Origin of the sequence: Rothia sp. HMSC069C10 (assembly GCF_001812205.1) — a bacterium.
Taxonomy (GTDB): Bacteria; Actinomycetota; Actinomycetes; order Actinomycetales; family Micrococcaceae; genus Rothia; species Rothia mucilaginosa.
Map to the genome: position 1 here is coordinate 64,312 of NZ_KV808301.1, position 57,671 is coordinate 121,982.

The following is a 57,671-nucleotide window of genomic DNA, read 5'->3' on the forward strand; positions in this document are numbered from 1 at the left end:
GCCCAAATGTACGCGGCGTAGTCCGGGTCGCTTGTTGCCACATCCGCGTACGGGCTAAAAGCAGGCAGCTCAACCTTCGGGGAACCCGCCAGACGGTACAGCGACACCGTCACATCGTGGCGCGTCATACCGCTATGCCAGGACATCGGCGAAGGATTAGGCAAAATATCACGATCAGCAAACCACTGCTCAGCCGCCTGCAACTCATCCTCACGCGTCAGCTTCAGAGGAATATCCTCGACAGCAAGCTGCTCCACCGACTCGCCGGCACCATCCTTACCGGGGGTGACCTTCTCCAAGACCAGACGATAAGTGCCCGAATAGCTCAGCGGCTGATCAATCGTCAGATTCAGCTCCACCCTGCCATCCTTGATGAGGTCAGCCGGAATCGCCTGCTGGAACACCGTCTGACCGGTCAAACGCCCCTGCTCATCAACATGCTGCACCGAGAGGCGGTACGATCCTTCACCCGGTGCAGAGAGCCCGGTAGTGCGCGCCGTAAACAAGTTCGTCCGCGCGTACGGGTTCAGCCCCACCGACCCAAGGTGCAGCGTGGGCCCCGCAGAGTCCTGCTCGGGAGAATGCACCGGAAGGAACTCCGCAACATCATTCAGCATAGAACCCGGAGAATCTTCCATGCCGGGGTAAGGCAACCCGTTCCCATACATACCAATAAAGTAGAGCTTGCCCGGCTTCAACGTACCCGCAGGAATCTTCAGCTCCGCACTGAAATAGTTATTGCGGAACCACCTGGTGTTAACCCCGTAGTACGTGTAGTCATCCCGCTGAGTGAACACAGGCTCACCCACCATCTTTCCCGTTGCAGGGTCAGCCTCATAGATAGCGATGACCGGCCAATCATTACCAACCATTTCACTAGCCTGGGAGAGGATATGGCGTCCCTCAACCCGCAGCGTCGTATCCTTCCACGGGTTATCGATAGCGGACTGACTGAAGGTGTAGGTTCCACGGGTCGGCTGCGCTTCCTGAACCACATCAATATGGGCGCGGGCATACAAACGGTTCGACCTACTCGAAGGTTCCGGCTCAAATTCATCCGACGGGTAGTACGTCATCACCACATCGAAGAGCTCACCGTCGGCAGCCTCAACGTACTGCGGGGGAACCTTAAACGTGTAGGTGAGGCTACCGTCCGGGTTCTCCCGCACCTGATGCTTCAAATCCTTGAGCATTCCGCCGTACTCGTCGAGAGGCTCATAACTATTGTGCTCCGCATACACGTACACCGACCCGCGCTCCACCAGAGCCAGCTCGTAGAAAGTGTACTTCTTACGGAACTCGGGGCTCAACGGGGAAGTCGTCACCGACACCGTACCGCCCTGAGAAATATTGAGGGTTCCCGAATCGACCTTCAACTTAACATTCGCCGGGTTCTCCCAATCAACAGCATCAGCGGCAGGAGGGACCATCGGAAGCTGCGCGCTCACCGTGAACTTATGGCTACCGTACGAATACTGAGAGTCCGAGAACACCACACGCACTTCAGCCATCGAACCGCGAGAAGAAGGCCTATTGTAGGAATCACCGTGAACCTTATACTCAACCTCCACGGTCAGAGTGCCGTCAGCATTGCGGGTTACCAGCTCGTCACGCTTATAGTATTGACCCGCTACATCATTCCTCGCAAAATATCCCTGCTCACCAGAGGTAGCGTTATAAATCGACACAGAGTCAAGGTAGTACCCCAGGTCAACCTCGGGGGAAATATTAGAAATAGTTACCTTATAGATGCGGTCCTGACCGGGATCAAAATCCTGCGCATCAACAGATACCTTCGGCAGGGTATTCCTGAACGAATTATCCTGATACGCCATGCGCGCAGGGTTATTGCCCACCGGAACGAAGGGGAACTTACGCGTCAGCTTATTCCACCCGTGGGTTTCTACACCGGAAACACCCAGGGAATATCCCTTACCGGACTTCAGAACTCCCGCGGGGATAGTGACCTTCTTCTGGAAATAGCCGTTAGGAATCAGGCCCTTGAAAATGCGCTGATTCTCTTCCGTATCCGGTGCCTTCAGCTCACCAAGCGAAGCCACATTATCGTTCGTGACCTTTCCCTGCTCATCATGCTCGGACAAGGTGAACTTCACGGAGCTGACATCCTGAAAACCGGTACCCGTCAACGTCACCTCAATCGGCTGACCGGAAGCAATCTGCTCCTCAGAAATAGCCGAAACATCATAGGTGATGGAGGGAAGGACAGCCTTCGGGAGGTTGAACTCCACCGGCAGCGCCGTACGGACGCGATCCTCAGTGTTCCACGCGTAAGGGTGCGCATCATCTACAGGGCGGTAGGTGAGAATGATCTCGTATTCCAGGTTTGCCGGTAGGCTATTCGCCGGAACCGTCAGGTCAGCGCTGAAACTGCCGTCAGCAGCCGGTTTCGGGGCGTCAAAGACAAGGCCGCGGTGATCAAGCTTCTGGTAGGGGTTAGCGTAGGTCGAAGAGCCCTTCGGGGCAATCGTGAGGCTACGCAGCTCATGATGCGCCAAGAACTCGGGGCTCAGCCCGGTACCCTCCACGTGCACGGTACCGCCGTGAAGAATGTCGAGGGAACCGCTGGTCACGCGTAGGGTCGGCAGGGGTGCATCCTGCTTATCACCCTGCGCGGGCGCATTCTGTACGGGTGCTGCTTGAAGTGCTGCCTGCTGCTTGCCTGTCTGCTGCGTATCTGCCTGCTGGGCGGGGGAGGCGGGCGCCGCCTGAGCCGCCACCGGCGTCAAAGCCAGCAGCGGAGTCAAGCCCAACGCCAGGGAAACACCCACAACTTTTCGGTGTGTACCATGGGGCGGTTTAAAGAATGAGGACATCATTATCCAATCTGAATTTTCTGCATGAAAGAGGGCGAATGAGAAAAGAAGTTGAGAGGATAAATGAGTGACAGTCCACCGCACCGAACTCGCCCCGAATCCATATCGTAGAGGAGCCGTAGCGGCGGCATGCTGAAGTGCAATTTCAGCCTACCAACCCGCGTCTTAAACAATCAATGAAAACACGAGAAAAACATGCCGATGAGAGTTATAAGACAAAAAATTCAAAAATTACGCCCCGGTTTTAGATAAAGCCCAAACCCCCAAAAGACCACACAATAGAGAGGCAAAAATTGGATACATAACCATCACTAAAAACGGTGCCTAACAGCGTCCGCACTAGAAAACAGGCACACGAAAAGGGGCGGTGAAAGAAAAACTCTCACCGCCCCTTCTATAGGCTATAGGCCACTATCTTCAGCTGCTGTTCGCAGAGGTCAACCCAAGCTAAAACACGCGGGCTCAACCACCCGGTTCAAGGCACCTGCCGAATCTTAGTCATCGATATAGGGGCTGTTGGGGATGGTGTCAAGCATGTCGAGCATTGACAGGACACGAGCCAGCTCCTCGCGGGTAGCAGTCTTGGTCGGACGGAAATCCTTGCTCTTATAGTGATATCTCGTATCGATATTCACCGACGAGTGCAGCCACACCGACTCGGTGTAGAACGGGGCACCCGGCTTCATATCCTGCGGGGTAGTGGGACGGAACCAATAAGAACGACGACCGGGGGTAAGCATAAAGTAACGGTAGAAGAACGCAGCCATCGTAGCGCGGCTAGCCACCGCCTCCGGGTGCATCTTACCGTCAGACCAGCCGGAAGTCAGACCGTTCTGATACGCCCAAATATACGCCGGGTAACGCTCATCCTTCGGGGACAAATCCGGGAAAGGAGAACGCGCAGGAAGCTTCACCTTCGGCGAGCGGGCGCCTCGGTAGATTGCATCCATCAGGTCGCCGCGGGTCACCGCACGCTGAGGGTAGAAGCAACGTTCCTTATCGAGTAGCAGAACCTTTGCCTTACATGACCTGTAGATATCGGGGGCGTACTCGCCATCCATATCAATGTCCACAATGAAAGGTGCCCACGCGAACTCCGTGTCAATCTTGGGGCGAACTTCAAGAGTGCGCAGAATGGTGTACTGCTCACGGCGCGGACGAAGAGACAGGCGAACACCAAAGTCTGCATTCGGGCCACCGGTGATCTCAGGATCAATGACGTGATGCCTAATGTAGACATCATTCTCGATGCGCTTCTTCGGCTCAAGAGAGAAGAAATAGAACTGGGTGAAGCCCTTCTCCTTGGTGTAGTAGCCAACCTCAATGTACGGGGTGTACAGGCCGCTATCAATCACGGCCTGCAGGCCGGTAATCTCGTAGCTGAGGTTGAAGCCGCTAATATCAAACGACGCCTCAGTAATCTTGAACGTCAGCGGAGTGGTCTTAACGTCCAAGGTGGCAGCCTGAGCGCCCTGCTCACCGGCATGGTGTGCGCCCAACGCGCCGGCGACTGTTAGCGCTGCCGCACCCTTAATGAGGGCGCGACGAGAGGAAAAAGTAGACATATCGTTGTCCCATCGATGTGTTTCTGAGTGGTTACTTCTACGCTAGCAAACCAATAACCATTGGGTAAGCCTCTAGTCGTTTGCTATACGTACGTGGCGTGACGTGTTTCCATGTGTGCTGAGTTGAGAATATGAGTGTTTGTGAGTGAAATACCCACCATCAATGGCGAGCCGTTTAATACTATAAACATTTTTACTCGCAAAAAGAAGGCGGATAGTTGGACACTAACCGCCTTCTCTGCTCATCAAAAGCTACCCCTAAAATGTGGGGAAATGTGGTTTTACAAGGGGTAATACAGATTTAAGCCACTAGAAAAATAGTTAAAAAATTTTCAATATGATGCAAAAAATAAGCGGAAACAAATAGTTGGGCAACCTACTGCTCATGCACCAGCAGCGTCAAAACACCCGCCTTACGCGCCGTCGGCAGGGTACACTCCACCGACCAGTCCTCGCTGACCGCTTCCAAAAATTCGGCAATACCAGCCGTAGAGCCATCAATTGGACGAGCCGCCAAACCCGACTGAATCAGGTAGCGTGCAAACAGGCCGCGGTAATGCTTCGCCATGTGCGAGACGACCTTACGCGAACCATCAGCAGCCACACGCTCCACACGAACCGCCAGAGTCTGCGACGGGGGAGTCACCCACGACTTTGCGTAGGCGGCAGAACGGCAATCTAGAATCAGCTGGTCCCTCGCAGTCGCTTCCAGTGTGGTACCCAGCGCACCTTTCCAGAAGGAGGCGAGCGCACCCACCGATCCCAGCTTCACGCCCATCGAGAGGCGGTAGGCGGGGATTGCGTCTTCGGGGCGCAGAATACCCCACAGTGCCGAAGAAATCAGTAGCGACCAGTGCGCGGCATCGCGTTCGGCGGGGGAGAAGCTCGCATAATCCAGCGCCTCAAAGAGCACGCCAGTGTAGGTGCAGATCGCGGGCTGTGCAGGTTCGGTCAGCAGGCGCGTATTGCGTTCCACCTCTGCTTCGAGGGATGCGCCCACCTTGAGCTCCGCGAGAGCATCGGGGCCCGAGCTAACTGCCGCCAACTCCTCCAGGACGCTCTCACGCTCGGCGGTCAGCTCGGGGAACGAGAGGTCAGCGAAGCATACGGGCGCGTTGCCAGCGGGGGCGGGGGTTTTACCTTCGGACGGGGGAAGAAGAATCAGCATCTCTCCAGTGTACCCGCGAGACGCAGGGTAGCTACGAGGCGCAGTGTAGTTGCGAGGTTCCTGCATATGCCCGCGAGGCTGCTAGTGTGCCTCCTCGTACCCCTACGTACCCGCGAAACAAACCCGGGAAATAGCCACCTCCAAGGGTGTGCGTATAATGGGTTGGGTGAAACGGGCCGTCTGGGCAATCGCGAGGCACACGTGTTTCGAGGAAAGTCCGGGCTCCACAGCACAGGATGGTGGATAACATCCACTCGGGGTAACCCGCAGGCCAGTGCCACAGAAAGTAAACCGCCACGGTTCGCCGCGGTAAGGGTGAAAGGGTGGTGTAAGAGACCACCAGCGGGCGCGGTGACGTGCCCGGCTAGGTAAACCCCATTCGGAGCAAGGTCAAACAGAATACGCCATGGTAGGGTAGTGCGCCCGATCCCCGTCAGCTTCCTTCACGGAGGTGGGGTGCGTATTCGGGTAGACTGCTTGAGACGTGCGGCAACGTACGTTCTAGATAGATGATTGCCTCGAAACGCCCCTTCGGGCGGCGTTTTAGACAGAACCCGGCTCATAGGATGACCCGTTTCACGCTACCGTTGGCTGATGGAAAACATCATCGGCTGATGGGAAAACGAAGACCGCGAATGCGCCTTGAGAGTGCATTCGCGGTCTTCGTTTTAAGCTCTGTCTAAGAGTCCTCTGCCGAAAGCTGGAGGGGCTTAGAAACTTGGGTGAGCCAGCGATTAGTGGCCGAACGGGTCCGGATCCACGCCGGGCATCCACGAGTTACCGTCGACGGTCCAGCCTTCCTTCTTCACGACCTTCTTCATCTTGCTGGTCCACTTCTTATTTAGGCGGTTCACGTACAGCTTGCCGTCCAGGTGATCGGTCTCGTGCTGCATGCAGCGTGCGAACCAGCCGGTCGCCTCAAAGTGGACGGGGTTGCCGTGCTCGTCAAGACCGTTCACGGTCACCCACTCGGCGCGCTTGAGGGGGAAGCCGTAACCGGGGAAGGACAGGCAGCCCTCCTCCTCCTCGTACGGGTCCGGGTCAGCGGTAGAAATCTTGCCCAGGGTCAGTACCGGGTTGATGATGCAGCCGCGCGGGGGAACGCCGTCCTCATTCTCCATCTTGTAGGTGAAGATGCGCAGACCCACACCAATCTGCGGTGCCGCCAGGCCCACACCGTTGGATGCGTCCATGGTCTCGTACATGTCAGCCACGAGCTCCTTGAGCTCATCATTAAACTCGGTGACGGGTGCCGCGGGGCGGTGCAGAACGGGGTTGCCGTGAATAACGATGGGGCGAATAGCCACGGAATTATCCTTTGCTTGTGTTGAATGGGAACTGTTGAACGGGAACTTGCCGGGTACACCGTGTGTGGGTGAACCGGATTGAGGGTAAGCGAAAGGGTCGTTACGGATAACCATAACGACCCTTTCCATCGGGGTGATCGACGGGGGTTGAACCCGCGACCTCCTGGACCACAACCAGGCGCTCTGCCAACTGAGCTACGACCACCATGTGCTTCGCTTGGTTTCCCTTGCGATATGCAACGGATACTACTGTACAGGAGATTCAGAAACCTGCCAAGTTGAAAAGCCGTGATGCTCGTTACATGTCGTGCTTACGCCTCGGATGCCTCAGCCGCCTCAGAAGTGGATGCCTCAGCCTCGCGCTCAGCAGCCTCGCGTGCGGCACGCTCAGCCTCCACCTCACGCGCAATCTGCGCCGACGCAATCGCATCCGGGCCCTGCTGCACAAAAATAGCGCGACGGTAATACTTCAACTCATCAATCGAGTCCTTGATATCACCCAGTGCGCGGTGGTTACCGGTCTTCGCCGGGGCGCTGTGACGAGCCGCCGGGTACCAGCGCGACGCCAGTTCCTTAATGGTGGACACGTCAATCACGCGGTAGTGAAGGTGCGCCATGACCTCGGGCATGTAGCGCTCCAAGAAACGCTTATCCATGCCCACCGAGTTGCCGCCCAGCTGCGCCTTGCCCGCCACCGGAACATACTTCTTGATGTAACGAAGCACCTGCTCCTGCGCGTAATCCATCGACACACCGTGCTCAATATCGGGTAGCAGACCCGACGCCTCATGCATCGACCGCACAAAGTCATTCATGTTCTCCAGCGCACCGGCAGGAGACTCATCACCGGGCTTGATGACGAACTCAACGCCAGAACCCAGAATGTTCAAATCGGCATCCGTGACCAGAACGCCCACCTCGACGAGAGCGTCATTCTCCACGTCCAGGCCGGTCATCTCGCAGTCAATCCATACAATACGTTCACTAGAAATACTCACCCTCCCACTCTACCCCCAAATGCCGCCGGCCCGGCGGGCAGCACGTCACAAAAGGGCACAAGATGGTGCAAGACGGCACAGGCGGATGGGCAAACGGCGGCAATGGGGGAGAACTGCACCCCTCTGCGGGCCCTTGAGGAACGTCCACAAGTGCCTTCGCAACAGTGATTCTCGCAAGTGCATCCAAGGGCTCCGGTATGATAAAAACCAGAACGACGATGCAGACAGAAAGGGAGTTATGCGCGCACCAAAGGAGCTAGCACACCGGCTCACCACCCCCGGCGCACACGACGCACCTCTCTCACCCAAACTCTTGGACTACGTCAATAACCACCGTCTGCGCACGGTGATTATCGGCACCATCGGCTCCATCATGGTCACCCTCGGCTCCTACGCCGTCGGCTGGCTCGCCGACAGCTCCAGCTTCTGGCGCTACGACATTATTCGAGCCATCCGATTCGAAGCCGCATGGGTCATCACCGGCATTATCATGCTCGCCCTCGGCGCTATGATCATGTGCCGTGAATGGCTGCGAATCTACCAGAAAATGGGCGACTGGAACGAACCCAACGCCATGCGATGGATGATTGCCGTCACCGCCAGTTGGTCCCTGCCGCAGATTTTCGCGTTCACCATCTACAGCCGCGACATGTTCTCCTACTACGGTCAGGGCATGGTCATGGCGCACGGCCTCAACCCGTACAAGCATGGCGTTTCCGAAATCTCGAACTTCATGCAGAACGGTGCGGACCCCATGTGGGCGGAATCCCCGCCCCCGTACGGACCGGTCTCCCTCAAATTTGAAGAGTGGATTGTGCGCCTGGCGGGGGAGAATATCGACCTCTCCCTCTTCTACTTCCGCCTACTCTCCGTGCTCGCGGTCATCGGCATCCTCTTCTACGTGGCAAAACTCGCCCAGGCGCACGGCTTCAACCAGGTCCGCGCTCTCTGGCAGATTGGCCCGAACCCGCTGTTCATCGCATCGTTCATTGCCAGCGGCCACAACGACTCGCTCATGACCATGTTCATGCTCGGAGGCCTCTACTACGCCAAGCGCTACCGCGACACCTGGTGGGGCGGCCCGCTCGGCGTGACCTTCGTAGCCCTCGGCGTTGCCGTCAAGCCGCTCGCCCTCGTGGTACTGCCCTTCGTGGGTCTGCTCTGGGCTGGTAAGAACGCCTCCTGGCCGCGCAAGTTTATCTTCTGGGCATTCTCCGGCGTGCTGCTGCTCGCCGAAATGGCGCTCATGGGCTGGGTGACCGGACTGGAATTCGGTTGGATTAAGGCACTGTCCACCACCGGCGGCCAGTACATCTGGTACACCCCCTTCGGCCTGGTCATCGGCGCCGCATCCCTGTTCATTCAGGGAGACGCCTTCGAGGTCATCCGCAAGCTCATCGAGACCGTCGGCAAGGGCATCGGCATGCTCGGCGCAGTAGCCATGGCATTCGTTGGACGCGACCGCAACATCGTGCGCCACGCCGGCCTCGCAATCCTGTTCATGCTCCTGTGCAGCCCCATGATTCAGCCCTGGTACCTGCTCTGGGCAATCCCGATGCTTGCCGCAACCGGCCTGCGCTCGCACTTCCAGCTCATGTGGTACTTCATCACCACGCTGTTCTTCATGGCGTATGGTGTGAGCGACCAGCTGAACGTCTCGCCCTACCTGCGCGATTTCAACCAGGACATGGGCCGACTCATCGCGACCGTCATCTGCTTGGGATACATCATCTACCTGGTCGCCCTCGACCCGGCAACCCGCCGCCTGGTGTACGTGAGCCTGCACCCCACGCAGATTCGCCGCACCACTATCCGCCTGTGGTGGCAGCTGTTCCCCGGCGCATCAAGCCGCCGTGCACGCCGCCGCGAGGTGAAGAAGGCAGAACGGGAAGCCGCCAAGGTAGGCTCCTAGCGCGAACTCATAGTTCGCCAGCCTGGCTGGGTAGCTCAGTGGAACAGCCCCCCGCGTGAGATGTGCTGTGCATGAGAAGCATAAATTCTCATGTACCCTAGAGGAAGGCCTCAGTAGCTCAGAGGATAGAGCAGGAGCCTTCTAATCTCTTGGTCGGGGGTTCGATTCCCTCCTGGGGCGCCACATGTAAAAACCGCCCCGCACCCTAAACTCAGGGTGCGGGGCGGTTTTCTTTATGCTTTTTGCGTGCGTGCCGGGAAGCTACTTCTTGGTCGGGGCTACTTCTTAGTGGGGTTCGTGTCCTTGCAAGAGTTGAGGACGCGCTCCATAACCTTCTTCTCATCCGCGGTGACCCACAGCATGTACTTCGCCTTCACGTGCACCTGGCGTGCCACGTAGGTGCAGCGGTAGGCGGTGTTGCTCGGCAGCCAGTCGGCGGCGTCCGCATCGGACTTCTGCTGGTTTGCCGGGCCGTCTGCAGCGAGCAGGTTCTCCGGGTCGTTCGCCAGCTGACGGCGCTGCTCTGCGGTCAAATCCTGCGCGCCGGTCTGCCATGCGTTCGACAGAGCCACCACGTGGTCAATCTGCACAGCCGAGGAGGTCTTCTTGCCGCGCTTGAACTCGATGGTCTTGCCGGTGTACGGGTCATCCAGAGTACCGCTGATGACGGTGCATGCGTGGGTCCTGACCTTGAAACGAACATTGGTCAGGTCGCGGCGCAGAATGTCGTCGCGAGTGTTGCACTTGTTGCCGTCAACGTCATCCCAGGCGGGACCGAACTGATCACGAGAGTAGCCGGCCTTCGACGCGCGTTCCTTCACCTGCAGGGACGCCAGCTCGCTCTTCGCGGTTGCCAGATCCGGTGCGAGCGCGGTCGCCGGGTCAACCGCCTTGTACGGGTTCTTGACCTCGGCGAGGGTTTCAGTTTGAACGTTGGTCTCTTCATCATCGGTGGTAGAAGAGGTGCTCTTATCGGTGCCGAGCAGCCCGTCCACGCCGTTCTTACTCACGTAGACCAGACCAATGATCAGCACGATCACGGCAAACACAGCGAGCAGACCGTAAATGAGGCGCTTCTTCTGCGGGTCCATCGAATCGGGCAGCTTGGGCAGGTTGCGCTGTAGCTGCTGAAGTTCCTGCAGGGAGGGCAGGTTGTTGTTCGCGGGCTTTTTGCTCACGGGTTCTCCAAGGCGGGTAGGTGGGATGCGGCTGAGTGCACCGCATCATCAAGGATAGAGCGCGCGGGGCTGAAATAGTGAACTTGAGGGCAAAAATAGCCGCCCCGACGCTGAGATACCTATCACGATGTCGAATGGGGCATAGCCGTCATATTTCTGCAGGGAATGCGTTGCCCGCAGGCGATTTTTGAAAAAACGGGGTGAAAAGTTCAAAAACTCTATCCACAGGCGGCACCCAAAACCGTAAAACGCGAGGTTATCCACAGAAGCGGTAACCGCCGGATGCAGGAGCGGGTCAGCCCTGGCAAGGTGAAGGAACCCACCCACTAGTTTCTAAGGAGAAACCATGAGCGACACCATCCTGATCCGCGGATTCACCGCCTCCGACCCGGCACTGAGCACCCTGCCCAACGGGGTGCCCGTCGTGAACTTTCGCCTCGCCAGCACCCCGCGCTGGCAGGACGCCACCGGCACCTGGAAAGAAGGCACCACCAACTGGTACACCGTGAAAGCCTACCGCCGCCTCGCCCAGAACATTGCCACCTCCATTGAGAAGGGGCAGCCGCTGGTCGTGAGTGGCCGCCAGCGCATTAGCCGCTGGAACCGCGAAGACGGCACGCAGGGCACTACCGTAGAGGTGGATGCCCTCGGCATCGGTCACGACCTGAACTACGGTACGAGCACCTTCGCCCGCACCGTGGAGAAGCGCACGGTCAACGAGGGTTCCGTGCAGGGTGCGCCTCAGCAGGACGCAACGCAGTAGAGTATGCCGCACTCGGGCGCGCCGTTGCAGGAGGCGCCGGGCATGACCGCTCCGGGCGCTCCGGTACAGGACGGCGCATCCCAGAGCGGGGGAGCGCAGAGTGACGAACCCCCCTTCTAAAAGTGCTCCCCGGATGCTTGCATAAACGCGGGCGCATTGGGATAATGGAGCATTGTGTTGACATCGGGCACGCCCCTGCCGCAGGGGGAAGAGCGACCAACGATGTCAACCTTCGGGCACCAATCCTGTCCGAAGCATCAAGTTTTCTGTCCCGCAGTGGGGCAGAGCAATCTGAGTCTATTTGACCTGCGGCAGATGACTCTGGAGATCTACAACTATGCAGACTCTTGACTTCCTCGACAAGAAGTCCCTCCGTGACGACGTCCCCGCATTCGGCCCCGGTGACACCCTGAACGTTCACGTTAAGATCGTTGAAGGTAAGAACCACCGTATCCAGGTCTTCAAGGGCTTCGTCGTTGGCCGCCAGGGTGCAGGCGTTCGCGAGACCTTCACCGTCCGCAAGGTTTCCTTCGGCGTTGGTGTTGAGCGTACCTTCCCCGTTCACTCTCCCTCCATCGAGAAGATCGAGGTTGTGACCCGCGGTGACGTCCGTCGTGCAAAGCTGTACTACATGCGCGACCGCCACGGTAAGGCTGCTCGTATCCGCGAGAAGCGCGAGTTCTAATCTTTATAGATACAGAATTCTGTTGCAAACCGCTCCCCAACCGCATTCCGCGGGAGAGGAGCGGTTTTTGCATATTCTGAGACCCCGCTTTGACCCCGCTTTCTGAGAACCTTGCCGCTCTCAGAAAATAAAAGCCCAAGAGCGCAAACACTCTCGATACAATAGCTAGGTACCGTTTCACTCGAGCTAGGTATCTCTCAAACGAAAGGCTCACTCCAGCATGGCAGACGACAAGAACACTGCGAACACCAGCCCCTTCCCTGAGGGATACCAGCCTCAAAGCCGCCGCGAGCGCCGCGAAATGGAAGAATACTTCGCGCGCCTCGCCGCCGAAAAGGCAGCAGCTGAGAAGACGGCTACCGAGCAGAATGCCGCAGCGAAGAATGCCGAGCGCGAAGAAGCCGCCGATGAGGAGAACACCGCAGACGTGGAAACCACCAAGGACTTCTCCGAAATGACCCCCAAGGAACGCCGCAAGGCAAAGCGCGCCGAACAGGCAGAGCTGACCTACTCCCAGGCGCAGGAAGAAGGCCGCCTCGGCGAATGGCTCTGGGTGCAGGCACGCGAAGGCGGCACCGTCATCCTGTACGCGCTGGTCATCGCATTCCTGGTCAAGACCTTCCTGCTGCGCGGCTTCTACATTCCTTCCGGCTCCATGGAGCAGACCCTGCAGGTCAACGACCGCGTGTTCATTAACGTGGCGGGCTCTTACTTTAGCGAGCCTAAGCGCGGCGACGTCATCGTCTTCAAGGACTCTCAGGGCTGGATTCCTTCCACCCAGAAGACCAGCAGCCCGCTCAAGGACGCCCTGTCCTTCGCGGGTATTCTGCCGGATACTTCCTCGAACTTCCTGGTCAAGCGCGTTATCGGTACTCCCGGTGACGTGGTCGAAAGCGACGGCAACGGTAAAATCAAGGTCAACGGCGTAGAGATTACCGAACCGTACCTGTACCCCGGCAACCCGCCCTCGGAGATGCCCTTCAAGGTGACCGTGCCCGCCGGCAAGTACTTCGTGATGGGCGACCACCGCAGCAACTCCGCCGACTCCCGCTACCACATTAGCGACGGCACCGCGTTCATCTCCAAGGACGACGTGCAGGGTAACGTGTTCGTGGTGGCGTGGCCGCTGAACCACTTCGGTCTGCTGCAGGATCAGAGCTCGGTGTTCTCCTCGATTCCTGAGCCGACCTCCACCCCGAGCGAATAAGCGAGCGTGGGAATGATGGTGAGTGCCCAGAAGAGCGCAACGAAACCCACTCAAGCTAAGCCCGCGAAGACAACCCCGCCCGCCGCCGACCTTGAGTACGAGCAGCAGCTCTTCGCCTCCGGTGCCCGCACAGTTGCCGGAATCGACGAGGTAGGCCGCGGCTCCATGGCGGGCCCGGTCACTGTGGGCGTCGCAATCCTCACCCCGGACGCCACCCTCGAGGTGGGCGGGCTGATCGACTCCAAGGCGCTCTCACCGGCACGCCGCGAATCCATGGTTCCCGAAATCCGCCAGTGGTGCGCCGTGGCGGTCGGGCACGTGGAACCGGCAGATATTGACCGGCTCGGCATGACCCTCTCGCTGAGGCTTGCCGCCCAGCGTGCGCTCGCCGAACTGGCGCGCCGCGGATACCGTGCCGACGCCGCCCTGCTGGACGGTAAGCACGACTGGTTCACCCCTCCGCAGGAGGACCTGTTCAGCGCGCTGGCACCGGACCCGGCGCAGGCACACTACAACGCACTGCTCGCCCAAGCGTGGGAAGGCGTGGACAGTGCGGGTGAGCCCGCGCAGATGCCCGTAACCATGGTCATTAAGGGCGACTACAAGTGCGCCTCCATCGCCGCCGCATCGGTGGTCGCGAAGGTGGAACGTGACGAGCTGATGGCGCAGTTGGATACCCGCTACCCGGGGTACGGCTGGGCAAAGAACAAGGGCTACGGATCCGCCGCCCACCGCGAGGCGATTAGCGTGCAGGGCCCCAGCCCGCAGCATCGCCTATCATGGTCGCTTCCGGCAACCGCCGAGCAGATTGAGGCTGCGGCAGCACAGCGCGGCTAGGGTGCAGGGTACGGCACCGTCGGGAGCCCGCATGCCACCGCTGAATCAGTACTAAGAAAGCCCAGGAAAGGAAGAGTAGTGAGCGCAGAAGACCTCGAAAACTACGAGACCGACGCCCAAATGGCGCTCTACCGCGAATACAAAGACGTCATGTCGCTCTTTAGCTACGCGGTAGAAACCGACCGACGCTTCTACCTGGCGAACCAGGTGGACGTCACCCCGCACGTGCAGGACGGCACCCTCTACTTTGAGGTGAGCATGAGCGACGTGTGGGTGTGGGATGTGTTCCGCTCTAACCGCTTTGTGAAGAAGGTGCACGCCTACTCGGTGCGTGATGTGAACGTGGAGGAGCGCCTGCCCAACCAGGAGTTCACCGTGCCGGAAATGCCGGACTTTAACGCCTAGATTACGCCCGATTCACCGCCTTGCCGGGGGAAGCAGGCGGCTGCTGAGCTACCGGGCGGCAGCGCTGGGTGATGAAACCGCGTGATGAAACTGCGTGATAAACCAGCACGAATATGACGCGGCGAATCGGCACTCGAGCGGTGTTTTTGAAAAATATGCCCCAAAATTTCAAATAAATGGCTGTGGATAACCTCTAATTCCTTCTGGGAACCGAGGTTATCCACAGTTTTTCGTTAACCGCGTTCGGGCACGCGCGCGGCGGGCACAGTAGAAGCACTACCGCTATCTACCGGGGGAGAGACCCATGACAACAGCCCGAATAACAGCCCGCGCCGCAACCCGAAGCGCACCCAACAGACCCCTGCTCCGCAGAACCTCGCCTCGCGCCCACAGCGTCGGTAGGTGGGGCGAGGAGCTGACCGCCCGCATCCTGGAGACGAACGGCTACCGGATTCTGGAGAGGAATTGGCGACCGCCCGCCGGACTGGAACACGAACAGATCCGCGGTGAGCTCGACCTGATCGCCATTGACCCCGAGGACGAACTGGTTTTCGTTGAGGTCAAGACTCGCAGCAGCGAAGACTTCGGGCACCCGTTCGCATCCATTGACCGCGATAAGGCGCGCCGCACGCGCTCGCTGGCGATTCTCTGGTGCAGGCTTCGTGAGAACCTGGATTTTCCGCGCTTTCGCATTGACGCTATTGCGGTGACCGGAACCTGCGAAACCTTCACCTTCGAGCATCTGAAGGCGGTGGCGTAATGGGATTCGCACGCACCTATTCCGTGGCGCTGGTTGGCTTGCGCGGGCACATTGTTGACGTCGAGGCTGACATCTCGCAGGGTCTGCCCGGCTTCGTGCTGCTGGGTCTGCCCGATACCGCCCTCAACGAGTCTAAAGAGCGTGTGCGCTCTGCGGCGAAGAACACCGGCATCACCCTCACTCAGCACCGGCTCACCGTGAACCTGACCCCCGCAACCCTGCCCAAACGAGGCTCAGCATTCGACCTAGCCATTGTGGTTGCGGCGTTGCAGGCGGAGAAGAAACTGCACCCCAGCGGCGATAGCGTCTTCCTGGGCGAGCTGGGACTGGACGGAACGCTACGCCCCGTGCCGGGCATCCTGCCTGCGGTCAAAGCCGCCGTGGATGCCGGACACCACCGCGTGATTGTGCCCGCCGAAAACGCTGAGGAGGCGGCGCTCATTCCCGGCGCGCAGGTGAGCGGTTTCCGCTGCCTGGCTGAGGTTTTTGCCGCTCTCGGCGCTGAGACCCAGAAGCTGACTTACCCGCCCGCCCCGCAGACGGAGGCGAGCGCCCCGGTGGCGAAACCGGCTGAAATTCCCTCGGATATGAGCGATGTTGCCGGTCAGTCGCAGGGTCGTTTCGCCCTGGAAATTGCCGCCGCTGGTGGTCACCATATGCTGCTGACTGGCCCTCCCGGTTCGGGTAAAACCATGCTGGCGGAGCGCCTGCCGAGCATCCTGCCGACCCTCGACAACGATGCCGCGATGGAGGTGACCGCGATTCGTTCCCTCTGCTCGGCGGGGGAGCACCTGAGCGAGCTGGTGCGTCAGCCGCCGTTTGAGGCGCCGCATCATAGCGCCTCCGCGCCGGCGATTTTGGGTGGAGGCAGTGGCATTCCCCGCCCGGGCTGTGTGTCTAAAGCGCACCGCGGCGTGCTCTTTCTGGACGAGGCGCCGGAGTTCAAACGCACGGTGCTCGATTCGCTCCGTCAGCCCCTGGAGTCGGGGACCGTGACCCTGGACCGTTCGAGCGCGTCGGCGACGTACCCGGCGCGGTTTCAGCTGATTCTGGCGGCGAACCCGTGCCCCTGCGGCATGAACGTGGGTACAGGTACGGAGTGCACGTGCGCTCCGCGTGAGCGTCGCGCCTATTTTGGGCGGCTGTCCGGTCCGCTGGTGGACCGCATTGATGTGAATGTGACGGTTCCGAAGGTGTCGTCCACGGAGCTTGCGGGCGGTCAGGTGAATGAGAGTTCGGCGCAGATTCGTGAGCGCGTCATGGCGGCGCGACAGGCTCAGAAGGAGCGCCTGGAACCGTATGGGTTGAAGACGAATGCGGAGATGAACGGCAAGATTCTGCGCGGCCCGTTGCGTCTGGATGCGAAGCTCACCGGCGAGCTGAACGCCGCCGTGGATCGCGGAACGCTGACGGCTCGCGGCTACGACCGGGTGCTGCGTATCGCCTGGACCCTCGCCGATTTGGAGGGCGCCGCCTACCCGAGCCGGGAGCACCTGGATGTGGCGCTCTTTTTGAGGCAGCAGGGGCAATTGAAATAGGGACCGCTGACATAGCGTGCCGGTTTATAGAACGAATCACTCACGAGAGGAGAAGAACGTCATGAGTGAGAAGAAGCTCAGAAAACGAGCTGAAGAGGCCGAATTGAAAGAAAATGGGCTGAGAGAAACAGCGCCGGACGAGTGTGTGCCAGAAGAGAAAGTAACGGGGGAGAGCGCGCCTGAAGAGAGCGCGGCGGAGGATTTTGTGCAGGAGGAACTGCAGATTCGCCTGCCCGGTCGCACCCTGGATGCGCACGCCCTGGCGCGTGAGAGAGTGGCGCATATCCTGTCGCTGGGGCAGGAGCCTTCGCCGAGCCCGTATAACGCGGCGCGGTTGCCGGGGTTCCTCGCATCCTGCCTGAACCCGGTGTACCTGGAAGAGATGCACCTGAATGAGATGAATCAGCAGGAACAGCAGAGGGAGCGGCTACAGGGTGAGGCGCTACAGGGTGAGCGCCCCGAACCTGTGATGGGCACCGCCTCCAGCGGTTCTGACCCAGCACCCCTGCTCAATCCAGCACCCCTGTTCAACCCAGCCCTCAGCGCGGAGGAGCTTGAGGCAGCGTGCCGCGAGTACATCCGCTGTTGCACCGCCCAGCTGATGCGCTACGCCGAACCCGCCGATGAGCTCGTGGTCGAATCCCTCACCACCCTGGGAGCGCCGCTGACCCTGCACTACCTGCTGACCGGGCACATCCCCGATGAGCACACCTGGGAGCACGGCGAACCGGATACGCAGCTCAGCGATTTTCTGCACTCGGTGGGTGCACCCGCGGAAGGGGAGTCCGCCCTGTTCTGTAGCGCGAATGGCTACTACACGCCGGGTGAGCATCAGATGAGCCGCGATAAGTTCGGCAAGGCGCTCGCGACCCGCCGCCTGCGCTGGAACCGCCGCATGGAACGCACCCTGAATGCGGAGGCGCACATGGCGGCAACCTGCGGGGCGTGGCTGGTCACTCCCGCCGATCCGCTGTGGCCGCCGCAGCTGAACGATTTGGGGCCCGCCCGACCGTACGGGCTGTGGTGCCGAGGCGATTCGCGGCACCTGCTGGATGTGGCGTCTGCCCCGAGCGTGGCGCTGGTCGGTTCGCGCGACCCGAGCATCTACGGTACGGAGGCGACGACCCACCTTGCCGCCGAGCTGGCGCGCCGCGGGTACACGGTGATTTCTGGCGGTGCGATGGGCATTGATATTGCGGCGCATCGGGCGGCGCTGACCCAGCAGGGCAGCGACCTGCCGACCATCGCCTTCATGGCGGGTGGGCTGGACCGGCTGTACCCGGCGCAGAACTCGGATGCGTTGAATATGATTGTTGACCGCGGGCTCATCATGAGCGAGGTGAGCGTGGGTAACACCCCCACGCGTTGGCGTTTTCTGGAGCGTAACCGCCTGATTGCGGCGTTGGCGCGGCACACCATTGTGGTGGAGGCGCGCTGGCGTTCCGGTGCCCTGAACACGGCTCGTCACGCGATGGAGATTGGGCGTACCCTCTGGGCGGTTCCGGGGCAGATTAATTCGCCGAACTCGGTGGGCACGAACCGTCTGCTGCGCGATGGACTAGCGCAAACACTCACCGAGGCCGCCGACATCCTCGAGTACGATGCCGCCGCAGGGTTTGAGCTGGGCACCGAGCACGAGAGCGAGTGGGATCAGGCTGCCTCCTCCAGCGCGCTGGATGAGCTGACCGAGCGACAGGGTAGGGTCTGGGACGATTTGAGCCCGCGTTCCTACCGTGGCGTGGACGAGATTGCCGCCGCTCTCGGTTTGAGCGCTCGCGACGTGATGGCTGACCTGTTCCACCTGGGCCGTTGCGGTCTTGCGGAGAGCAGCGGAACGAGCTGGAGGAAGGTCCGCCCGGCTGTCGCAGCCTAGGAGAGCCCCCGCTGAACACCTCAGCTGAACACCTCAGCCGAACACCCCGGCTATAGCGGGATACGCCGGTCGGTCATGACGGGACGGCACGTCATGACGGGGCGGTGCGTGGAGAGCGTAGAACCTCTCTACAATTGGGGTAGGCTTGCGCGTACTGGCGCGGAGCCTACCCCGCCGCCTACCCCCGCCGCCGCATCATCATTAATAGGCGCACCGAGAATACACGAAAGGAGGGACGCATGACCCCCGCCCGCCAGCCCGAAAACCGAGCTGAAAACCGGAACGAGAACCGGGAAGAATACCGGGACGAGGCTCCCTCCACGACCCTGCCGGTGACCTACACCCGCACGCTTGCGCCGGAGCAAGTAGAGAGCTCCGCCCTACCCGACTCTGCCCTGCCCGAGTCGGCACTGGGCGTTTCCGGTGAGGTGTTCCGCCCCGTCCTGGACCGTTTTGAGCGTTTTTTGCGCTATGAGAAGCACCGTTCCGAAGAGACGATTCGTTCCTATATTTCGGATTTGGAGGGCTTCTTCGGCTATATGGCGCGCCGCGGTGTGCGGCATCTGGACAGCATTGATGCGTCCCTGATTCGTGAGTGGTTGGGTTCGCTGCATCTGCGGCAGGCGGCTCGTTCTACGGTGGCGCGCCGCGGTTCGACCCTGCGAACGTTCTTCACCTGGGCTCAGGAAGAGGAGCTGGTGCACGCCAACCCCACCCGCGGTATGCGCACCCCCAAGCGGGAGAATCACCTGCCGCCGGTGCTGAGCCGTGAGCAGATGAACCAGCTGCTGACTACCCTGCAGGAGCGTCGGGCGCAGGATCCTCGGGATGCGCGCCTGCTGCGCCTGGAAGCCGTGGTTGAGGTTCTGTACGCCTCGGGCATGCGTATTTCTGAGCTGACCGGCCTGGATTTGCAGAGCGTGGACCGGGCGAATAAGACGGTGCGCGTGCTGGGTAAGGGCAATAAGGAGCGCGTGGTGCCGTTGGGTACTCCGGCGCTTAAGGCGTTGAATCGTTGGGTGTCCTATGGTCGTCCGCAGTGGATTCCGGAGGGGGCCCAGGGCGTGACGGCGCTGTTTATTGGCCCTCGGGGCGGGCGTGCGAATACCCGTCAGATTCGTGAGGACCTGACCCGCCTGTTGCGCACGGTGGAGAATACTCAGGCGTCGGGTGCGCACGTTTTGCGTCATTCGGCGGCGACTCACCTGGTGGATGGTGGTGCCGATATTCGTTCGGTGCAGGAGCTTCTGGGGCATTCGTCGTTGGCGACCACGCAGATTTACACGCACGTGTCGATGAAGCGTTTGGCGGAGACGTACGCGCGGGCGCATCCGCGAGCATAGGATGTTCGTGCGCCTAATGTCGTGCATTGGTGCGGGGGAGTGTGCTGGACTGTGCTTTGAATAGAGCTCTGGGTAGCGCTTTGAATAGTGCGCTGAGCGCCGCCGTCTAATGTCTCTCTATTTGAACCTTGAGCAGCTGAACTGTACGAATGGGGGAAATCGTTCTAAGCTATACACTGTTCAATGTCTGCCTAAATATCCCGCGCAGCCCAAAGTTTCTGCACAGTGATGTTTATACAGGGCGGCTGAACAAGGTAGCATAGGTAACAGACTAACCGTGGTCTCCGTCTCTATAATGGCACCGCGTACGAGTACTAAAAACCAGAAAGGTCGCACCGCATGCGCGCACTCGTTTGCCCCGGACAGGGCTCCCAGAAGAAGGGCTTCCTGAGCCCCTGGCTCGAGATTGAAGGTGTGCGTGAGCACCTGGAACGACTCTCCGAAGCGGCAGGCATCGACCTGATTCACTACGGCACCGAAGCCGAAGAAGAAACCATCAAGGACACCGCAATCGCCCAGCCTCTCATCGTGGCTGCAGGCATCGTCACTGGTCGCCTCGCACTGCGCGAACTCGACGGTGAAGAGCTCATCTTCGCGGGCCACTCCGTCGGCGAAATCACCGCAGCAGCCCTCGCAGGCGTACTCAGCGACGAAGACGCAATGCGTTTCGTGCGCGTGCGCGCCAACGGCATGGCGGAGGCGGCAGCCACCTCCCCGACCGGCATGGCTGCAGTACTCGGCGGCGTTGAAGAAAACGTCCGCGAAGCCATCGACGCAGCAGGCCTCGTCGCAGCAAACTCCAACGGCGGCGGCCAGATCGTAGCCGCAGGCCCCATCCCCGCCATCGAGGCATTCGCCGCGAACCCGCCCGCACGCGCTCGCGTCATCCCTCTGAAGGTTGCTGGCGCATTCCACACCGAGGCAATGGCACCCGCCGTGCCCGCCCTGGAAGAGTTCGCCGCATCCCTGCAGGTCTCCGACCCGACCTCCGCACTGCTGACCAACCGCGACGGTTCCGCCGTGGAATCCGGTGAAGAGTTCGTCAAGACCCTCGTCTCCCAGGTCACCAGCCCCGTCCGCTGGGACCTGTGCATGGCAACCCTGCTTGAGCGTGAGGTCGCCGGCATTATCGAGGTCGCCCCCGCAGGCACCCTGGTCGGCCTGGCAAAGCGCGCGATGCGCGGCGTGCCCGGCACCTCCATCAACACTCCCGAGGACCTCACCTCGCTGAAGGGCTAAACGCCGGGGGAGCGCACCCCGCCCTCCCAGTACCGGAACCCTTCACACTAGACATGCACTTTAGATATGCGAGGCACACAGTGTCTTGCAAGCATTAGCACTAAGGATTGAATACGTGACTACCCTCAAGCAGTACGAAATCAACCGCTACTCCCGCATCCTCGGTTACGGCGCAGCCCGCGGTGAGGTCATCGTCCCCAACGACGACATCGTTGAGGCAATCGACTCCTCCGACGAGTGGATCAAGCAGCGTACCGGTATCGCAACCCGCCACCGCGCGAGCGAAAACCAGTCGGTAGCCGACCTTGCCATCGGTGCCGCCAAGGACGCCCTCGAAGCATCCGGTGTAACCGGTGAGGACATTGAGGCGGTCATCATCTCGACCATCTCGCACCCCTACGCAACCCCCTCCCTGGCAACCCTGGTCGCCGACGCAATCGGCTCCAAGTGCCCCGCATACGACATCTCCGCAGCGTGCGCAGGTTTCTGCTACGGCATCGCCCAGGCAGACGCCCTCGTCCGTGCGGGCACCGCAAAACACGTGCTGGTCATCGGCGTTGAGAAGCTCTCCGACTTCATCGACAACACCGAACGCACCATCTCCTTCCTGCTCGGCGACGGCGCAGGCGCAGCAGTCGTAGGCGTCTCCGACGAACCCGGCATCGCCCCGACCGTATGGGGTTCGGACGGCTCCCGCTGGGGCACCGTCGGCATGACCCACTCCCTGCTGGACATCCGCAACCGCGACTTCGCCGCAAACCCCGTCGAAGAAGGCGAAAAGATCTGGCCCACCCTGCGTCAGGACGGCCCCTCCGTCTTCCGCTGGGCAGTATGGGAAATGGCGAAGGTCGCCAAGCAGGCACTCGAAACCGCCGGCATTACCCCCGACGAGCTCGGCGCGCTCATTCCGCACCAGGCAAACGCCCGCATCATTGACCAGATGGTCAAGACCCTCAAACTTCCCGACACGGTGGCAGTGGCACGCGACATCGTCGATGCCGGTAACACCTCCGCCGCATCGGTCCCCCTCGCCGCGCACCGCCTGCTCAAGGAGAACCCGGAACTCTCCGGCAAGTTCGCCCTGCAGATTGGCTTCGGCGCTGGCCTGGCATTCGCAGCTCAGGTAGTCGTCCTTCCCTAAGGAAACCACCGGAGCCCGATGCTCCCCGCCCCTCACGACCGGCACAGCGCCGGTGCACGAGAAAGAAAATAAAGCGGAAAAGCATCCCCACAAACTCCGAGTTGACGCATGCGTACACCACGCAGACACGATAAACTCGGTAATGCACGCGTACCCCCACCCGGCGGGTGCGATGACCATCGAAAAAACAAAGGAGCCCCTGAATGGCTAACAAGGAAGAGATCCTCGCAGGTCTGGCAGAGATCGTTAACGAAGAGACCGGCGTTGAGGTTGAGGACGTTCAGCTGGACAAGTCCTTCACCGAGGACCTGGACATCGACTCCATCTCGATGATGACCATCGTCGTGAACGCTGAGGAGAAGTTCGAGGTGACCATCCCGGACGAAGAGGTCCAGAACCTCAAGACCGTTGGCGACGCAGTCGAGTTCATCGCGAACGCTGCCTAAGCTATAACCAATACCGAGGCGGCGCGGGCTCTCACCGGCCCGCGCCGCGTCGCTATTCACTCAGCTTTCAATCCAACACACCCCCGGGAACACGCAGAGTGCGATGACTGCACTCTCCACGGCGTGAAAACGCCCACTGTAAACCCCGGGCCCAACAGGTTTTTATCCACACACCACCGGATAAACCACCAAATCGACCACCGAAGAGAAAGTGCCACAATGTCTCGAAAAGTGCTGGTGACCGGCCTCGGCGCGACCACCCCCATTGGCGGCGACGTCCCCACCACCTGGGAAAACGCAACCAAGGGCGTATCTGGTGTATCCACCCTCGACCACCCCTGGGTCAAGGAATACGACCTGCCCGTATACATTGCAGGCCAGCTCGCCGTGCCCGCCCTCGAATCCGGCCGCCTCACCAAGGTAGAAGCAAAGCGCCTGGATCCCTCGGGCCAGCTCGCCCTCATCGCCGCACGCGAAGCATGGGAAGACGCAGGGTTCTCCGGCCCCGACGCCGACTCCGCAGAAGAAGTCGACCCCGAACGCACCGGCGTAGCCTTCGGCACCGGTATCGGCGGCGTGTGGACCCTTCTCGACGCATGGGACACCCTCCGCGAAAAGGGCCCCCGCCGCGTCCTCCCCATGACCGTTCCCATGCTCATGCCCAACGGCAACGCAGCAGCCGTCTCCATGAACCTCAAGGCACGCGCCGCAGCACAGACCGTCGTCTCCGCATGCGCATCCTCCACCGAAGCCATGCAGCTCGGTGCTGAAATGATCCGCAGCGGTAAGGCAGATGTCGTCATCGTCGGCGGTGCCGAAGCAGCAATCCACCCGCTTCCCATGGCAGCATTCGCCAAGATGCAGGCACTCTCCTCCCGCAACGACGAACCCGAAAAGGCATCCCGCCCCTACGACGTCGACCGCGACGGCTTCGTCATGGGTGAAGGCGCAGCAGCCCTCATCCTCGAATCCGAAGAGCACGCCAAGGCACGCGGCGCACGCGTCTACGCGGAACTGGCAGGCACCGGCGTATCCGCCGACTCCTACCACATCACCGCACCGGACCCCGCAGCACTCGGCGCAACCCGTGCACTGCGCGAAGCCCTCGAAGACGGCAACATCGACCCGAAGACCGTCGTGCACATCAACGCGCACGCCACCAGCACCCCCGCCGGTGACCTGCCCGAAGCAACCGCAATGCACGAAACCTTCGGCGAGCACACCAAGAACATTGCCGTCTCCGCAACCAAGTCCATGACCGGCCACCTGCTCGGCGGCGCGGGCGCACTCGAAGCCGTACTCACCGTACTGGCACTGCACCACCGCACCGCACCCTGCACCATCAACCTGGACAACAAGGACCCCCAGATTGACCTGGACGTGGTGACCGACGCACGCGAGCTGCCCGCCGGTGAGATTGTGGCGCTGTCGAACTCCTTCGGTTTCGGCGGTCACAACGCGGTTGTAGCATTCCGCTCCGTAGAGGACTAATCCTTCAGGGCTTCTAGCCTTATATAGATATAACGCTCCCTCAACTACCGCGTGTAGCTGGGGGAGCGTTATGTTTTGGATGCGTTGGGGGAGGTTGTACCGGACGCCGCTCGCGGGGGAGTGCCCCCTCTTCAGCGCCTGGGGGCGCTTCGAGGACGGAGCCCCCGCTTCGCGTGTCCAGTACGCCCTCTAGGTCGCCTACCCCTCGGTGGGGTTTATATAGGGGTTGGTCTGTGGTTGGGATTCAGAGGTAACGCGCCAATCCCTTGGGGTAGGGAATATGGGTGGCTTGGTGCGGGGTTTCCTTCTCAGGCTAGCTTGCCTCAGTCTGGGGTATATGAGGCTGGTCTAGGGCTGAGTTTCGTGTGCAGCTCGCCTGAGTTTGGGGTGGGCAGGGTTTTACACGTTAAAAACGGGTGGCGTATTCGCTCCGGCACTGCGAATACGCCACCCAAACACACCACACTCCACAAGACAATGCAGAGCGCGCGGGATCAACCATCCCGCAAGGTTCCCGTAACCCCCATCGCGCACCACGGTAGGCGACGACAGAAGAACGGGAGTCTATGACCGTTCGACACGCACAACACCCCACACAAAGGGGTACACAATGTACGATCTTCCGGAAGTATTTCGACGGGGCCCCCACGCCGGCTCCGTTGAGAAAACAATTCGGTGTGGTTGCCTCCCGATGGTGAAGCACCTCAGCATCGTGTGCCGCATAAACCGCGCAGTTTAGTGCGCGCAGATGCTGCGTCGAAAACTATCCAAAGAATGCAGTCCACGGAGTAGTCTTCCAGCTTCAAATGGCAGAAGCTTAAGGGTTTGATGTGAGTGCTCGGATGGTCCGAATCATGTCGCTCTCAACGGAACCGGTTTATCGGTGATGGGAGCTCCTGTAGATAAGAATAACCTTAAATCACCCCTGGAGTAAACCTTAAACCAATAATTTAACCTTATTGTTATAATTCCTTGTCATAAAGGTATTGACGGGTGTTCAATGTGTTCTGGTAACCCCTCAGAAGGTCCTCATAACTCTTTGGTCTGTTTGGTGCTCTCCACCGTTATGAAACCGTGATAAATCATTCCCGAAAATTGAAGAATCGGGTCCAAAACGGTCCCGCACGTGGCTGCCGCGAGGGCTTGTTGAGAGGGTCTTGAAGATGCGCCGAGAGTACAGTCATAAAACGTCATCTTGTCACGGAAATTATCCCAGAGAAAACAAATTAAACCCCCTGCGTGCGCTGTGGCATAATCAGTATCAACATCGTGCTCCGGGGTCGGTGAAATTCCGAACCGGCGGTCACAGCCCGCGAACCACTCTCGCAGGCAGGCAAAAATCGTACGAATCTTCGCATCCGCACAGGATGCAAGACTCCGCTAGAGAAGCCCGCCCGCAAGAGAGGCCGAACCGGTGAAAATCCGGTGCCGACAGTACAGTCTGGATGGAAGGTAGCACGAGCAGAAAAAGGCAGGAGCGCACTCTGTCGAGCCGCCCGAGAAACCTTGGGACAGCTTGCATCGCGCACCCAACGCAGTTGTTTCAGAGAGCATCAGCTTTCTGTGTAGCAGGGGAGAGGCACCTTTCGTAGGTGCCGGTACGTTATTCCCCTCGATCGCAGTCTCTGATTTCAGCCACGGTTTTCAGCCACGGTTGGCTGAATCGCCGCTCCCGCCTCACCACGGATACCGGCCATCCCATAAATCGGGCACCCCATAAGATGCCCGCGGTAGCCGCCCTTTTCTGTTCCTCTCCCCGGAGCCGCCGCAGATGCGCACCCAGCGCATCCGACACACGGTCCAACTCAGAGAGGAAAGAAACAATGGACATCTTGCGGTGGCTCTTCGACGCACAAATTCACGTGGGGGATCAGTCCCTCCTCGTGCGCGAAGTTCTCGGAAACGCATTCGGCCTGGCATCGGCGCTCGGCGGAATGCGACGCAAAGTATGGGCGTGGCCCGTCGGCATTCTCGGCAACCTGCTGCTCCTCACCGTCTTCCTGGGCGCCCTCGTCGGCAGCCCGCACCCCGTCACCATGCTCGGCCAGGCAGGCCGCCAGATCATGTTTATTGCCGTGTCCATCTGGGGCTGGCATCGTTGGCGTGCAACCCGCGCCGCCGGTGGTGACGCCTCCGAAGGTGCCGCGGTGATCCCCAAGTGGGCTACCAACACCGAACGCGCAGGCCTGGTTGTCGCCATGGTCGCAGGCACCCTGCTACTCACCCCCATCTTCCGCGCCCTCGGCTCCTACGAACCCGTCTGGTCCGACGCCTGGATCTTCACCGGCTCGCTGCTCGCCACCTACGGCATGGCGCGCGGCTGGGTTGAATTCTGGCTCATCTGGGTTGCCGTCGACCTGGTCGGCGTGCCGCTGCTGTGGAGTGCAGGCTACTACGCGACCTCCTTCATGTACGTGTTCTACGGGTGCTTCACCCTGGTTGGTTTCTTCGTCTGGTGGCGCACCCGCAACCTGGAGGCGCAGAAGACCCAGGTACAGACCCAGTTCCCCGACGTGACCGTTGAAGTAACCGACGTGCAGAAGGGCCGTGCATAAATGCCGCAGAACCCCTCGCAGCAGGTGCTGGCGAGCGCGCACCTGCCCGTAACCGTCACCCCGAGCGTATCTTCGCCGCGCAACGATGTGGACTATTCTGCCGCGGAGTACGGCCACCTCGCCGGGCTGCCCGCCGCACGCACCCTCCAGCTGCCCAGCCCCGAGCAGGAGCTCAGCCACGCAGAAGCCATGACCCTGGCACTGCAGGCGGCACGCCAGGGTATTCGCGGCGCGAATCCCCTCGTCGGCGCCGTCATCACTGACGCGCACGGGCACCTGCTGCACGTGGGCTACCACCGAGGCGCAGGCACCCCGCACGCCGAAGCAGACGCCCTCGCCGCCGCCCGAGCCGCGGGAACCGACCTCACCGGCGCCCGCATGTACGTGAGCCTCGAGCCCTGCAACCACACCGGACGCACCGGCCCCTGCTCCCACGCCGTCGCCGAGGCGGGCATTAGCGAACTCTACTACGCCTACAGCGACGACACCGAAAACGCAGCTGGAGGCGCCGCCTACCTGCGCTCGCAGGGCGTCACCGTGCACGCCATGGAGGAGTTCGCGAACGCATCCTACCTGCTGAACGAGCGCTGGTTCATTGCCGCCGCCGAACGCCGCCCCTTCATTACCGCAAAGAGCGCCTCCACCCTGGACGGGTTCATTGCGGCAGCTGACGGCACGAGCAAGTGGATTACCGGCCCCGCCGCGCGCATTGACGGGCACTTGATTCGTCACCGCGCCGACGCCGTCATGATCGGTACCCGCACCACCCTCATGGACGACCCGACCCTGGACGCGCGCGACGCCAACGGGGAACGCTTCGAGAAGCAGCCGCTGCGCGTGGTCATGGGCAAAACCGAGATTACCGAGAACTACCGCGTGCGCGGTCTCAACCCGCCCGAAGGTGTGGAGGCGGATCCGCAGAACTTCCTGCAGGTCTTCACCCACGACCCGCGTGAACTGCTCGATGAGCTGTACGCCCGCGGGGTGCGGCACCTCATGATTGAGGGCGGCCCCGGCATGGTCGGCCTCTTCGCCGGTGAAGACCTCATCGACGAGATGGTCTGGTACCGCGCCCCCATGATCATGGGGCAGGGCAAGAGCGCCGTGTACCGTCTGCTCGTGGACACCCTCGCGCAGGCACCGCGCCTGCAACTGGACGATCTGGGCATGTTCCCGGCGGTGCGCGTGCTCGGTAATGACACCGCAACGCACCTGGTGCCGGCACCTCGCGGAACGGCGCAGGAACCGGGTGAGCGGCGTACCCTGCCGAAGCTGGACGCCTGCCACGCGCCCGAACCGAGATTAGATTAGCTGCGGCTGGACTAGTCGCGGCTGGACTAGCCTCCGCTTGGGCTAGTCTCCCTTCGGCTGAGCGCGGGCGGGGGAGTAGTACCTCAAGGACCCCCCGCCTGCGCCCGGCTAGTTTGTGCCGGCTGGTTCGCATGCTGGCACAAAAGCTCCCCGTCACGGGGAATATTCGAAAAATACGTATAGTTATACCGACGAACAAACCATCGCCGCCCGTCGCCCTCAACGACGACGCCCCGGCGGACACGGCGAGAAAAGGAAAGCACACATGTTTACCGGAATCATTGGCGCCCTCGGCACCGTAGAATCCATCACCCCCATCGAAGGTAGCGACGCAGCCTACCTGACCCTCAATGCCGGAGACATCGTCGCCGACCTCGAACACGGTGGCTCCCTCGCCGTCAACGGTGTATGCCTCACTGCTATCGACCTCGACCAGCTGCAGCCCGGCCAGTTCCGCGCTTACGCGATGGGTGAGACTCTGCGCCGCACCAACCTCGGCAACCTGAACCCCGGTGACACCGTCAACCTGGAGCGCTGCCTGCCCGCCGGTGGCCGCCTCGACGGTCACGTCGTGCAGGGCCACGTGGATGCGGTAGGTACCCTCGCATCCGTCACCGCCCACGAGGCGTGGAGCACCCTGCGTTTCAACCTGCCCACCGAACTGGCACCCCTGCTCGCTGAGAAGGGCTCCATCGCTGTTTCTGGCGTGTCCCTCACCGTCACTGCCGTTTCTGAGCCCGGCGAAACCCCCGCATGGTTCGAGGTCGGCCTGATCCCCGAAACCCTGAAGGCAACCAACCTCGGCGCCCTCAAGGTTGGCGACAGCGTGAACCTTGAGACCGATGCGCTCGCTAAGTATGTGCAGCGTCTGACCGCGTTCGCAGGCGTGCCCCAGGCTGACTCTGCGCACTCCGGTGAGCAGGTTGCGCCGCGTCGCGCCGACGCCGCAAGCGTCCTCGACAGCGTGCAGACCGCAGTGGACGCTATCGCAGCAGGTCGCGCCGTAGTCGTCGTTGACGACGAAGACCGCGAAAACGAAGGTGACATCATCTTCGCCGCCGAGCACGCAACCCCCGAGCTGATGGGCTTCATGATTCGCTACACCTCCGGCGTGGTCTGCGCACCCCTGAGCAACAAGCGTGCCGACGAGATGAACCTGCCGCCCATGGTCACCAACAACGAGGATCCCAAGGGCACCGCATACACCGTCTCCTGTGATGCGGCATCCGGCGTGAGCACCGGTATCTCCGCGGCAGATCGCGCACGCACCGTTCAGATCCTCGCGGACGCTGCCTCCACTCCGGCGGATATTACCCGCCCCGGCCACATCTTCCCGCTGCGCGCCGTTGACGGCGGCGTGGCGGAACGCCCCGGCCACACCGAAGCCGCAGTGGAACTCTCCCTCGCGGCGGGCCTGTCCGGCGTGGGCGTTATCGCCGAGGTCGTGCACGACGACGGCTCCATGATGCGTTTCGACGCACTGCGCGCCTTCGCCACCGAGCACAACCTGCCCATGATCTCTATCGAAGACCTCATCAAGTACGTAGCTAAGGCGTAGGAGAACGCATGAGCGAAACCCCTAACACCCAGGCAACGCCGGGCACTCCCGCAGAGCCGGGCACCCCGGTCGAGCCGGTTGAGGCACAGGCTGAAGAGATCAGCACCGAATCCCTGCGCATCGCCTCCCAGCTCGCTGAAGGCTACCGAGTCAGCCCCCTCGATATGGTGCCCAACTCCAGCCCGCTGCTGGTCGAAAGCACCGAAGAGATCGCCGTACCCACCCCGCAGGGTGTGTTCGGCCTGCGCGCCTGGCGATTCGCAGACGGCGCCGAGCACATCAGCGCCCGCGCCCTCGACCGTGACGGCACCCCCGTACCCGCCGAGGACGGGGGAGTGCCCGCGGTACGCATCCACTCCGAATGCGCCACCGGCGATATTTTCGGTTCCTTCCGATGCGATTGCGGCCCCCAGCTGGAGAACGGCCTGCGCATCATTGGCCACACCGGCGGGTACCTCATCTACGTGCGCAACCACGAAGGACGCGGCATCGGCCTGGTCAACAAGCTCCGCGCCTACGCGCTGCAGGATGCCGGGCTCGACACCCTCGACGCGAACCTGGCGCTCGGCCTGGACGGCGACATGCGCGACTACTCGCAGGCGGCACTGATCCTGCAGGAACTCGGTGTGAACGAGCTGAGGCTCGTGACCAACAACCCCGCCAAGCAGGAGGCGCTCGATAGCCTCGGCCTGCAGGTCACCGAACTCATCCCGGATGAAATTCCCGCCCGAGTCGAGAACGCATACTACCTGCAGACCAAGCGTGAGCGTATGCGCCACGTGCTCAAAAGCGCGTAGCGGCACCCCTGCAAACCCCTAATTTTTCAAAAACCCAAAATCCACAAGGAGAACACAATGAGCGGCGTAGGCGCAGCAGACACCACCCTCAACCCCGAAGACTACAAGGGCTTCAAGCTCGCAATCGTAGCGGCAAGCTGGCACACCGAGGTCATGGACGGCCTCATTAACGGTGCTAAGCGCGCCGCCTACGCAGCAGGCATCGAGCCGACCCTCGTGCGCGTTCCCGGCACCTTCGAGCTGCCCGTCGCAGCGACCCGCCTCGCTGAGAAGTTCGACGCAATCGTCGCGCTCGGCGTGGTCATCCGCGGCGGCACCCCCCACTTCGACTACGTCTGCCAGGGCGCAACCAACGGCCTGACCGACGTGTCCGTGCTGACCGGCCGCCCCATCGGCTTCGGCGTGCTCACCTGCGACAACGAGCAGCAGGCACTCGACCGTGCAGGACTGGAAGGCTCTAACGAAGATAAGGGCTACGAGGCGACCGCAGCGGCACTGCAGACCGCAGCAACCCTCAAGCAGTTCAGCAACTAACGCGGCTGAACGGTACGCGGCTCAGTTTCACGAAGAGAACTATTGAATCTTCACCGTGGAACTGGGCCGCAGTACCGGTTAAACTGAAACAACGCGCGGCACTAGAGCCTCAGTATGCTGAGCCGCAGCGCCACAGCGCGCTCAGGTGATAGCGCACCGACGCGCTCCCAACCCAACACCAAGGAGTACAGCAATGCAGGATTTGGGCACCATCACCCCCAGCCTCGAAGAATTCCGCGCCCGCGCAGCCGGCACCCGCGTCATTCCCGTACACATCAAAATCCTCGCCGACTCACTCACCCCCATCGGCATCTACCGATCCCTCGTACTCCAAAACGACCAGGGCGAACCCGTCGAAGCCGCCCACGGCACCTTCCTGCTCGAATCCGCCAAAATCTCCGCAGAAGGCGAATCCGCAGCCTGGGACCGCTACTCCTTCATCGGCGCATCCTCCCGCTCCACCCTCACCACCGTTGACGGCGCAGTCCACTGGCAGGGCCGCACCCCCGCCGGCGCGCCCGTCAACGGTGACCCCGTAGAAGCCATCGCCAAGACCCTGCAGATGCTCTACACCGAACCCGACCCGACCCTGCCGCCGCTCACCTCCGGCCTGGTTGGCTACCTCGGCTGGGACGTTGTGCGCCACTGGGAGCACCTGCCCTTCCCGCCCGCCGATGACGTGAACCTGCCCGAATTCGCGCTCAACATGGTCTCCGACATGGCAATCCACGATAACAAGGACGGCACCGTCCTGCTCGTCGCCAACGCCATCAACTTCAACGGCACCAGCGAAAACGTTGACGGAGCCTACGAGGATGCCGTCGCGCGCCTGCACAGCATGCTCCGCCGCCTACAGCGCGGCGCCACCGCAACCACCTCCACTCTCTCCGGCGTGGCAGACGTTGACCGTAAGGTCCGCGAAGACGTCACCCTCACCTGGAGCGAACAGGGCTTCAAGGACGCCATCGACCGCTCCAAGAAGAACATCATCGACGGCGACGTCTTCCAGATCGTGCTCTCACGCCGATTCGAAGCCGAAACCAACGCCAAGGCACTCGACGTGTACCGTGTACTGCGCCAGTCCAACCCCTCGCCGTACATGTACCTCTTCAACTTTGAAGACAGCAACGGCACCCCCTTCCACATCGTCGGCTCCTCCCCGGAGGCGCTCGTCACCCTCAAGGACGGCATCGCCAGCACCCACCCCATCGCCGGTTCCCGCCCGCGCGGCGCAACCCGCGAAGAAGACCTCGCACTCGCCGAGGAACTGCTCGCCGACCAGAAGGAACGCTCCGAACACCTCATGCTCGTCGACCTGGCACGCAACGACCTCTCACGCATCGCCAAGCCCGGCACCGTGTCCGTCGACCAGTTCATGATCATTGAGCGTTTCAGCCACATCATGCACATTTCCTCCGCCGTCAGCGCCGAACTCGACCCGCAGTTCAGCGCCTACGACGTGCTGCGCGTCGCCTTCCCGGCAGGCACCCTCTCCGGTGCCCCCAAGCCGCGCGCCATGCAGCTCATCGACGAATACGAACCCACCCGCCGCGGCGTCTACGGCGGCGTATGCGGCTACTTCGACTTCGCCGGCAACATGGACATGGCAATCGCCATCCGCACCGCCGTACTCAAGGAAGGCACCGCCTACGTACAGGCAGGTGCGGGCCTCGTCATGGACTCCAACCCGGACTCCGAAACCCTCGAAACCGTCAACAAGTCCGCCGCCCCGTTGCGCGCCGTGCTGACCGCCTCCGGCCTGGCACCCCTGGACGCAGACGCAGCCGTCAACGCCACCAAGTAACCCAAGGAGACACCATGAGCACCGTTCTCGACGAGATCATCGTCGGCGTCCGCGAAGACCTCGCCGCCCGCGTACAGCAGGTTCCCCTCGAAGAAATGAAGAAGCGCGCCCTCGCAGCCGCACCCGCCCGTGACGCGCTTGCCTCCCTACGCGGTGAAGTACCCGGCGGCGGCAACGGCACCACCGCACGCATTATTTCTGAGGTGAAGCGCTCCTCGCCCTCCAAGGGTGCCCTCGGTGAAATCCCGGACCCCGCTGCGCTTGCCGCACGCTACGAGGCAGGTGGCGCCGCAGCAATCTCCGTGCTCACCGAGCAGCGCCGATTCAACGGCTCCCTCGCCGACCTTGACGCAGTCCGCGCCGCCGTGAACATCCCCGTGCTGCGCAAGGACTTCACCGTCGACGAGTACCAGATTTGGGAGGCACGCGCACACGGCGCCGACCTGGTTCTGCTGATTGTCGCGGCACTTGACGAGCAGACCCTGCGCGAGTTCCTTGAACTCACCGAATCGCTCGGCATGAACGCCCTCGTTGAAACCCACACCCCCGAAGAAATCGAAGTCGCCCAGCGCATCGGCGCCAAAATCGTCGGCATCAACGTGCGCAACCTCAAGACCCTCGAAGTCAACAACGAGCACTACGCATCCCTCGCGGCGCACCTGCCCACCTCCGTCATCAAGGTCGCCGAATCCGGTGTCGCCAGCATTGAGGACGTGCGCGCCTACGCTGGTGCCGGTGCCGATGCTGTGCTCATCGGTGAAGCGCTGGTACGCTCCGGCGACCCCGAAGGTACCGTGCGTGAATTCTCCAAGGTGCCCGTGACCCGATAAGGGTTGCTAAGAGATGGCATACCGGACGCCGCTTGCGGGGGAGTGAGGCTTCCGTGGGCTAGGGTTTGAGAGAGGGCGTATCGGACAACGCTCGCGGGGGAGTGACTTCCGTGGGCTAGTTGTTTGAGAGGTTGTACCGGTTCACGCTTGCGGGGGAGTGCCCCCTCTTCAGCGCCTGGGGGCGCTTCGAGGACGGAGCCCCCGCTTCGCGTGTCCGGTCGCCCTCTAGGTCGCCTACCCCTCGGGTGGAGGATAGAAGGGGTTGGTAGGTGGGTACCTTCTCGGGGTAGCTCGCCGCAGTCTTGGGTATATGAAGCTGGTATGTGGTTCCCTTCTCTAATTAGCTCGCCTTGGGATGGTTGAAATAGGGGTTGGTCTGGGGTTTCCTTCTCGGGTCAGCTCACCTGATTCTAGGGTTATTTATCCTGTCGGATTTTTATCTACTTCCCGGATACAGACCTGATACATAGAGATAGAGCCGGTGCCTGCTTCGCAGCAGGCACCGGCTTTTTACTTATTAGAGAGCTCTTAGCGGCCCGTATAGTCCGTGTCCGCAATATCCTTCGGCCAGCGCGCCTTACGGAACGGCGCCCACGTAAACGCCGCCGCCACCAACAACAAACCACTCATAATGAACGCCGGAACAAAACCCCACGCATCCGCAATCAAACCAGCCACCAGCGGGCCCAAAATCATACCGAAATCGCTACACATCTGATACACCGCCAACACCTGACCACCACTGCGGCGAGTACCAATCACATCAGACACCGCAGCCTGAATCGACGGACCCATAAACGCCGCACCAATACCCAGACACGCCGTCAACGACACAAACACCCACGCCACCGGCGCGAAACCCATAAACGTCACCGCAGAACCCGCCAACAGCAGACCCGAAAACGCCATCACACGGCGACCAAAACGATCCGAAAAACGACCCGAGAACGTCTGCGTCAACGCATTACCAAACGAGTTCGTCGCCATCGCCAAAGACGCCAACAGGGTACCCGCAACCGAATTCGACATATCGCCACCAGTCGCCAAATACGCCGCCGCCAACGGAATAATCGACGACTGCACACCAAACACCGACCAGCCAATCGCCCAATTCGACACCAACGCAGAACGGTAATTCGAGAACTTCAACGCGTCACGAACCGTCATCGCAGGCAGGTCACTCTTACCCGCAGCGCCGCCGGATGCAGCAGACTTAGCGCCCTTACCGGATGCGCCAGCCTGAGTGTCAGCAGGGGAAGGCGCCGCCGACGGCAACACCCCGGTGCCCTTACCCTCAGCCAGTGCCGCCGCCTCCATAATCGCGTCGCGCTCCGCCTCCAGCGCCGCCTGCGACGGCATCAAGAACCACACAATCAGGCCCGCCGCCAGCAGCGAAAAACCATACACAATGAACGGCGCACGCATACCAAACGGCGCCAGCGCGCTCGCAATCACCGGGCCCAGCAGGTTACCCAGCAGGAACGCCGTCGCATAATAGCCCGAAATACGGCCACGCATATGCGCCGGGGAAAGGCGCACCAGCAGACCCATCGCAGAGACCGTGAACATGACCGAGCCGATACCCGCCACCGCACGCGAACCCAACAGCACCCAATAATCCCAGGCGAACGCAATCATAAACGACGTCACCGACACAATCAGCATGCCAATCGTGTACACCGGACGCTCACCCCAACGGGTAATCAGCTGACCCGCCGACGGCGCAAAAATCAGGCGCGTAATCGCCAACGCAGAAACCACCATCGTCGCCATCGTGACAGTGGCATTAAAGTTCTGCGCATAGTTCGGTAGCACCGGCGCCACCAAACCAAAACCCACCGCAATCATGAACGACGCAGCAATCAGAACCTTCAAACCGGTCGGCACACGGTTCGGATCAATCGTGCGCGGGTCAAAAACAGGCGGTGTTTTGGCAGGGTTCCTCATGCTCATCCTCGAAATCGTGCGGTGCCGTGCGGCAGCCGCGGGCCCCACCCGCAACCGCCACCCATGTGTTCGGCTAAAAAACTTAACAGTGTCCAGTCTACTCCGCCGACAGCCGGGCATGCGCGTCACCTCGACCAGCCAAACCTCCCAAACCGGTAAGCTAGTAGTGTGAATGAAACGATGATGATAATCTGCGCAATCGTGCTGGGTGTACTGGTTATCGCCGGTGTACTTTTCGCCGTTCTGCGCCGACCCAAGAAGACCGCGAACCTGCAGTCTTTGCGTCAGGAGGCGGCAGAAGCCTCCGGCGGTTCGGCGGAAGAACCCGAAAGCTCGGCACCTCGCGCTATTGAACTTGATATGCCTGACCCGTCCGCGGGTCGCCTGGTGCGCCTGCGCGCCCGCCTGGCACGCTCCAACAACATGCTCGGCAAGGGCCTGCTGGCTCTGCTCTCCCGCGACCGCATCGACCAGGACGTCTGGGACGAAGTTGAGGAAACTCTGCTGCTCGCCGACCTCGGTTCTGAACCGACCACCCGCCTGGTGGAGGCGCTGCAGCAGCGCGTGCGCGTTGAGGGTACGAGCAACCCCGCCGCCGTGAAGAAGATGCTCCGCGAAGAGCTCGTGAAGATCGTTCGCCCCGACATGGACCGCGAACTGAAGACCGCCGGCAGCGACGGCAACCCCGGCGTGGTGCTGGTCGTTGGCGTGAACGGCGTCGGTAAGACCACCACGGTTGGTAAGATTGCCCGCGTGATGGTCGCTGACGGTCAGACCCTGCTCCTGGGCGCCGCTGATACGTTCCGTGCGGCCGCGTCCGAGCAGCTGACCACCTGGGGTGACCGCGTGGGCGTGAAGACCGTGCGTTCCGAGAAGGAAGGCGCCGACCCCGCATCCGTCGCGTTTGACGCTGTGAAGGCTGGTAAGGAGCAGGGCGTTGACACCGTGCTCGTGGACACTGCGGGCCGCCTGCAGAACAAGTCCGGTCTGATGGACCAGCTCGGCAAGATTAAGCGCGTGATTGAGAAGGAAGCGCCGGTCACCGAGGTTCTGCTTGTGATTGACGCGACCACCGGCCAGAACGGTATGGTTCAGGCGAAGGTCTTCGGCGATATCGTGGACGTCACCGGTATCGTGCTGACCAAGCTCGACGGCACCGCAAAGGGCGGTATCGTGGTCGCTATCCAGGAGGAGCTCGGCGTTCCCGTCAAGCTCATCGGCCTGGGTGAAGGCCCGGACGACCTGGCGCCGTTCGACCCGGAAGCGTTCGTGGACGCACTGCTGGACTAACATCCTCATATTCCGCCGAGAAGCCACATGTGTTGTGAACATATGTGGCTTTTCGCGGTTAATACAGGGGTAATGACGACGGGCAGCACACGATGCGGGGCTCTGGGATATTCTGAAACTAGAAGATGCGTAGCGAGAAAAAGTGCCGACCCCTCAGGCGGTCCCGAGCATCGCACACCATACAACCCAATTCACCCCGAACCTCAGTGAAGGAGCTACCATGGCAGCCACCCACCTCCCCGGAACTCTTCCCGACCCCAACTACCAGCCCACCTACCGTTCCAACGGCGCGGGCGACGACCTCGCCGCACTCGTTGCACCGTACAGCCTCTCGCGCGTCCAGCTCGCTGAGGCTACCGGTATCGCTGACGAGGCTACCGTGAACAGCTGGGTTGAGCAGTGCTGCCCCGAACTCGCGGCGGATGCTCCCGCGCCCCTCGAACCCGTGCTGCGATACCTGGACGAAACCTACCTTCCCGACCCCGCAAACTGGCCCGGCGATAACGCCTACGACGAGTACATCCTCGAGAACATTGCCGCGCGCATGCTCGCCCGCGTTGTTGCTAACACTTTCGCCGCTGACCGTTCCGGCGACTACCGTGAACTTCTCGCACTCGTTGCAACCCTTGTGCTGATTGCCCGCTACTGGGAGGGCACCGATGAGGCTTTCCTGACCCTGCTCAACGCCGAGCCCACCGCGGAGGCGGAAGAGTCCCTGCAGGAGGCTATCGCGAACGCCCCCGAGTCCCTGCACCCGCTCCTGGCCGAGCTTCTGCTGCCCGCCCTGCGTGAGGCGCGCGGCACCTTCACCGCCGCCGAGGCGCAGCTACTCACCGGCTACGTTCTTGCCGCCGGATACTACGCGGGTGAGCACCCCTACGAGACTCTGAACGGCATCCACGTTGCGTTCGATGCGGATGACCTCACCCTGCCCGATGCTGAGCTGATGAGCCGTGTTGAGGACGTCCTCAAGGCTAACTTTTCCGCCGCTCGTGCGGGTGCAAACACTACCGACAACCCGGAGCCGCACTACGTCACCCTGCCTGGTGACCAGGACGGCTACGAAACCGCCGCGCACTTGATCGCCGCCCTGCCTCAGGCGCATGACGTTATTGCTTTCAGCACCCCTGAGGGTGATAACACGGAGACGCTCGCCGCCGACCGCCGCGCCGCTTTCACCCTGTACTTGTGCTACCTGATGCTCGGTGATGACGAGTCTTCGGAGGGGCGCGCCGCTGAGCTGTACCGCGCCAGCCGTGAGAACTAGGTTTTCGCGCCCTACTTTGATTCTGTAGACACCTTGCCCGCAGACGCTAAGAAGCCACATGTGTTCGAAACACATGTGGCTTCTCGCGGTTAATGGTGGTGGGTGCGGTGTGGTGGGATTATTCTCAACGGTGACTGTGCACGGCGATTTACACAGCTACGGGCTGTTCCGCGCGAATCGCATTATAGGTAGCGTCGCTGACGGTCACACCGTACTGCTCGGAGGCGAGCCGCAGAATCTCCTCAACCGTGTAGATGCGGAATACGCCGCCTCCGGTTGCCTTAGCGTATTCACGCAGTAGCTGACGGTTCGCGAGCTGACGTACGGGTTCGCCGCCCGATGCGGCGCGTACCTGCTGACCGTTGCGTAGCCAGGTGTCGCGCACACCGCCGGTGACGAAGACGCAGTCGGTGCCCTTCACGCGGGTGGTTGCTTCGGTAACGCACTGGTTCCAGAGCGCGAAGTCGGCGTCAAAGCTGGCGTTAGCGAGTAGCGGGTGGCCCTGTTCGAGGGCTTCGCGGCACTGCTGTTCGTGGCGTTCGGGGCTGGGCGCCGCACCCACGTGTCCGGTGAAGATGCGGTTCAGTCGCGGCAGAATCGTGTCGTCTTCGCGGCGTGCCATGTTGATGGATCCGGTCTCGGTGGTGGGTTCGAGAATCCTCATGATCTGCGCGATGGAGTGGTCTAGCTGGTGCGTGACTGAACGCAGCGCGCTCCAGGGGGAGTTGCGTTCTTCGGGAAGGGTTTCTTTGAAGGACGCGAGCGCTGAGCGGACGCGGTCTGCGGCGGCGGGTACGGGGGAGGCGCCGTCGAGTGCTGCCCAGAATTCTTTGAGTGCCTGGTGGGGGAGGAAGGCGTGTCCGCGCAGCTGTGAGTAGACGCGGAGGATTTCGTCGCTGATGTGGGTTGGGTAGTTGTAGAGGCATGCAAGCGCGGTGGAGTCGAAGGCGACGAGAATTCCGGGGTGAATGGAAGTCAGCGGGGCGCGATCGAGTTCCTTGTACTCGACGAAGTCTGAGTACAGGGTGCGTGCTTGACGGGTGATTGACATGAATCCCCTCCGGGTATCGAGTATGGTCGGTCAAATGCGAGTGCCGGAGAAGTCGAGGAGAATACCTATTTCAGTGTATCGGCCTTCTGCGGCGTGTGATGGGGTTTCGATATAAATATTTTGTTTATTACTTTTGTGTCTAACCCGATGACGCGTTATTGCATGTCAGAGTCATTTTCGGGTCCATGTTTTAGGTGTGAATTTCGCCGCGTGACCTCTACGTTGTGCGGTTTTGTTTTCACAGTCATGAGCAGTATAGAACAAAAATGTGCATTAATATGCAAAATCTGATGGAGGGTCACAAAATGGCGTCAGAAAACTTTTCCTACATGCACATAGGACGCATATAACACACCTGGGACAAGGCGAGAAAGTAGATGAACGTTTAATTCGTCCTGTAGACTTTAAATGATTGAAATTTGATAAAGGAGAAGAGTTATGTCAGAGCTGACCACTCAGGATCAGGCGGAGAATCAGGCCCCGGCCCGCACCGTCGTCGTAGCAGAAGACGAGGCATTGATTCGCCTCGATATCGTTGAAATTCTGAAGGACCAGGGTTTCGACGTCGTAGCAGAAACCGATAACGGCAAGACCGCCGTCGAGCTAGCACAGAAGTACCGCCCCGACCTCGTCCTCATGGATGTGAAGATGCCGATTATGGACGGCATCACCGCAGCTGAAGAAATCGCGAAGGAGCAGATCGCTCCCGTCGTTCTGCTGACCGCTTTCAGCCAGAAGGAACTCGTAGACCGTGCCGTTGAGGCAGGCGCTATGGCGTACGTCGTCAAGCCGTTCTCCCCGAACGACCTGGTTCCCGCAATCGAGGTGGCAATCAGCCGCTACGAGCAGATTCGCGCCCTCGAGAAGGAAGTTGGTACCATCCGCGACCAGTTCGAGACCCGTAAGCTGGTTGACCGCGCAAAGTCGCTGCTCATCACCAAGATGAACCTGACCGAGCCGGAAGCATTCCGCTGGATTCAGAAGACCTCCATGGACCGCCGCCTGTCCATGCGCGAAGTTTCTGACACCATCATCAAGCAGCTCTCCTAAATACGAGACGTACAAAGTACACATCGGTACAGGTACGAACGTACGCTACGGCGAAGACTAGGGTTCGCCCGTATGCGCCTTCGGTTGGTCAGCATCTGACCAGCACCTTTTCATGACACACTAACGCCCCATCCCTCACAATGAAACTGAGGGACGGGGCGTTAATGTTTTATCTTCTGAAGCTCGCACCCTGCCGGAGCAGTCGGAGCGTTTCTATGCCAGTGCTGCAGGCAACTCAGCGCCGCAAGAAGCGCAGCGTCGGGCAGGCTTAGCGCATGTATCGGTTCAAATTATCTTCGTCATTGTTCGGGCCGCTGATTGGGCGGTCTGTGGGGGAGCCAGCCCAGAGCATTCCGCCGGTACCGAGCATTACGCCCAGCCACCAGAAGCTGCCGGGGTTGTTGATGGCGGTCACCAGGCACACTAGCATCACGCCGATTGCAATGGGCAGGACAATGCGCTTGGCGCGCACAATCTTCGGGTAACGCTTGAAATAGGGGGTGCGCTCGCGGGCCATGGTGCTCCTTCTGGTCGTACCTTCTGGTGGGGTGTTGGCGGGGTGCCGTGTACCCCGTGCTTCTACGATTTTAGGCTACTTGCTGAAGTTGTAGGACGTTAGGCGGTGGGGCGGGGGATCAGCATGTTGGTGATGCGTGCGGTGCAGGTGGTGCGACCGCGCTCATCCACAATGTCGATGGAGTGGATGCACAGGGTGCGTCCGAGCTTGACAGCGGTGCAGGTTGCGGTAACCACACCGGAGACTGCCGGGCGCACGTGGGTTGCGTTGATGTCCACACCGACTGCTACGAGGTTTTCGCCGCCGTGCACGCCCGCGGAGAGCGAGCCGAGGGTCTCGGCGAGGACCACGTTGGCGCCGCCGTGCAGCAGGCCGATGGGCTGGGTGTTACCGGCGACGGGCATGGTTGCGACGGTGCGTTCTGCGGTGAGTTCCTGGAACTTAATGCCCATGGCGGGGATGAGCTCGCCCAGACCGCGGGGGAAGTAGGGGTGCAGGTGCTCGGGGATTCCGCTTTCGGTCAGCTGCGCCTTGATTTCTTCTGCGGTGAGGGTGGTGGGCGCTGCCGCGCGGACGGGTGCGTGGTGTGTGTTGTTTTCAGTCATGACTTCCAGTGTACTCCGCGGTTAGAGTTCCTTTGACACGATGACCGGTTTCTTGGCTAGCTTCCGGGTACGGATCAGCCCCGCCTCCTGAACTCAGGAGGCGGGGCTGAAAAACGTTATGGAAGCGGAGAGGATTAGGCGGAAATAGCTTCTGCCTTTTCGATGTCCTCGTCGCGGATTTCCTTATCGGGGTTCGCTCCGATTGCCTTGGAGATACGCTCGGTCAGGGTTGCGATGGTCGCGTCACCGGTCACGTTGGTTGCGGTGCCGAAGGAGTCCTGAGCCAGGTACAGAGCAATCATCAGAGCAATCATGGAGGAATCGAAGCCGAGCATGGACTCCAGCAGACCGATTGCGGTCATCACGCCACCGCCGGGAACGCCGGGAGCGGCAACCATCATCACGCCGAGCACCAGAATCATGGGAACCAGCGGGCCGAAGTCGGGGCTCTTACCGGTCATGAACAGCACAGCCACGGAGCAGGCGGTAATGGTAATCATGGAGCCGGAGAGGTGGATGGTTGCGCAGAGCGGAATCGCGAAGTCCACCACGCGAGCAGAGATGCCGGCCTTCTTTGCAGAACGCACGGTCACCGGGATGGTCGCAGCCGAAGACTGGGTACCGATTGCGGTGAAGTATGCCGGGAGCATGGTCTTGAGCATCTGGATGGGGTTGCGGCGAGAAATCGCGCCAGCCACCGAGTACTGCAGTGCCAGGGTGACCCAGTGCAGAATAATCACCATGACGAACACAAGACCGAAGACGGAGAGGATCTTCGCCACCTGACCGGCGAGGGTCATGTTCGCGAACACACCCACAATGTGCACCGGCAGCAGGGGGATAATCACGTAGCCGAGCATCTTCTCAACGATGACCTGGAAGTCCTCGAAGAGGTTCAGCATCGCACGGGTCTTCAGTGCGGTAATGCCCAGGCCCAGGATGAAGGAGAGAATCAGTGCGCTTAGCACACCCATAATCGGGGTTAGCTCGAAGGAGATGTAACCCTTGGACAGTGCGTTCTCGGGGTTATCGAAGGAAGCGAGCTGCTGACCCTTTAGGATGATGGGGTAGAGCAGCAGTGCGCAGGTCAGTGCCAGGAAGCCAGCAAGGATGCTGGAGATGTACGCCAGACCCACGGTGATGCCGAGCATCTTGCCCGCACCCTGCGCGAGGGAACCAATGCCGGGCACGATGAAGCCGATAATAATCAGCGGAATCGCGAAGCTCAGGAAGGCGCTGAACACGGTAGAGAAGGAGACGAAGAGCTGCACAATGAGGTCGGTGGGAATGGCCGCGCCGGTGGCGTCATTGATGCCACTAATCATTCCGGGGGTCAGCATGCCGATGAGCACACCCGATGCAATCGCGATGATAATCCACGCGAGGAGGGGGAGTTTTTTGAGTACCTTCATGGGTTCCTAAATGAGGGTTCGTTGTGTGTTAAGCGCGGGATGTGCCCTCACAGTCCGATGAATCCTGCCGGTGAATTCTGGGTAGAGTTCTACCTATGAATACACGGGGTGTGGGGGTTTCCTACGCTGGAGGCGATAATAAGGTTATATATTATCCGGAAACTGTATTATTATCCACCTCACATAGTGGCTTGGGGCACAATTTTTTGGGTGAAAACTCACCAAACGCACCCCACCGGCACCTACATATGAGGTAAAACTCTTTCCACACACCCCGTTATTCCGCTATATGGCACAGCGCCGGCACTCAACACAGTACCGGCACCCAACACAGCGCGGGCGCCTCCTTGTAGGGCTGACCCGCACCCGTCGAAACCAGCCACCCGAACCCCGCCGTCACGAAGCCAACCACCAAGAAAACTCAGACTCGATACACTAGAGGAGTGACTACAGAGAACAAAACCCTCCTGCTCATTGACGGACACTCCCTCGCCCTACGCTCCTTCTTCGGCATCTATACCATGGCCGAAAAGACCGGACAGCACATCTTCGTGCGCAGCGACGGCCAGCACACCGAAGCCGTCCACGCCTTCCTCTCCACCCTGCTGAGCATCATCAAAGACAACCAGCCCAGCCACATCGCCGTAGCCTTCGACCTGCCCGGCGGCACCTTCCGCACCGCCGAATACGGCGAATACAAGGGTGGCCGCAACGCCATCCCCGAAGCATTCAACGGCCAAATCGACCTCATCAAAAAGATGCTCGGCGCGCTCAACATCCCCGCGCTCACCTACGAAAACTACGAAGCCGACGACATCGTCGCAACCCTCACACGCCGCGGCACCGAAGCCGGCTACAAGGTTCTCATCCTCTCCGGCGATCGCGACATCTTCCAGCTCGTCACCGACGACGTCACCCTGCTCTACCCGGTCACCACCGGCCCCTCCAAGGGTATTCAGCGCATGGACCCCGCCGCCGTCGAAAAGAAAACCAAAGTACCCCCGCACATGTACCCCGACCTCGCCGCCCTCACCGGCGAACAGGCGGACAACCTGCCCGGCGTACCCGGCGTGGGCCCCGGCTTCGCCGCCAAATGGCTCGGCGAATACGGCTCCCTCGACGCCGTCATCGAGAACAGCGACAAGATCGGCGGCAAGAAGGGCGAAGCACTACGCGAAAATATCGACAACGTAGTACGCAACCGTCGCCTCAACCAGCTCGTCAACGACCTCGACCTGAACGTCACCCTCGAAGACACCGCATTCACCCCCGACCTGGATGCACTCAACACCTTCTTCGACGAGGTGGAGTTCCGCACCATCCGCAAGCGTGCCGCCGACACCCTCGGCCCCATCGTGCGCGCCGCTGGATCCGCAGGCTCTGCAAGCTCCATCGCAGAAGCAGGGGAGGAGGGTGCCATCAAGAAGGCGCCCACCGGCCCCGTCTACGCACCCATTGCCACCAGCGCACCCACCAAAAACGCAGACGCAGCAGCATTCCGCGCCTTCTGTGCCGCCGCAGCCGAAGAAAACTACGGCACCGACGAACAGGGCGCGCCCATCGCCGTACCCGAACGCCTCGAAGGCGCTGTGACCCTCTACCCGGTCACCAACCTGCCCGTAGCGCGCCCCGCCATCGGCGACGCACCCGCCGTCAAGGTCACCAAAACCAAGATCCGCGCCGCCGAAGAAAACCCCGAACTGCTCGGCGTGCTCCTCACCAGCAAGAACACCAGCCTCTGGATCGACACCCGCACCATCGACCCGGAACTCGACGCCGCCCTCGCCGCCTGGCTCTCCGACGAAGCCGCCCGCAAAATCGTCATGGACCTGAAGGTTCAGCGCAAACTTCTGCGCGCCTACGGCTACGAACTCGCCGGCGCCGTCGAAGACCCCGCACTGTCCTCCTACATGTGCGGCTTCATTCCCACCGCAACCCGCAAGCTCTTCTCCGAACGCATGGAAGACCTCGCCGAACGCTACCTGTGGATCCCCAAGGACCCCTACGCGCAGCTCGTCTTCCAGCCCGAAGAAGAAGAGGCAGAACCCTCCCTCTTCAGCATGCCCGGCGAAGCCGAACCCGTCGAAAACCTGCGCTACTTCACCCAAATCAGCCGCATCATCCACGAACTCGCACGCCTGCTGCACTTTGAAATGGAAGAACATGGCCAGCTGAAGGTCTACGAAGAAATCGAACTGCCGCTACTTTACGTCCTCGCAGACATGGAGCAGGCAGGTATCGCTGTCTCCGACGCGCTCCTTGCCGAACTGCACGACACCTTCTCCGCACGCGCTAACCAGGCACAGGACGCCGCACGCACCATCATCGGCGACACCGTCCAAACCGACGACGGCGAAGAACCCCTCAATCTCGCCTCCGTCAAACAGCTGCAGACCGTGCTCTTCGACAAGCTCGCCCTGCCGCACACCCGCAAAATCAAATCCGGCTACTCCACCGACGCCGAATCCGTCACCGAACTGCTCACCAAAATCTCCCCGGAGTCCGACGGTGCCGCATTCCTCGGTGCGCTCGCCGCCTACCGCGACAACATCAAGCTCGTACAGACCGTCGAAGGCCTGCAGAAAGCAGCCGCCGACGACGGACGCGTGCACACCACCTTCCAGCAGGGTGCCGCCGCCACCGGCCGCCTCTCCTCGACCGCGCCGAACCTGCAGAACATCCCGATCCGCACCGAAGAAGGCCGCCGCATCCGTGGAGCCTTCATCGTCGCGCCCGCACCCGTCGACGGCGTGGAGTACGAGGGTCTGCTCACCGCCGACTACTCGCAGATCGAAATGCGCATCATGGTGCACCTCGCCGCCGACGAGAAGCTCATCGCAGCCTACGAAGCGGGGGAGGACCTGCACCGTTACGTCGGCTCCGAAGTCTTCGGCGTAGCCCCCGAAGAAGTCACCCCCGAACAGCGTTCCAAGGTCAAGGCAATGTCCTACGGCCTGGCATACGGCCTGTCCCGCTTCGGCCTCGCCAAGCAGCTGAACATCAGCTCCGACGAAGCAGGCGAACTGCGCACCAACTACTTCAAGCGCTTCGGACGCGTGGGACGCTTCCTGCGCGGCGTGCTCAAGCAGGCACACCAGGACGGCTACACCGAAACCATTTTCGGTCGCCGCCGCGTGCTGCCCGACCTGGACTCGCCCAACCGTGTACGCCGTGAAGCCGCCGAGCGCGCCGCCCTCAACGCCCCGATTCAGGGCACCGCCGCGGACATCATCAAGATCGCCATGATCAATATTCACCGCCGCCTGCGCGAAGAGGGCCTGAAGACCCGCATGCTGCTGCAGGTGCACGACGAAATCATCCTCGAAGTCGCCACCGGTGAGCGTGAAGCCGCCGAACGCGTGCTCGTCGAGGAGATGAGTGGTGCCGCCTCCCTGCGTGTTCCTCTGGATGTGCAGGTCGGCTGGGGCAAGTCTTGGCAGGAGGCAGGCCACTAGGTTCGTTTCTTCTCTCGGCTCTGCACGGAAAGCGGTATTCGTCCTCGTTCCTACAGGGCGGGGGGTGGGTACGCTATACCCTTCCTCCGCTCCTGCAGGGGAACCCACCCTCTCGGGTGCTCCGCTCTCTCCTTGCTTCGCTGCGGAGAGCACCCGAGAGGGTACCCTGATGTCGCTTCCGGAGGGTATAGCTACCCCGCGCTCTAGCCTGATGCGAGCATGAGGAGGGGCGGTGTCGTCCGTAGTGACATCAGGGTGCCCGAAGCGAAGCGAGGGCGGGTGCCCCTGTAGGAACGAGGACGAGCATCGACCCTCCGCAAACCCCTCCGCGAACCACAACTCCAAAACCGCAAATAAGTACGGGAATCCCGGGCGCGTAACCATTGACGACACGCCCGGGATTCCCGTACACTATTAATCGCGTGTACCAACGTACGGGTTTTCTATGCTCTTTTTCTCCTTAAGAAAACGGGGAGAAAACGGGCACAGACCGCTTGCACACCCTGCCTAGAGCATTTGCTTCCGGTGGGCGGTACACATTGTAAGTATCCGTCAGCTCGACGTTTCCTCACCTCATTCAAAGGCGTTAGCGGCCCTATGCCGTGCGCGCCGGGGTGAAAAAGTAAGCCAGTCGGCGCCTCCACCCGGGGGTGTTGAACGGTGAACCGGCAGCGTCGACCTATTAGAAATCCAATTGGAGCCCTCACTACATGAGCACCAACATCCCTCAGGTCGCAATCAACGACATCGGCGACGAGCAGGCATTCCTCGAGGCAGTCGAGAAGACCATCAAGGTCTTCAACGACGGCGATCTCGTCTCCGGCCAGGTCGTTAAGATCGACCACGATGAGGTTCTGCTCGACATCGGTTACAAGACCGAAGGCGTCATCCCCTCCCGCGAGCTGTCCATCAAGCACGACATCGACCCCTCTGAGGTTGTCGAGCTCGGCTCCGAGGTTGAGGCACTCGTCCTCACCAAGGAGGACAAGGAAGGTCGCCTGATCCTCTCCAAGAAGCGCGCACAGTACGAGCGTGCATGGGGCGACATCGAGAAGGTCAAGGAAAACGACGGCGTCGTTACCGGTACCGTTATCGAGGTTGTCAAGGGTGGCCTTATCCTCGACATCGGTCTGCGTGGCTTCCTGCCCGCATCCCTCGTTGAGATGCGCCGCGTCCGCGACCTCGCTCCCTACATCGGTCAGCAGATCGAAGCTAAGATCATCGAGCTGGACAAGAACCGTAACAACGTTGTTCTGTCTCGCCGTGCATACCTGGAAGAGACCCAGTCCGCAGTCCGCTCCTCCTTCCTCAACGAGCTGGAGAAGGGTCAGGTCCGCGAGGGCGTTGTCTCCTCCATCGTCAACTTCGGTGCATTCGTGGACCTGGGTGGCGTGGACGGTCTGGTTCACGTTTCCGAGCTGTCCTGGAAGCACATCGACCACCCGTCCGAGGTTGTCGAGGTTGGCCAGCCCGTTACCGTCGAGGTTCTCGAGGTGGACCTGGACCGCGAGCGCGTGTCCCTGTCCCTCAAGGCAACCCAGGAAGATCCGTGGCAGGCATTTGCTCGCACCCACGCTCTGGGTCAGATTGTTCCCGGCAAGGTCACCAAGCTCGTTCCCTTCGGTGCATTCGTGCGCGTTGAGGACGGCATCGAGGGCCTCGTCCACATCTCCGAGCTGGCAACCCGCCACGTTGACCTGGCTGAGCAGGTCGTCTCCGTTGGTGAAGAGGTCTTCGTTAAGATCATCGACATCGACATGGACCGCCGCCGCATCTCCCTGTCCCTTAAGCAGGCAAACGAGGGCGTTGACCCCAACGCTACCGAGTTTGATCCGGCTCTGTACGGCATGGCCGCAGAGTACGACGAGGCCGGCAACTACAAGTACCCCGAGGGCTTCGACCCCGAGGCTAACGAGTGGCTGGAAGGCTTCGACGCACAGCGCGAGGCATGGGAAGCACAGTACGCAGAGGCACAGGCTCGCTTCGAGGCTCACAAGGTTCAGGTTGCTAAGGCTCTCGAGGCTGACGCAGAGGCTGCAGCAGCAGCTCCCGCAGCAGCTGAGCCCGCACCGACCTCTTACTCCTCCGAGGAGCCCGCTTCCGCAGGTACCCTCGCATCGGATGAGGCACTGGCTGAGCTCCGCAAGAAGCTGACCGGCAACTAATCTGCCGCTCAGATGAGCACTCATCAGGCGTAATAGCCGGTAGGTAACCCCCGCAGGGGGTGCCTAGAGCAGAGGAACCCCCTCATCTCCCGTTTGGGAGGTGAGGGGGTTCTTTGCGTTATTGGGGGTTTGGGTGCGTCGGGGTTGGGGACCGGGGGGGGGGCGTGTGCCCGGTGTTGCTGGGGAGGATTTTAGGCGGCGGTCATCTGCTCCCAGACGGCGCGCACCTGCTCGGCGGTTTCCTCCAGCGAGCCGCCATTATCGATAATCCAGGTTGCGACCGCCTCACGCTGCTCGTCGGTTGCCTGCGCGGCGATGCGGGCGCGCGCATCCTCCTCACTCATGCCGCGTGAAGATACGAGGCGCTGCAGGCGAGTCGCCAGGGGAGTGCGCACCACGACCACGCCCTCAAAAGCGGACGGGTCGCCGGTCTCCACGAGCAGAGGAATATCCTCCAGCACCACGCCGCTAAAACCGGGTTCGGACTGCGCCTGCTCCACCAGCTGTGCGGCACGCTCACGAATAGCGGGATGCACAATTGCGTTCAGACGCAGGCGCGCCTGCTCATCATTGAACACGATACGCGCCAGGGCGGGGCGGTTGAGGCGGCCGTCCTCATCGAGCAGATGCTCACCGAACTCCGCGACCGTGCGGGCGAGCACCGCCTCGCCGGGCTCCATGAGGGAGCGGGAGATAGCGTCCGCATCCACCAGGAACGCGCCCTGCTCAACGAAGAGGGAGGCGATGGTGCTCTTGCCGCTGCCGATACCGCCGGTGAGGGCGTAACGGCGCAGGGCAGTGGAGGCGGGGGAAGAAGGCTGGGACATGGACGGTGCTCCTGACGGGCTGTGCCACAATAGATAGGTACTGATTAGAGGAGGACACATGCAGGAAGAAACTCGCGCCAACCGATACCTTGTGCCGCGCGGCGATGAGCCCTATGAGAGCCTCCTCGAAATTAAGCGTAGCGAATTTATCGGTCACATCAAGCGCGTGAGTACCGTTGAGGAGGCGCGCGCCTACATTGAGTCGGTGCGCAAGACCTACCACGATGCCCGCCACGTGTGTTCGGCGTTCATTATTGGTGCTGACCGCGATATTCAGCGTTCCTCCGATGATGGTGAGCCCGCCGGTACCGCCGGTGTGCCGATGATGCAGGCGCTGCTGGCGCGTCAGACCCGCGAGGACGGCACCACCGACCTGTCGGATGTGGTTGCGGTGGTCGTGCGCTATTTCGGTGGCATTAAGCTTGGCGCGGGCGGTTTGGTGCGCGCCTACACTGATTCGGTGGTGCAGACCCTGGATGGTGCGCTATTCGATTCGCGTGAGCGTCTGCGTGTGGGTCAGGTGCCCAGTTCGCATGCGGATGCTGGCCGCCTGGAGAACGAGATTCGTGCCGCCGGTCTGAATGTGCTGGGTACCGAGTACGGTGCGGAGGGTGCCACGATTTCCTTGGGCGTGTTTGACCGCTCGGAGGAGCTGGCGCGTGCCGAGGAGCTGGTGGTGAGCCTGAGTTCCGGTGCGGCGAGTGTGACCTGGGGGGACACGCAGTGGGTGGATTTGCCGGTCTAGGTTACCGCTCCCTATATTCTCGGTCTTAGATTTCCGGTCCCAGATTTTCGGGCTAGAGCGCCTGCCTAAAGCCCCCAAAACCCAAAAGATAGTCCAACCTTAGTTAATAGTTACTCTAACCCTAGTAATTGCCCGCTAAAGCTGATAGCCTAAAAAGCGTTGCGGAACGCACACGCCCCTCCACGGCACGGGCAACGGGTTCGTCACCAGCGGTAACCCAGCCCGGCGCCTCCACGAGGCAACGCGTGCGCCCGCACCGACGGGCAGGGCTCAACGCTGACATCTCAGCGCCGAGAACTGGGTACTATCTCAGCGCTGAGGTCCTGATGCTGACGTCTTGAAGCTATAGCTTAGTTGCTCAAGGAACGAGGCACAGCTGTATGCCGGTACTATACGATCCGGCAGACGGTAGTGTGTGCACGAACCATCTGCCGGTAGGCGCTGAGCCCCGCCCGTCACCTTACGAAGAATCAGCTAACGAACGCTCTGAAGAGCTCAAGGTCGTGAAAACGTGACGCAGTCGGGAACCTACTATCAACAAGTAGACGAACAAGCAGGCAAAAACTCATCAGAGCAGTCCGCGGGCAGCCGCGGCGGCACCGCAACTCTCAACCGCCAGGGAGCGCGCCTCCCCACGAGGGGCACCGTCGAGCAGCTTGAACCCGCCACCGTCGCCCAGCTGCTTAACGCCTATCGCCAGCAGAACCTCGGTACCCTACTGAGCGTGCTCACGCAGCGTCCGGCAGAATTTGCTCGCCAGCTTGGCAGGCTCTGCCGCGTCTTCCCCGAACATGTTCACGCTATCGCCCAGGCGTTCGGCGCCGTGGGTCGTGCCCTGCCCATTGACGAGCTGGTGCGCCTGCACAACCGCTACTCCAACGCCGCCCGCGGAGTTGGCGAACACCTCAGCCTGGACAACTCCGGCGTGGCGCACCTGGTTCAGAGCCCAGCACTGAGCCGTGAAGGTGCGGGCCACCTGCTCATGGCGGTTGAACTCTGCCTCGCCGGCAGGATGCGCGGGCTCACCATCGCCATGCCCGCCACCGAGGCATTCACCCCGGCTGATCAGGCGCCAAGCCTCGGCTCCTGCAACCCCGCCCTGGACGGTGCCCTCAACGCTTTTGAACCGGCAGGCTGGGAGCCGTTCTCCCTGGACGGCAGCGAAGTGCTGCTCGCGACCGGTGTGCGCGATGTACCCGACGGCTACGAGCTGTCCCTCTGGCTGCTCGACGACGACTACCAGTGCCGCGCCCGCATTGAGCGCGGCGCCCCGCAGGTATGCGTGGCAAGCTTCTACGATGAAGAAGTCATCACCCGCACCGTGGAAGAAACCGGGTCGGGTGAGGCCGGTCTGGTCGAAAACTACCGTGTGGAGGAGTACGCGGAACTGGACTTCCTCAACGCCATGGACCGGCAGGTACGCTACGTGGCGGTCACCGCCGCGGTGGGGGAGCCGCTGCTGTCTGTACTGAACGAGAAGAGCGCGGTGCCGAATAGTATTCCCGACCCTGCTGCTTTTGCGAACGGTGCGGGCGCCTCCCGGTTTGCGAGGAGTGCCCGCCCGGATATCCGCACCGCTGCCGTGGTCGGTAAGGGCCTGCGCACCGTCAATCACCGCGGCATGCTGCCGGTGTTGGGCGTGCCGAACCGCACCGTGTGCGCGGTGATTGACCTGTATAAGCAGCGCATTTGCGTGCCGGGTGTGGGTATTCCGCGCGGGCTGAGCGTGGAGGATGAAGAGCGCACCATGCAGCTGATTTTGAGCGCCCTGAACGGGTACCTTCCGCTAACGAACCGGGCGCTGATGAGCCTCGCCGGAGCCACCGTGGAGGTGCGCTAGCACTGCGGTCAACTAGCGCTGCCGTCAACTATCACTGTGGCGCCCCACGGCTACAAACCAATAAAATACCGCCCGGAATCGTGTTGTGAGCACGGTTCCGGGCGGTACGTGTTTAACGAACTAACCAATCGCCAGGCGAGCTAGTTGCCGGATTAGCTAGCCGCGGGACCCTGACCATTGATGATGCGCTGCGCCTCATCCTCGGTCAGCTGGTAGCCGTAGAAGGTCGAGTAGAACTCGCGGGTTTCCTTCACCAGGTCAACGTCGGAGAACTTCTCGGGGTGGAACAGCTTTGCCGCCCACAGAATCTGCAGAGCCTGCTCAGCGGAGTAGCGGTCCCAGTTGAAGGTGCCGACCGGGTTCTTAATGATCTTGCCGTTCTTCACCGCCGGAACGTCAGCCCACGCGGCGTCAGCCTTGATCGCGTCAACGCCCTTCTGCGCATCCGCGCCGCCAATGATGATGTACTCCGGCTGCGAGGCAATAATCTGCTCCAGAGAAATGTTCTTCAAGTTCTCCACGCCGTCCAGGGAGTTCTTCGCACCCGAAAGCTTCATCCATTCACCAATTAGGGAGTTCGAGCCGTCCACCTTCGTCAGGTCAGAACCGCCCGCAATGTGCAGAACCTTCGGGGACTCGGTGACGCCCTGCAGGCGCTCCTTGATGAGGTTCTCGTTCTTCTCCAGGTACGCCAGGTACTTCTCGGCACGCTCAATCGCCTCATCGGTGCCAATCACCTCGGCGGTCAGCTCAACGGTGCGCTTCAGGTCCGCGAAGTTCTGGAACTCCACGTGCACCGCCGGGATACCCGCCTCAGCTGCCTTCGCAATCTGCTCCTTCGAGGAGGCGAGCAGCACCTCCGGCTTATCGGCAAGCAGCTGCTCCATGTTCACGTCGGTGCCCTTCACCGGCGCGTCAACCTTCTCAATACCGGGGTACACCTGCTTGAACCACGCCAGAGACTTCACGTTAGTCGTGGTGGATACCAGCTTCTCAGCGCCGCCGAGCAGCAGAACCACCTGGTTGTTTGCGTGCCACAGGTCAGCGATGCGCTCCGGGGTGGTGGGTACGGTGACCTCCTTGCCGTCAATGTCCTTAATGACCTTGGTGCCGTCACCGTTGTCCTTCACGAAGAAGCTGGTGTGCTTCTTCGAGTTCTGAGAGGAGGCGGAAGCGGACACCGAGCTTGATGCGGAACCCGATGCAGAGGAGGAGGCGGTGTTCGCGGCGCCGCAACCGGTCAGCGCAGCCAGCAGCAGGGAAGTGGTCAGGGCAACGCCGGTGTGGAACTTCGTGATTTTCATGGTGTGTCTTTCTGTGTTGACAGGGTGGGTGAATAACCCGGTGGCGGCCTGGGTGGGGCAGGCGTGCTAGGGACGCGCCACCACAGCGGATGCGGCACCTCTACCGCATCTCTTGTGTACTGCCCAAACCACCACCGGAAATCTAAACGCTGCGGAGTCTCAGCTATCGAGGCTCGTCATGTGTACGCTGGAACGCCCCAGCTCGGGGGAGTAGGCCACCGTCAGGCCGGTGTTGAAGGTGCGCGAGAGAACCTTGCTCGTGAGCACCTCGGAGGCGCGGCCCGTCAAAAGCTGAGCTGGCGCATCTGCAGGTACCTCCGGCGTTGCGTTTGGCACGGTATCGGGCATATCGCGCGCACCAAGCAGGGCGACGGTCGCATCCAGCATGAGGGCGTGATCCGGGTTGTGGGTCGTGAAGATGACCCCGTACCCGGCATCGCGCAGCTGCCGAATTTTCCGCAGAACCTTCGCCTGATTCGCAACGTCCAGGGCGCTCGTCGGCTCGTCCAGAACGATGAGCGGGGCGTCTTGCACCAGGGTTCGGGCAATACCCACCTGCTGACGCTGACCACCCGACAGCTCATCCAATGGGGAGTGCGCCAGGTCGAGCAGCCCCAGCTCCTCCATTACGGTGTTTACCTGCTCACGGTCACGGCGTGAGGGCGAAGAGAACAACCCGATATAGGGTGCGCGACCCATCAGCAGGTACTCGGTCACGGTGTAGGAGATACCGCGACCCTCCATCTGCGGAAGGTAGGCGATGCGGCGGGCACGCTCAGTCGCGGTCAAAGAATCCAGCGGCTCACCGCCCAGGTGGACGGTGCCCTCGGTGAGCGAGTGCAAACCAATCAGGGAGTTCAACAGGGTGGACTTGCCCACACCGTTGCGACCCAGAATGGCGAGGACCTCACCGCGTCGCACCTGCAGGTTCACGTTGCGGAAAATCCAGCGGCTGGAGCGGTGCCCGGAACGGTGCAGACCGGTACGGCGGCGATTGATGCGCCCGCCCCGGTGGCCGTAACGGAAGCCCGCATCGTCCAGGTGTAGCAGAACCTCTGCGCTCGCATCCGTGCGCTGCTGAGTATTGGGAATGGAAGGCGACATTACTTCACCCGAACCTTTCCAAGCAGCAGCAGCGCCACGTACAGGGGCGTGCCAATGAAGCCGGTCAGTACGCTCAGAGGAACCTCCGCACTGGTGAGGCTACGTGCCAGGGTATCGACGAACATCATGAACGAAGCACCCATCAGAATGGACAGCGGCATGAGCTTGGTCGTGTCACTACCGACCAGCAGGCGGCACAGGTGCGGAATGACCAGGCCAACCCAAGAAATCGGGCCGCCAATACACACGCTGGTCGCGGTGACCAGGGTTGCCAGCAGAATGGTGATACCGCGGGTGCGGGTCAGGTTAATGCCGAGGGTGCGTGCTTCATCGTCACCGAGCGAGAGGATATTGATGCGCCAACGCATCGCCAGGAGCAGCAGGATGCAGGGCACCGCCACCAGCGCAAACTGTGTGAGTGCTTCCGCGCGTACGTCCTGCAGGGAGCCCATCTGCCAGAACACGATTTGCGCCAGCTGAGTTTCAGGGTTCGCAATGAACTTCAACGCACCCAGCGCGGCGGTGCCAAAGCCACCCACAATCACGCCGGAGAGCACCAGCATGAGCGTGGACTGATTCTTGAGCAGGCGCGGAATGCTCACGGTCAGTAGTACCGCCATGAGACCGCCGGCGAGGGCGGAACCCTGAATGGCGATGCTCGTGCCCACACCCAGCAGAATGGCGGAGGCGGCACCCACCGACGCACCCTGCGAAACACCCAGCAGGTACGGGGAGACCAGCGGGTTACGGAAGACCGCCTGAAAGGTGGCACCCGCAATGGCGAGGGCGGCTCCGATGAGCCCGGCGGCGAGTAGGCGCGGAATGCGCACGGTCAGCAGCATGTTTTCGGCGGGCTTGTAGACCTTCAGGTCCATGCCGAACCAGTTCTTGCCGAGGATACGGAAGAGCTCGTCCAGTTCGACCGGGTACCTGCCGGTGATGAGTGAGAGATAGGTGACGCCCAGCAGAATGGCGAGGGCGATGAGCAGAATCAGCGGGTACGAGGACGCGAAGAGGGTGCTACGATGCTCGGTTTTGGTAGCTAAGGTGGCAACCGGCGCGCCGGTGGGGTTCGCCTCCGGGTTCGCTTCTGTGGATTCGTTCGGGGTTGCCTGTGAAGCTGTCTCCGTGGTCGTGCTCATGGAGTCCTTCCGTGCGCTCTTGTGGTCCCGTTCTGTCTGCGTGTGTGCTCTAAACATATGTGAGCCACATCAAAGAGGCAAAGGGGGTGAGTGCAGAGCGCCCGTCATAAGTCTTTATGTGTTGCCGCTTATCTTCTGCGGTGCGGCACCCGTAAGTGGCGGCGGCTGTGGGGGAGGGCGGCCACCCCTAAGAGCGCTGTTCCTAAGAGCACCGTCATCGTGCGGGAGAATGCTCCCGCTCGCCTCCTGCCCGGTAGCGCAGATGAACCAGTCGAATACCCCTTATCTTTTGCGTCCTTTCTTTTATGAACTTGGGCACTTTCATGGTGATGGCTTGTTACCTGTCGTGTCTGGACTATTGCGCGTCATCGTATTGCGCCAGCAGAAAAGGGCGACCAATCCTGAGGCGCATTGGGCGGCTTTCCCCTAGGATGGATACATGAGTTACGCACCCGAAATTAACCGCATCGTCGCCCCCTTTGAAGTGGTCAGCCCCTTCCAGCCTGCCGGTGATCAGCCGAAGGCTATCGCCGAGCTCACCGAGCGTGTGCAGAACGGTGAGAAAGACATTGTGCTGATGGGCGCTACCGGTACCGGTAAGTCCGCGACCGCAGCCTGGCTGATTGAGGCGGTGCAGCGTCCGACTCTGGTGCTCGTGCAGAATAAGACTCTGGCGGCGCAGCTGGCGAATGAGCTGCGCGAGCTGCTGCCGAATAATGCGGTGGAGTATTTCGTCTCGTACTACGACTACTACCAGCCTGAGGCGTACGTGCCGCAGACCGATACGTTTATTGAGAAGGACTCCTCCATCAATGAGGAGGTGGAGCGTCTGCGCCACTCGGCGACGAACTCCCTGCTGACTCGCCGCGACGTGGTGGTGGTTTCGACCGTGTCCTGCATTTATGGTCTGGGCACGCCCGAGGAGTACATTAAGCAGATGGTGACTTTGCGTCGCGGTGAGGAGATTGACCGCGACGAGCTGCTGCGCCAGTTCGTGGCGATGCAGTACGCGCGTAACGACATGGACTTTCACCGCGGCACGTTCCGTGTGCGCGGCGATACCGTCGAAATCATCCCCATGTACGAGGAGAACGCGATCCGCATCGAGTTCTTCGGTGATGAGATTGAGGCGATTTACACCCTGCACCCGCTGACCGGCGAGGTAATTCGCGAGGAAGAAGAAATGTATGTCTTCCCCGCAAGCCACTACGTTGCCGGCCCGGAGCGCATGGCGAAGGCTATTACCTCCATTGAGGATGAGCTGCGCGAGCGCCTGCAGACCCTCGAATCCCAGGGCAAGTTGCTGGAGGCGCAGCGTCTGCGCATGCGCACCACCTATGATCTGGAAATGATGGAGCAGATGGGCTTCTGCAATGGCATTGAGAACTACTCGCGCCATATTGACGGTCGTGCCGCAGGCAGTGCCCCGAACTGTCTGCTGGATTATTTCCCGGATGATTTCCTGCTGATTATTGACGAGTCGCACGTGACGGTCCCGCAGATTGGTGCCATGTACGAGGGTGATATGTCCCGTAAACGCACCCTGGTAGAGCACGGTTTCCGTCTGCCCTCGGCGATGGATAACCGCCCGCTGAAGTGGGAGGAGTTCCTGGAGCGTATCGGTCAGACGATTTACCTTTCGGCGACCCCCGGTAAGTATGAGCTGTCGCAGGCTGATGGTTATGTGGAGCAGATTATTCGCCCGACCGGTCTGATTGACCCGGAGATTGTGGTCAAGCCGACCAAGGGTCAGATTGATGATTTGCTCGAGGAGATTCGCGTGCGCGTTGAGCGTGATGAGCGTGTGCTGGTCACGACCCTCACCAAGCGCATGGCGGAGGATTTGACCGAGTACCTGCTGCAGCATGGCG

Annotated in this window: 44 protein-coding genes, 2 tRNA genes, 1 other RNA gene and 1 riboswitch (1 of these 48 running past the window's edge); of the genes, 31 read left to right on the forward strand and 16 right to left on the reverse strand. The window is 61.1% G+C overall.

The features are described from left to right. The 3 genes from HMPREF2842_RS05290 to HMPREF2842_RS05300 form a co-directional block, all read right to left on the reverse strand. On the reverse strand, positions 1 to 2,789 hold a 2,789-nt coding region (locus tag HMPREF2842_RS05290; protein WP_246823193.1), incomplete at its 3' end, for a siroheme synthase. A gap of 539 nt (positions 2,790 to 3,328) precedes the next feature. Further along, positions 3,329 to 4,399 carry an S-layer homology domain-containing protein gene (locus HMPREF2842_RS05295; RefSeq protein ID WP_070643155.1) on the reverse strand — a complete coding sequence of 357 codons (1,071 nt, stop codon included), beginning with the start codon at positions 4,397 to 4,399 and terminating at the stop codon, positions 3,329 to 3,331. Positions 4,400 to 4,775: 376 nt separating this feature from the next. After that, complete coding sequence (locus HMPREF2842_RS05300) at positions 4,776 to 5,567, reverse strand: YaaA family protein (protein ID WP_070643159.1); 792 nt, start codon at positions 5,565 to 5,567, stop codon at positions 4,776 to 4,778. Between the two features lie 172 nt (positions 5,568 to 5,739). On the opposite strand from HMPREF2842_RS05300, the gene rnpB reads away from it, so the two are divergent. After that, positions 5,740 to 6,145: RNase P RNA component class A (gene rnpB / locus HMPREF2842_RS05305), an RNA gene on the forward strand. 156 nt (positions 6,146 to 6,301) lie between these two features. Here rnpB and def read toward each other — a convergent pair. From def to orn, 3 genes are all read right to left on the reverse strand, one after another. Beyond that, on the reverse strand, positions 6,302 to 6,874 hold the full coding sequence (gene def / locus HMPREF2842_RS05310) for a peptide deformylase (protein WP_049334074.1): 573 nt from the start codon (positions 6,872 to 6,874) through the stop codon (positions 6,302 to 6,304). A gap of 132 nt (positions 6,875 to 7,006) precedes the next feature. Further along, positions 7,007 to 7,079, reverse strand: a tRNA-His gene (locus HMPREF2842_RS05315). A gap of 106 nt (positions 7,080 to 7,185) precedes the next feature. Next, complete coding sequence (gene orn / locus HMPREF2842_RS05320) at positions 7,186 to 7,872, reverse strand: oligoribonuclease (RefSeq protein WP_070629598.1); 687 nt, start codon at positions 7,870 to 7,872, stop codon at positions 7,186 to 7,188. Between the two features lie 238 nt (positions 7,873 to 8,110). Here orn and mptB point away from each other — a divergent pair, with 238 nt between their 5' ends. Beyond that, on the forward strand, positions 8,111 to 9,784 hold the full coding sequence (mptB, locus tag HMPREF2842_RS05325; protein WP_070634369.1) for a polyprenol phosphomannose-dependent alpha 1,6 mannosyltransferase MptB: 1,674 nt from the start codon (positions 8,111 to 8,113) through the stop codon (positions 9,782 to 9,784). Between the two features lie 107 nt (positions 9,785 to 9,891). Further along, positions 9,892 to 9,967 (forward strand) — tRNA-Arg (locus HMPREF2842_RS05330). Between the two features lie 95 nt (positions 9,968 to 10,062). On the opposite strand, the gene HMPREF2842_RS05335 is transcribed toward HMPREF2842_RS05330, so the two are convergent. Then, positions 10,063 to 10,962: an HNH endonuclease family protein gene (locus HMPREF2842_RS05335; RefSeq protein WP_005506268.1), complete on the reverse strand. Its 900-nt coding sequence runs from the start codon at positions 10,960 to 10,962 to the stop codon at positions 10,063 to 10,065. Positions 10,963 to 11,308: 346 nt separating this feature from the next. On the opposite strand from HMPREF2842_RS05335, the gene HMPREF2842_RS05340 reads away from it, so the two are divergent. From HMPREF2842_RS05340 to trpC, 20 genes are all read left to right on the forward strand, one after another. Continuing rightward, a complete protein-coding gene (locus HMPREF2842_RS05340; protein ID WP_246823195.1) occupies positions 11,309 to 11,725 on the forward strand; it encodes a single-stranded DNA-binding protein in 417 nt (138 codons plus the stop codon). A gap of 337 nt (positions 11,726 to 12,062) precedes the next feature. Further along, entirely contained in the window at positions 12,063 to 12,410 is a 348-nt protein-coding gene (gene rplS / locus HMPREF2842_RS05345) for a 50S ribosomal protein L19 (protein WP_005507488.1), read from the forward strand. Between the two features lie 220 nt (positions 12,411 to 12,630). Next, entirely contained in the window at positions 12,631 to 13,617 is a 987-nt protein-coding gene (lepB, locus tag HMPREF2842_RS05350; RefSeq protein ID WP_070643161.1) for a signal peptidase I, read from the forward strand. Between the two features lie 15 nt (positions 13,618 to 13,632). After that, positions 13,633 to 14,454 (forward strand): ribonuclease HII, encoded by an 822-nt coding sequence (locus tag HMPREF2842_RS05355; RefSeq protein ID WP_070643507.1) that lies wholly within the window; start codon positions 13,633 to 13,635, stop codon positions 14,452 to 14,454. 78 nt (positions 14,455 to 14,532) lie between these two features. Continuing rightward, complete coding sequence (locus HMPREF2842_RS05360) at positions 14,533 to 14,859, forward strand: DUF2469 domain-containing protein (protein WP_005506259.1); 327 nt, start codon at positions 14,533 to 14,535, stop codon at positions 14,857 to 14,859. Between the two features lie 304 nt (positions 14,860 to 15,163). Continuing rightward, positions 15,164 to 15,619 (forward strand): YraN family protein, encoded by a 456-nt coding sequence (locus HMPREF2842_RS05365; protein WP_012903656.1) that lies wholly within the window; start codon positions 15,164 to 15,166, stop codon positions 15,617 to 15,619. Beyond that, complete coding sequence (locus HMPREF2842_RS05370; RefSeq protein ID WP_070643163.1) at positions 15,619 to 17,157, forward strand: YifB family Mg chelatase-like AAA ATPase; 1,539 nt, start codon at positions 15,619 to 15,621, stop codon at positions 17,155 to 17,157. The genes HMPREF2842_RS05365 and HMPREF2842_RS05370 overlap by 1 nt, the downstream gene beginning before the upstream one ends. A gap of 205 nt (positions 17,158 to 17,362) precedes the next feature. After that, positions 17,363 to 19,030 (forward strand): DNA-processing protein DprA, encoded by a 1,668-nt coding sequence (dprA, locus tag HMPREF2842_RS05375; protein WP_246823197.1) that lies wholly within the window; start codon positions 17,363 to 17,365, stop codon positions 19,028 to 19,030. Between the two features lie 239 nt (positions 19,031 to 19,269). Then, entirely contained in the window at positions 19,270 to 20,373 is a 1,104-nt protein-coding gene (locus HMPREF2842_RS05380; RefSeq protein WP_070643165.1) for a tyrosine recombinase XerC, read from the forward strand. Between the two features lie 339 nt (positions 20,374 to 20,712). Then, positions 20,713 to 21,612, forward strand: a complete 900-nt coding sequence (locus tag HMPREF2842_RS05385) for an ACP S-malonyltransferase (protein WP_070643168.1) — start codon at positions 20,713 to 20,715, stop codon at positions 21,610 to 21,612. Positions 21,613 to 21,727: 115 nt separating this feature from the next. Further along, positions 21,728 to 22,753, forward strand: a complete 1,026-nt coding sequence (locus tag HMPREF2842_RS05390) for a beta-ketoacyl-ACP synthase III (RefSeq protein ID WP_005506251.1) — start codon at positions 21,728 to 21,730, stop codon at positions 22,751 to 22,753. Between the two features lie 203 nt (positions 22,754 to 22,956). Beyond that, positions 22,957 to 23,199 carry an acyl carrier protein gene (locus HMPREF2842_RS05395; RefSeq protein WP_005506250.1) on the forward strand — a complete coding sequence of 81 codons (243 nt, stop codon included), beginning with the start codon at positions 22,957 to 22,959 and terminating at the stop codon, positions 23,197 to 23,199. 219 nt (positions 23,200 to 23,418) lie between these two features. Beyond that, positions 23,419 to 24,690, forward strand: a complete 1,272-nt coding sequence (gene fabF, locus HMPREF2842_RS05400) for a beta-ketoacyl-ACP synthase II (RefSeq protein WP_070643170.1) — start codon at positions 23,419 to 23,421, stop codon at positions 24,688 to 24,690. A 1,265-nt stretch (positions 24,691 to 25,955) separates the two neighbouring features. Then, positions 25,956 to 26,153, forward strand: a riboswitch (FMN riboswitch). A gap of 360 nt (positions 26,154 to 26,513) precedes the next feature. Next, positions 26,514 to 27,245 carry a nicotinamide riboside transporter PnuC gene (pnuC, locus tag HMPREF2842_RS05410; protein WP_049337701.1) on the forward strand — a complete coding sequence of 244 codons (732 nt, stop codon included), beginning with the start codon at positions 26,514 to 26,516 and terminating at the stop codon, positions 27,243 to 27,245. Continuing rightward, positions 27,246 to 28,556 (forward strand): bifunctional diaminohydroxyphosphoribosylaminopyrimidine deaminase/5-amino-6-(5-phosphoribosylamino)uracil reductase RibD, encoded by a 1,311-nt coding sequence (gene ribD, locus HMPREF2842_RS05415; protein ID WP_070643173.1) that lies wholly within the window; start codon positions 27,246 to 27,248, stop codon positions 28,554 to 28,556. Between the two features lie 265 nt (positions 28,557 to 28,821). After that, positions 28,822 to 30,114: a 3,4-dihydroxy-2-butanone-4-phosphate synthase gene (gene ribB / locus HMPREF2842_RS05420; RefSeq protein WP_070643175.1), complete on the forward strand. Its 1,293-nt coding sequence runs from the start codon at positions 28,822 to 28,824 to the stop codon at positions 30,112 to 30,114. Between the two features lie 8 nt (positions 30,115 to 30,122). Then, a complete protein-coding gene (locus HMPREF2842_RS05425) occupies positions 30,123 to 30,911 on the forward strand; it encodes a GTP cyclohydrolase II (RefSeq protein ID WP_141752180.1) in 789 nt (262 codons plus the stop codon). Positions 30,912 to 30,968: 57 nt separating this feature from the next. Then, a complete protein-coding gene (gene ribH / locus HMPREF2842_RS05430) occupies positions 30,969 to 31,445 on the forward strand; it encodes a 6,7-dimethyl-8-ribityllumazine synthase (protein WP_070643178.1) in 477 nt (158 codons plus the stop codon). 193 nt (positions 31,446 to 31,638) lie between these two features. Beyond that, positions 31,639 to 33,249, forward strand: coding sequence for an anthranilate synthase component I (locus tag HMPREF2842_RS05435; RefSeq protein ID WP_070643180.1), 1,611 nt, complete (start codon positions 31,639 to 31,641; stop codon positions 33,247 to 33,249). A 14-nt stretch (positions 33,250 to 33,263) separates the two neighbouring features. Further along, positions 33,264 to 34,079: an indole-3-glycerol phosphate synthase TrpC gene (gene trpC / locus HMPREF2842_RS05440; protein WP_049353149.1), complete on the forward strand. Its 816-nt coding sequence runs from the start codon at positions 33,264 to 33,266 to the stop codon at positions 34,077 to 34,079. A gap of 528 nt (positions 34,080 to 34,607) precedes the next feature. On the opposite strand, the gene HMPREF2842_RS05445 is transcribed toward trpC, so the two are convergent. After that, the gene (locus HMPREF2842_RS05445; RefSeq protein WP_070643182.1) at positions 34,608 to 36,026 is read right to left on the reverse strand and encodes an MFS transporter; all 1,419 of its coding nucleotides are present in this window, start codon (positions 36,024 to 36,026) and stop codon (positions 34,608 to 34,610) included. Positions 36,027 to 36,206: 180 nt separating this feature from the next. Here HMPREF2842_RS05445 and ftsY point away from each other — a divergent pair, with 180 nt between their 5' ends. Then, a complete protein-coding gene (ftsY, locus tag HMPREF2842_RS05450) occupies positions 36,207 to 37,316 on the forward strand; it encodes a signal recognition particle-docking protein FtsY (protein WP_044150495.1) in 1,110 nt (369 codons plus the stop codon). Positions 37,317 to 37,536: 220 nt separating this feature from the next. After that, entirely contained in the window at positions 37,537 to 38,583 is a 1,047-nt protein-coding gene (locus HMPREF2842_RS05455) for a glycosyltransferase (protein ID WP_070543082.1), read from the forward strand. 148 nt (positions 38,584 to 38,731) lie between these two features. On the opposite strand, the gene HMPREF2842_RS05460 is transcribed toward HMPREF2842_RS05455, so the two are convergent. Beyond that, entirely contained in the window at positions 38,732 to 39,634 is a 903-nt protein-coding gene (locus HMPREF2842_RS05460) for a PIN-like domain-containing protein (protein ID WP_049361962.1), read from the reverse strand. Positions 39,635 to 40,072: 438 nt separating this feature from the next. Between HMPREF2842_RS05460 and HMPREF2842_RS05465 the strand changes: the two genes are divergently transcribed. Then, positions 40,073 to 40,684 carry an ANTAR domain-containing response regulator gene (locus HMPREF2842_RS05465; RefSeq protein ID WP_012903637.1) on the forward strand — a complete coding sequence of 204 codons (612 nt, stop codon included), beginning with the start codon at positions 40,073 to 40,075 and terminating at the stop codon, positions 40,682 to 40,684. Positions 40,685 to 40,952: 268 nt separating this feature from the next. On the opposite strand, the gene HMPREF2842_RS05470 is transcribed toward HMPREF2842_RS05465, so the two are convergent. From HMPREF2842_RS05470 to HMPREF2842_RS05480, 3 genes are all read right to left on the reverse strand, one after another. Then, the gene (locus HMPREF2842_RS05470; RefSeq protein WP_049349756.1) at positions 40,953 to 41,201 is read right to left on the reverse strand and encodes a hypothetical protein; all 249 of its coding nucleotides are present in this window, start codon (positions 41,199 to 41,201) and stop codon (positions 40,953 to 40,955) included. Between the two features lie 98 nt (positions 41,202 to 41,299). Continuing rightward, positions 41,300 to 41,806 carry a PaaI family thioesterase gene (locus tag HMPREF2842_RS05475; RefSeq protein WP_070643185.1) on the reverse strand — a complete coding sequence of 169 codons (507 nt, stop codon included), beginning with the start codon at positions 41,804 to 41,806 and terminating at the stop codon, positions 41,300 to 41,302. A 134-nt stretch (positions 41,807 to 41,940) separates the two neighbouring features. Next, positions 41,941 to 43,218 (reverse strand): dicarboxylate/amino acid:cation symporter, encoded by a 1,278-nt coding sequence (locus HMPREF2842_RS05480; protein ID WP_070643187.1) that lies wholly within the window; start codon positions 43,216 to 43,218, stop codon positions 41,941 to 41,943. A gap of 443 nt (positions 43,219 to 43,661) precedes the next feature. Between HMPREF2842_RS05480 and polA the strand changes: the two genes are divergently transcribed. Continuing rightward, positions 43,662 to 46,673 (forward strand): DNA polymerase I, encoded by a 3,012-nt coding sequence (gene polA, locus HMPREF2842_RS05485; protein ID WP_070643190.1) that lies wholly within the window; start codon positions 43,662 to 43,664, stop codon positions 46,671 to 46,673. A 710-nt stretch (positions 46,674 to 47,383) separates the two neighbouring features. Beyond that, on the forward strand, positions 47,384 to 48,838 hold the full coding sequence (gene rpsA / locus HMPREF2842_RS05490; protein WP_005506223.1) for a 30S ribosomal protein S1: 1,455 nt from the start codon (positions 47,384 to 47,386) through the stop codon (positions 48,836 to 48,838). A 191-nt stretch (positions 48,839 to 49,029) separates the two neighbouring features. Here the strand turns inward: rpsA and coaE are convergent, their stop codons facing one another. Then, a complete protein-coding gene (gene coaE, locus HMPREF2842_RS05495; RefSeq protein ID WP_049353143.1) occupies positions 49,030 to 49,665 on the reverse strand; it encodes a dephospho-CoA kinase in 636 nt (211 codons plus the stop codon). Between the two features lie 58 nt (positions 49,666 to 49,723). Here coaE and HMPREF2842_RS05500 point away from each other — a divergent pair, with 58 nt between their 5' ends. Next, positions 49,724 to 50,410 carry an IMPACT family protein gene (locus tag HMPREF2842_RS05500; RefSeq protein ID WP_049353142.1) on the forward strand — a complete coding sequence of 229 codons (687 nt, stop codon included), beginning with the start codon at positions 49,724 to 49,726 and terminating at the stop codon, positions 50,408 to 50,410. Between the two features lie 511 nt (positions 50,411 to 50,921). Next, positions 50,922 to 52,250, forward strand: a complete 1,329-nt coding sequence (locus HMPREF2842_RS05505) for a 2-oxoglutarate dehydrogenase (protein WP_070643192.1) — start codon at positions 50,922 to 50,924, stop codon at positions 52,248 to 52,250. Positions 52,251 to 52,402: 152 nt separating this feature from the next. Here HMPREF2842_RS05505 and HMPREF2842_RS05510 read toward each other — a convergent pair whose 3' ends face one another. From HMPREF2842_RS05510 to HMPREF2842_RS05520, 3 genes are all read right to left on the reverse strand, one after another. After that, entirely contained in the window at positions 52,403 to 53,554 is a 1,152-nt protein-coding gene (locus tag HMPREF2842_RS05510; RefSeq protein ID WP_246823200.1) for an ABC transporter substrate-binding protein, read from the reverse strand. Between the two features lie 159 nt (positions 53,555 to 53,713). Further along, complete coding sequence (locus HMPREF2842_RS05515; RefSeq protein ID WP_083309213.1) at positions 53,714 to 54,658, reverse strand: ABC transporter ATP-binding protein; 945 nt, start codon at positions 54,656 to 54,658, stop codon at positions 53,714 to 53,716. Next, complete coding sequence (locus tag HMPREF2842_RS05520; RefSeq protein ID WP_053088742.1) at positions 54,658 to 55,800, reverse strand: FecCD family ABC transporter permease; 1,143 nt, start codon at positions 55,798 to 55,800, stop codon at positions 54,658 to 54,660. The genes HMPREF2842_RS05515 and HMPREF2842_RS05520 overlap by 1 nt, the downstream gene beginning before the upstream one ends. A gap of 439 nt (positions 55,801 to 56,239) precedes the next feature. Here HMPREF2842_RS05520 and uvrB point away from each other — a divergent pair, with 439 nt between their 5' ends. Then, positions 56,240 to 57,671, forward strand: the 5' portion of a protein-coding gene (gene uvrB, locus HMPREF2842_RS05525; protein WP_049354746.1) for an excinuclease ABC subunit UvrB. Its footprint extends 737 nt past the window's final position; the window shows 1,432 of its 2,169 coding nt (coding positions 1-1,432); the start codon lies at positions 56,240 to 56,242; its stop codon lies off the right edge, out of view.

Coding starts and splice junctions, on each gene's coding strand:
- HMPREF2842_RS05435 (WP_070643180.1), top strand. CDS start 31,639: ATGCAGGATTTGGGCACCATCACCCCCAGCCTCGAAGAATTCCGCGCC.
- HMPREF2842_RS05515 (WP_083309213.1), bottom strand. CDS start 54,658: ATGTCGCCTTCCATTCCCAATACTCAGCAGCGCACGGATGCGAGCGCA.
- lepB (WP_070643161.1), top strand. CDS start 12,631: ATGGCAGACGACAAGAACACTGCGAACACCAGCCCCTTCCCTGAGGGA.
- rplS (WP_005507488.1), top strand. CDS start 12,063: ATGCAGACTCTTGACTTCCTCGACAAGAAGTCCCTCCGTGACGACGTC.
- trpC (WP_049353149.1), top strand. CDS start 33,264: ATGAGCACCGTTCTCGACGAGATCATCGTCGGCGTCCGCGAAGACCTC.
- ribH (WP_070643178.1), top strand. CDS start 30,969: ATGAGCGGCGTAGGCGCAGCAGACACCACCCTCAACCCCGAAGACTAC.
- HMPREF2842_RS05500 (WP_049353142.1), top strand. CDS start 49,724: ATGCAGGAAGAAACTCGCGCCAACCGATACCTTGTGCCGCGCGGCGAT.
- HMPREF2842_RS05470 (WP_049349756.1), bottom strand. CDS start 41,201: ATGGCCCGCGAGCGCACCCCCTATTTCAAGCGTTACCCGAAGATTGTG.
- pnuC (WP_049337701.1), top strand. CDS start 26,514: ATGGACATCTTGCGGTGGCTCTTCGACGCACAAATTCACGTGGGGGAT.
- HMPREF2842_RS05365 (WP_012903656.1), top strand. CDS start 15,164: ATGACAACAGCCCGAATAACAGCCCGCGCCGCAACCCGAAGCGCACCC.
- HMPREF2842_RS05465 (WP_012903637.1), top strand. CDS start 40,073: ATGTCAGAGCTGACCACTCAGGATCAGGCGGAGAATCAGGCCCCGGCC.
- rpsA (WP_005506223.1), top strand. CDS start 47,384: ATGAGCACCAACATCCCTCAGGTCGCAATCAACGACATCGGCGACGAG.
- coaE (WP_049353143.1), bottom strand. CDS start 49,665: ATGTCCCAGCCTTCTTCCCCCGCCTCCACTGCCCTGCGCCGTTACGCC.
- HMPREF2842_RS05395 (WP_005506250.1), top strand. CDS start 22,957: ATGGCTAACAAGGAAGAGATCCTCGCAGGTCTGGCAGAGATCGTTAAC.
- HMPREF2842_RS05425 (WP_141752180.1), top strand. CDS start 30,123: ATGAGCGAAACCCCTAACACCCAGGCAACGCCGGGCACTCCCGCAGAG.
- HMPREF2842_RS05475 (WP_070643185.1), bottom strand. CDS start 41,806: ATGACTGAAAACAACACACACCACGCACCCGTCCGCGCGGCAGCGCCC.
- HMPREF2842_RS05455 (WP_070543082.1), top strand. CDS start 37,537: ATGGCAGCCACCCACCTCCCCGGAACTCTTCCCGACCCCAACTACCAG.
- HMPREF2842_RS05295 (WP_070643155.1), bottom strand. CDS start 4,399: ATGTCTACTTTTTCCTCTCGTCGCGCCCTCATTAAGGGTGCGGCAGCG.
- HMPREF2842_RS05370 (WP_070643163.1), top strand. CDS start 15,619: ATGGGATTCGCACGCACCTATTCCGTGGCGCTGGTTGGCTTGCGCGGG.
- ribD (WP_070643173.1), top strand. CDS start 27,246: ATGCCGCAGAACCCCTCGCAGCAGGTGCTGGCGAGCGCGCACCTGCCC.
- HMPREF2842_RS05510 (WP_246823200.1), bottom strand. CDS start 53,554: ATGAAAATCACGAAGTTCCACACCGGCGTTGCCCTGACCACTTCCCTG.
- HMPREF2842_RS05385 (WP_070643168.1), top strand. CDS start 20,713: ATGCGCGCACTCGTTTGCCCCGGACAGGGCTCCCAGAAGAAGGGCTTC.
- ribB (WP_070643175.1), top strand. CDS start 28,822: ATGTTTACCGGAATCATTGGCGCCCTCGGCACCGTAGAATCCATCACC.
- HMPREF2842_RS05460 (WP_049361962.1), bottom strand. CDS start 39,634: ATGTCAATCACCCGTCAAGCACGCACCCTGTACTCAGACTTCGTCGAG.
- fabF (WP_070643170.1), top strand. CDS start 23,419: ATGTCTCGAAAAGTGCTGGTGACCGGCCTCGGCGCGACCACCCCCATT.
- HMPREF2842_RS05520 (WP_053088742.1), bottom strand. CDS start 55,800: ATGAGCACGACCACGGAGACAGCTTCACAGGCAACCCCGAACGAATCC.
- HMPREF2842_RS05480 (WP_070643187.1), bottom strand. CDS start 43,218: ATGAAGGTACTCAAAAAACTCCCCCTCCTCGCGTGGATTATCATCGCG.
- HMPREF2842_RS05340 (WP_246823195.1), top strand. CDS start 11,309: ATGAGCGACACCATCCTGATCCGCGGATTCACCGCCTCCGACCCGGCA.
- ftsY (WP_044150495.1), top strand. CDS start 36,207: ATGATGATAATCTGCGCAATCGTGCTGGGTGTACTGGTTATCGCCGGT.
- HMPREF2842_RS05380 (WP_070643165.1), top strand. CDS start 19,270: ATGACCCCCGCCCGCCAGCCCGAAAACCGAGCTGAAAACCGGAACGAG.
- HMPREF2842_RS05445 (WP_070643182.1), bottom strand. CDS start 36,026: ATGAGGAACCCTGCCAAAACACCGCCTGTTTTTGACCCGCGCACGATT.
- mptB (WP_070634369.1), top strand. CDS start 8,111: ATGCGCGCACCAAAGGAGCTAGCACACCGGCTCACCACCCCCGGCGCA.
- HMPREF2842_RS05355 (WP_070643507.1), top strand. CDS start 13,633: ATGGTGAGTGCCCAGAAGAGCGCAACGAAACCCACTCAAGCTAAGCCC.
- HMPREF2842_RS05300 (WP_070643159.1), bottom strand. CDS start 5,567: ATGCTGATTCTTCTTCCCCCGTCCGAAGGTAAAACCCCCGCCCCCGCT.